Here is a 57,388-nt window from a genome sequence, read left to right on the forward strand (position 1 = left end):
ATCTGGCGTTGACTTTTGGCACGCTGTTGAGTTCTCAAGGAACGGACGCTTCCTTCAGACCCTTTTCACCAGGTCCTCCGGGCTTTCCCTTCGGTGTGGTCAAACCGTATCAGGCTTTTCGTGTCCCTCTGACCACCGTTCCGCGGACATGCGGAAGCATCGATCAGTGAGTATCCGGACTTGATACGCCGCTGCCGACCCCCGACTTGATGTCGTGTTGGCGTCAGGCAGGAGTACGACAGTACCCGCCACCCAGATGCGAGGCAAATCGCTGTCGGGGCCGCTCCGCCGGGCGGTCAACCGACAGCATTCGGGCGGAACCGGGACTTCATATGACTTACGCTGCTCAACAGTGCGCCGTCCCGGACAGGCAGTGACGGCGCGGTACCGACTCTCCGCCCCTCTGGGAGGCTCCATGACCACCGTGACGTCACCTCTTGCCGGACGCGCCATCGGACTGACGGCGGTGCCGGACCCGGTGTTCTCCGGTGCGATGGTCGGGCCGGGTACCGCCATCGACCCCGTGCGCGAGCCCTCGGAGGCCCTGGCCCCCGTCGACGGGGTCATCGTCTCGCTCCACCCGCACGCGTATGTCGTGGTCGACAGCGAGGGGCACGGAGTCCTGACCCACCTGGGGATCGACACCGTGCAGCTCAATGGCGAGGGCTTCGAGCTGCTGGTCAACAAGGGCGACACGGTCACGCGCGGCCAGGCCGTGGTCCGCTGGAACCCGTCCGCCGTGGAAGAGGCGGGGAAGTCCCCCATCTGTCCGGTGGTGGCGCTGGAGGCCACGGCCGACGCTCTCGGGGAGGTCCGGGAGGACGGAGATCTGAAGGCCGGGGACACGCTCTTCACCTGGCAGTGATGCCGGACCGGGCAACGGGCAGTAGGACATCCAGCGCGGCGGCACCTCCCGCCGCTCGATCGGAGACGGGTGAGATGGAGACAACGCTGCGAGGCGTCGGTGTGAGCCATGGCGTGGCCATCGGCGAGGTCCGGCACATGGGGACGGCCGTCCTCGAACCGCCGGCGAAGCAGATCCCGGCGCAGGACGCGGAACGGGAGCAGGCGCGCGCGCACAAGGCCGTGGAAGCGGTGGCCGCCGATCTGATCGCCCGCGGCAATCTGGCCGGTGGCGAGGCGCAGGCCGTGCTCGAAGCGCAGGCCATGATGGCCCAGGACCCGGAGCTGATGGCCGATGTGGAGCGGCGGATCGCCGTCGGCAGCTCCGCCGAGCGTGCGGTGTACGACGCCTTCGCCTCGTATCGGGCGCTGCTGGCGGGTGCCGGTGAGTATCTGGCCGGGCGGGTCGCGGATCTGGACGATGTGCGGAACCGGATCGTGGCGCGGCTGCTGGGTGTGCCGATGCCGGGGGTGCCGGACAGCGATGAGCCGTATGTGCTGATCGCCCGGGACCTGGCGCCCGCGGACACGGCGCTGCTCGACCCCGCGCTGGTCCTGGGGTTCGTGACCGAGGAGGGCGGGCCGACGAGTCACAGCGCGATCCTCGCGCGGGCGCTCGGGGTGCCCGCCGTGGTGGCGTTGGCGGGGGCTGGTGAGCTGGCCGAGGGCACGCTGATCGCGGTCGACGGCAGCACCGGTGAGATTTTCGTGGAGCCCAGCGCGGAGAAGCGGTCCGAGCTGGAGCGGGCCGCCGCCGCGCGGAAGGCCGCGCTGGCCGGTTCCCGTGGGCCGGGGGCGACTTCGGACGGGCACAAGGTGCCTCTGCTGGCCAATGTCGGCGGCCCCGCGGATGTGCCGGCCGCGGTGGAGGCCGGGGCCGAGGGGGTCGGTCTCTTCCGTACGGAGTTCCTCTTCCTGGACGACAGCGAGCGGGCGCCGTCGGAGGAGAAGCAGGTCGAGGCGTACCGCCAGGTGCTCGCGGCGTTCCCGGAGGGCCGGGTGGTCGTGCGGGTGCTGGACGCGGGCGCGGACAAGCCGCTCGACTTCCTCACTCCGGCCGATGAGCCCAACCCGGCGCTGGGAGTGCGCGGGCTGCGGAGCCTGCTGGATCATCCGGATGTGCTGCGGACGCAGCTGACGGCGCTGGCGCGGGCCGCCGCGGGTCTGCCGGTGTATCTGGAGGTCATGGCGCCGATGGTGGCGGACCGTACGGACGCCAGGGCGTTCGCGGACGCGTGTCGTGAGGCGGGGCTCCAGGCCAAGTTCGGCGCGATGGTGGAGATCCCGTCCGCCGCGCTGCGGGCGCGTTCGATTCTTCAGGAGGTCGAGTTCCTCTCGCTCGGCACCAATGATCTGGCGCAGTACGCGTTCGCCGCCGACCGGCAGGTGGGTGCGGTGTCGCGGTTGCAGGACCCCTGGCAGCCGGCGCTGCTGGATCTGGTGGCGATGTCGGCCGAGGCCGCGAAGGCCGAGGGCAAGAGCTGTGGTGTCTGCGGTGAGGCCGCCTCCGATCCGCTGCTGGCGTGTGTGCTGACCGGTCTGGGGGTGACCTCCCTGTCCATGGGTGCGGCGTCGATTCCCTATGTGCGGGCGACGCTGGCGAAGTACACGCTGGCGCAGTGCGAGCGGGCGGCTGCCGCCGCGCGGGCCGTCGACACCGCCGAGGAGGCACGGGTGGCCGCTCGGGCGGTGCTGTCGGGCGAGTAGCGCCTGTCCGGGTCACCGGGCTGGTCAGGGGGAGGGCCTCGCTGCGGCGGGGCCCTCCCCTTCCGTATCGGTGGCGGGTCCGGTCAGTGGTGGGGCTGCGGCGGGTCGGCGGCGATGTCGAAGCCCGCGCGGTACTCCACGCCGGGTTCGGGGGAGAGCGGTTCGCCGGTGGCGGCGTCGGTGCAGTAGGCGCTGAACACTTCGCCCTCGGTGAGGGGGAGGAGGCTGCCCTGGTTCAGGCGCCAGCCGTGGAGGCGGTCGGGTGTGCCGGGGGTGGTGGTGCGCAGTACCACTCCCCCGGGGTTGCCGAGGGCGATGGCGGTGGCCAGCACGGTGACGAATTCGGCGGCCTCGGTGGCGTCCATGTGGGCGGTGGGTGTGGTGTCCCCGTCGGCGTGCAGGACGGCGAGGAGTTGCTCCTCGGGTGCGGGGGCGCTGCACACCAGGTGGTGCCGGCCCGGGCCGGCGGCTTCGAGGAGGCGCATCAGGAGGTGGGAGGCCCGGTCGAAGGCGGCTCGGCCGATGTCCTGGCCGCAGTCGGCGCACTCCCCGATGTCGGCGAGGAGCGCGGAGGCGTACTCCCAGGTGGCGCGGCGGACGGCGTGGCCGATGAGCTGGGGCAGCAGGGTGTGGAGGGGTTCTCCTCCGTAGGGGAGGGTGCTGCCGCGCTCGGCGATTCCGGCGGTGTATCTGCTGCGGCTGACAGGGGTGTCGGGGTCGAGGCCGTGCGCGGCGCAGTAGGCGGCGAAGTCCTCGGGGTCGAAGAGGGCGATGGTGGTGTGCAGGTGGGTGGCGGCGAGGGAGGTGAGGAGGGCCTCGATCTCGCGGAGGTAGGCCGGGTGGTCGTCGAAGGTGAAGGTGCGGTAGCGGCGCATGGCGGCGAAGTCGGTGGCGTCCGCGACGACGCCGATGGTGGGCACGGCTTCGCGCCGGAGGGTGGTGCGCACCGGTGTGCGGTTTCCGGGGCCGTTGCCGGTGCGCCGGGGGCCGCCGCGACCGCGCTGTCCGGATCGGCGGGTGCGGCGGGCCGGGGGCGTGGCCGATGCCCGGCCGGCCGGGGTGCCGGATCGGCGGGTGGGTGGTGTGGGTCCGGGGCTTTCGGTGGGCTCGCCCGGCGCCGGGCCGGGCGTCGGATTGGGCATCGGACCGGGCGTCTCGTCGGGCGTCTCGTCGAAGGGTGGTCCGGCGTGTGTCATGTCTCCCCCATGCGGTCCCGTCGACATGCGGTCTGTCGACTACTGACTACTCACCGTAGCGATGGGGTCTGACAATCCGGCCGGGTCTCAGTGTCCGCGGGTGCGGGCCAGCTCCTCGTAGAAGGCGAGGAGGCCGGGGTCGTCGACGGAGCCGGGGTTGACCGTCCGGGTGAGGGGGGCGCCCTGGAGCAGGCGTTTCACCGGTACTTCGAGGCGTTTGCCGGTGAGGGTGTGGGGGACGGCGGGGATGTCGATGATGTCGTCGGGGACATGGCGCGGGGAGAGCTGTTCGCGGATCGTGCGCTTGATCCGGTCGCGCAGCCCGTCGTCGAGGGACGCGCCGGGGGCGAGGTGGACGAACAGGGGCATCCAGTAGCCGCCGTCCGGTTCCTCCAGGCCGATGACGAGGGATTCGCGGATTTCGGGGAGCCGTTCGACGGCTTCGTAGATGTCCGCCGAGCCCATGCGGACGCCCTGGCGGTTCAGGGTGGAGTCGGAGCGGCCGTGGATGACGACGGAGCCCCGGTCGGTGATGGTGATCCAGTCCCCGTGGCGCCAGACGCCGGGGAACATCTCGAAGTAGCTCTCGCGGTAGCGGCTGCCGTCGGGGTCGTTCCAGAACCGGATCGGCATGGAGGGCATGGGGGTGGTGACGACGAGTTCGCCGACCTCGCCGATGAGGGGCTTGCCGTGGGGGTCCCAGGACTGGAGGCCGGTGCCGAGGCAGGCGGCCTGGAGTTCGCCGACGCGGACCGGGAGGGTGGGTACCGCTCCGGCGAAGCAGCTGCACACGTCCGTACCGCCGCTCACGGAGGCGATCCACAGGTCGGCGCCGGTGTCGGCGAATTCGTCGTGGAGCCAGCGGAAGCCGTCGGGCGGCAGGGGCGATCCGGTGGTGGCGACGCATCCGATGCGGGAGAGGTCCAGGTCGCGCGCGGGGTGGACGCCGGCTTTGCGGCAGGCCATGACGTACGCGGCGGAGGTGCCGAAGAAGGTCGCCCCGGTGCGTTCGGCGACGGTCCACTGGGCGTCGGTGCCGGGGTGGCCGGGGCTGCCGTCGTAGAGGACGACCGTGGTGCCGGTGAGCAGGCCGGAGACGAGGAAGTTCCACATCATCCAGCCGGTGGAGGTGTACCAGAAGAACCGGTCCCTGGGGCCGAGGTCGCAGTGGAGGGAGAGCTGTTTGAGGTGCTCCAGCAGAATGCCGCCCTGGGACTGGACGATGGCCTTGGGGAGGCCGGTGGTGCCGGAGGAGTACAGGACCCAGAGGGGGTGGTCGAAGGGGACCTGCTCGAAGACGGGTTCGGCGGTGCCCGCGGTGAGGGCGGCCCAGTCGAGTGCGCCGTCGGGGGCCGGGGTGCCGAGCAAGGGGATGTGGACCGTCGCGCGGAGGGTGGGCAGTTCGGCGCGGAGTTCGGCGACGGTGTCGGCGCGGTGGTGCTCCTTGCCGCCGTAGCGGTAGCCGTCGACGGCGAAGAGGACGACCGGTTCGACCTGCTGGAAGCGGTCGAGGACGCTGCGGGCGCCGAAGTCGGGGGCACAGGAGGTCCAGACCGCGCCGACGGCGGCGGTGGCGAGGAGGGCGGTGACGGCCTGGGGGATGTTGGGGAGGTAGCCGCTGACGCGGTCGCCGGGGCGTACGCCGAGGGCGCGCAGCTCGGCGGCGAGCGCGCCGACCTGGCGCCGGAGTTCGGACCAGCTCACGGGAGCCGGCTCGTGCGTTTCGTCCGCGTGGAGGAGCGCGGGTTCGTCGGGGCGTTCCCCGGCGGCTCTGAGGGCGTGTTCGGCGTAGTTGAGGGTGGCGCCGGGGAACCACCGGGCGCCGGGCATGGCGGGGTCGGCGAGTACGGACTCGTACGGCGTGCCGAAGCGGACGCCGGACCAGTCGGCGACCGCGCGCCAGAAGTCCGGGAGCCGCTCGGTGGACCAGCGGTGCAGGGCCGGGTAGCCGCCGTCGGCGGGGGCTCCGTGGTGTCGGGCGGCCCAGGCCTGGAAGCGGGTGACGCGCGCGGCGGCGATCCGGTCGGGTCCGGGCTGCCACAGGGGCGCTGGGTTCGCTGCTGGGGTCATGGGGCGGCTCCCGGGTGGCTCTGGGTGCTTGCGGCTCTGCCTGGTCGGTGCGGTGCCGGCGCGAGGTCCCTCGGGGTCCGCGCTGCTGTCAGGGACGATGCCATGTGATCGTCCTTCGCACCAGGGTTCCTCTCCCCGGTGGAGATGCCCGTCGACACGGCCGAATGTCGCCCCAACCCGGGTGAACAGGAGCTGAACGGAGCGGCCCCGGCGGGGCCCGGGTGGCAGGCTGAACTGCATGGACGGTCGGGGACTGGCGGGCTCGGTGCGGACTCTCGCGGTGTGGCGGACGCTGCGCGCGGCACGGCTCGCGTGGCGGCGGCGGAGAATCGACGCCCGGGGGCTGCCCGCCGGAGGTCCGGAGCGGGCGCGGGTGCCGGGGGCGGTGACCGGTGCCGAGCCGCTGCCGGGGGGCGGGGTCGTCCGGTTCGCCCGGTCGGAGCTGCGCGTCTGTGTGGTGGCGGGTGGCGCGGTGTTCTGGGGTTGGGACGGTGCGGGGCCGGAGCCGTCGTACGCGCTGGCGGGGGCTCCGCCGGCGCCGGACGCGCGGGCCTCGCTGGAGCCGGACAAGGACGGCGGCTGGCGGGTGGTGTCGGAGCGGGTGACGGTGGAGGTCTCGCGTCACGGCGCGGTGGAGGTCCGGACGCCCGGTGGGGTGGTACTGCGGCGGGAGCTGCCGCCGCGCTGGTGGGAGCCGGTGCGCGGGGGTGGTCCCGCGCGGTGGGCGCAGCGGTCGGAGGTGGCGGCCGATGCGCGGTTCTTCGGTCTGGGCGGCCGGGCCTCGGGTCCTCGGCTGCGGAATGGGACGTACCGGCTGTGGAACACCGATCCCCAGGGGTCGTTCGGGCCGGGGGACGATCCGCTCTCGATCACCATGCCGGTGCAGTTGGTGGTCGCCGACGCGGGCACGCATCTGGTTTTTCTGGACAATTCCTGGGAAGGGCGGGTGATCCTGCGCGAAGGTGAGGAGGGGGCGGGTTCCGGTCATGACCGGCCGGGGACGTCCGAGGTGCGGATGGTGGGGGGTCCGCTGCGCTGCTGGGTGATCGTGGGCAAGCCGGCCCGGGTGCTGGCGCGCTGGTCGCGGCTGACGGGCGCGCCGGCGGTGCCGCCGTCGTGGGCGCTGGGGCCGCAGCACGCCCGCTGGGGTTTCGGCGGCGAGGAGGCGGTGCGGCGGATCGCCGGGGGGTATCTGGAGCGGGATCTTCCGCTCTCTGCGGTCCATCTGGACATCGATCACCTCGACGGGCACCGGGTGTTCACCGTCGACCGTGAGCGTTTTCCGGCGCTGCCGGCCCTGGCGGAGGAGCTGCGCGCGGCGGGGGTGCGGCTGGTCTCCATCGTGGACCCGGCGGTGCGGGCGGAGCCGGGGAGCGCGGTGTACGACAGCGGGGTGGCGGCCGGGGCCTTCGTCCGGGACGGGCGCGGCCGTGAGGTGCGGGGGATGGTCTGGCCCGGTGAGTGCGCCTATCCGGATTTCACCGATCCGGGTGCGCGGGACTGGTGGGGCGGGCTCTACCGGGAGCGGCTCGCGCAGGGCTTCTCGGGGGTGTGGCACGACATGAACGAGCCGGTGTCCTTCGCGCCCTTCGGCGACCGGACGCTGCCGCGCTCGGCCCGGCACGCCCTGGAGGGCCGCGGGGGTGATCATCGCGAGGCCCACAATGTGTACGCGCTGACGATGGCGCGGGCCGGTTACGAGGGGCTGCGGCGGCTGCGCCCGGCGGAGCGGCCCTTTCTCTTCTCCCGCTCGGGGTGGGCGGGGATGCAGCGGTACGGAGGGACCTGGTCCGGTGATGTCTCCAGCGGCTGGCCGGGGTTGCGGGCCTCGCTCTCGCTGGTGCTGGGGCTCGGTCTGTGCGGGGTGCCGTACTCGGGGCCGGATGTCGGCGGTTTCGATGGTTCCCCTTCGCCCGAGCTGTATCTGCGCTGGTTCCAGCTGGCGGCGTATCTGCCGCTGTTCCGCACGCACGCGGCGATCGGCGCGGGGCGCCGGGAGCCCTGGGAGTTCGGTCCCGCGGTGCTGGAGCACGCGCGGGCGGCGCTGCTGGAGCGGGAGCGGTTGCGCCCGTACTTCGTCACGCTCGCCCATCTGGCGGGGCTGACGGGGGCGCCGTATGTGCGTCCGCTGTGGTGGGGGGCGCCGGAGGACCGGCTGTTGCGGGAGTGCGAGGACGCGTTCCTGCTGGGAGACGCGCTGCTGGTGGCGCCGGTGCTGGCGCGGGGCGCGGTGCGGCGGCCGGTGCCGCTGCCGAAGGGGCGCTGGTACGACACGGTGACGGGCCGGGCGTACGACGGGCCGGGGCAGGTGGTGCTGGACGCCCCGCTGTCGCGGGTGCCGGTGCTGGCGCGGGCGGGTTCGGTGGTTCCGGTGCGCGGGGCGGACGGCGGCCTGGAGCTGGAGGCGTGGGCTCCGGTCGGGGGGCGCAGGGGCGGCGGGCTGGTGGTCGCGGACACCGGGGACGGGTGGGAGCGGGCGGAGGTGGAGCGGTTCGCGAGCCGGCTGGTGGACGGGCGGGTGAAGGTGCGGCAGGTCAGGAGCGATGGGTCGGGTCCGCCCCGGTGGCGGGTGCGGGTGCGGGGGCTGGGCGCGGAGCCGGCGGGGTAGCCGGGAGGTGCTCCGGGTGCGGTCGGGCGTGCCCGGGAGAGGAGGCTCCGGGTCCGGTCGGGCGTGCCGGGAGAGGGGCCTCGGGCGCGGTCAGCCGTAGCGGTGCAGAAACCATCTCCGTACCGCTGTGGTGTGCAGGGAGAAGGCAAGTTCGCCGGGGGTGCGCAGCAGATGCCAGCCGGAGGTCTCGGCGGTGGGGGCGGAGGGCGGCAGTGCGGTGGCGGGGCGTTCGGGGAGCAGGCCGAAGAGGAGGAGATGGCCTGTGGGGGCGCTGAGGGCGTCCGCGAGCCGGACATCGGATGCCGGGGCCTCGATGCCGGTCTCCTCGTGGAGTTCGCGGACGACGGCCTGCTGCCAGCTCTCCCCGGAGTCGATGAAGCCGCCGGGCAGGGCGGTGCCGCCGAGCCGGGGTTCGATGGTGCGGGTGATGACGACGAGGCCGGAGCCGTCCGCGTCGCGGGTGGGCTGGAGCGCCACGGCGACCGGGAGCGGGTTGCGGTAGGCGGTGGCGCCGCAGCCGGGGCAGGTGCGGGGCCAGTCGGTGGGGGCGGAGCCGTAGGGCGTTCCGCAGTTGCCGCAGAAGGAGTTCTCGGGCACGCGCGGACTGTATCGGACTCCCCGTCGCGGGTGCGCTTCTTCCGGACGGCGGAAGCCCTCCCCCGCTGTTCCGGTCTCGCCGGGGGCGGGACCCGCTGTTCCGGTCTCGCCGGGGGCGGGGCGGCCGTGGCACACTTCTGACGCATCGTCAGTTCATCGGGCGGGGGCACTCCGCCGGATCGCCGCGCAGGGAGGATCTGTGACCCGCACACCCGTCGTGGCCGGATGGTTCACCCAGGACGGCGGCGAGGAGGACTTCCGGCTGCTGGGCGCCCGCTGCGCGGTCTGCTCGGCGGTCTCCTTCCCGCCGGGGGACGACTTCTGCCGCGATCCCGCCTGCCCGGGGGATGAGCCGGTCGAGGTGCCGCTCTCGAAGCGGGGCAGGGTGTGGTCGTACACCGATGGGCGCCACCGCCCGCCCGCGCCCTATGTCTCGGACCCGGACGCGCCCTGGGAGCCGTACACCCTGGTCGCCGTGGAGCTGGCGGCCGAGCGCATGGTGGTGCTGGGGCAGGCGGTGCCGGGGGTGACACCGGCGGATCTCGCGGTCGGGATGGAGGTCGAGGTCGTGCCCGGGGTGCTGAGCGGGGGCGGGGGTACGGCCCGGGCCACCTGGCACTGGCGACCGGTGGAGGTGATCCGGTGACCGGTGGGGCCGGCGGGGCCGGTGACATCGCGGTTCTCGGGGCCGGAATGCACCCCTGGGGCAAGTGGGGTCACAGCTTTGTCCGGTACGGCACTGTCGCGGCGCGGGCGGCCCTCGCCGACGCCGGGCTGGACTGGCGGCGGGTGGACTCGGTGGTCGGCGCGGGCACCGTGCGCGGCGGGTACCCCGGCCATGTGGCGGGGGCGACGTTCGCCCGGGCCCTCGGCTGGCAGGGCGCGCGGATCACCAGTGTGTACGCCGCCTGCGCCTCGGGCGCGCAGGCGATCGGCGTCGCCCGCGCGCAGATTCTCTCCGGTATCGCCGATGTGGTGCTGGTGGTGGGCGCGGACGCGGCGCCGAAAGGATTCTTCGCACCGGCGGGCGGTGAACGGCCCGATGATCCGGACTGGCTGCGCTTCCGGGTGCTGGGGGCGACCAACCCCGCCTATTTCGGGCTCTGGGCACGCCGCCGGATGGCGCTGCACGGCGACACCCCGGACGACTTCGCCCTGGTCAAGGTGAAGAACGCGGCGGCGGGGGTGCTCAATCCGTACGCCCGCTACCGGTCCCCCGTCTCCCCGGCCGAGGTGAGCGCCTCCCCGGTGGTCGCCGATCCGCTGCGGCTGCTCGACATCTGCGCCACCTCGGACGGAGGGGCCGCGCTGGTCCTCTCCAGTACGGAGTTCGCGCGCCGCCACGGGGTCGCGGACCCCGTCCGTATCCGCGCGGTCTCCACGGTCGGTCCGGTCCATCCGAGGACCGTCATCGACCTTCCCGATATCGCCACCGACTCGGCGGCCCTCGTGGAGCCGCCGCCGTGCTCCTTCCGGGCGTCGACGGTCCGGGCCGCGTACGAGGAGGCGGGGATCGGGCCGGAGGATCTCTCCCTCGCGGAGGTGTACGACCTCTCCACCGCGCTGGAGCTGGAGTGGTACGAGGACATCGGCCTGTGCGCGCCCGGCGAGGGGGCGAAGCTCGTGCGGGACGGGACGACGGCGCTGGGCGGTCGAGTCCCGGTCAATGTCAGCGGCGGGCTGGCGTCCTTCGGCGAGGCCGTACCCGCCCAGGCCATCGCCCAGGTCTGCGAGCTGACCTGGCAGCTGCGGGGCGTCGCCGGAGAACGCCAGGTACCGGGCGCCCGTGCCGGAATCACCGCGAATCAGGGGCTGTTCGGGCACGGCTCGGCGGTGGTGGCCGTACGGTGAGCGCCGCGCCGTCAAGAGGGGCCCCGGCCGGACCCGGGACGACTGTCCCTTGACGGTGCGCCACGGCCGGTGAACACTGCGTTGTCGTCGGCGCCGGCGCTGCGGCAACTGTCCGCCGCCGTCCGCTGTTTCCGGGCACCTCCGCACAGGGTTTCGGCCACCACGGCCACCACGGCCATCACGGGACACCACGCACGTCGCTCGTCGGTACGCCGGCCGGAGCGCGGGTTTCGCCTGCTCCGGCTCCTCGTATCCCTGGCACACCACGGCACATCGTGGAGCACACATCCCCGCACGCAGCACCGGGGCAGGCCCCGGGTGAGGGTTTAGGAGCGTCATGAGCAATGGAGACATCTTCGTCGGCGAGGCGGTCGGCACCGCGATTCTGATCATGTTCGGGGTGGGCGTCTGTGCCGCCGTGACCCTTCACCGCTCCAAAGCGCGAGCCGCCGGCTGGACCGCGATCACCTTCGGGTGGGGCTTCGGCGTGCTGGCGGGCGCGTACACCGCCGCCCCGTTGTCGGGCGGGCATCTCAACCCGGCCGTCACCCTGGGCATAGCCGTCGACACCGGGGAGTGGGGGAAGGTGCCCCTCTATGTCCTGGCGCAGTTCACCGGCGCGGTGATCGGCGCCGTACTGGCCTATCTGGTCTACTTCGCCCAGTTCCAGGCCAACCGGGACACGGCCACGGCGCAGCCCACCCTCGGGATCTTCGCCACCGCGCCGGAGATCCGCAGTCCGTTCGCGAACACGATGACCGAGGTGATCGTGACCGTCGGGCTGGTGCTGCCGATCCTCTCCCTCGCCAGGAATGACGGGATCGGTGTCGGGCAGGTGCCGGGGGAGGAAGCCGGGATCTATGGCTCGGGGATCTCCATCCTGCTGGTGTCGCTGCTGGTCGTCGGTATCGGCCTCTGCCTCGGGGGGCCCACCGGCTTCGCCGTCAACCCGGCGCGGGACCTGGGGCCGCGTATCGTCCACGCGCTGCTGCCGATCCCCAACAAGGGCTCGTCGGGGTGGGGATACGCCTGGGTTCCGGTGGTCGGGCCGGCCGTCGGCGGGGTGCTGGCCGGGCTGCTCTTCAACGTGATCCACTGACGCCCATCGCGGCGTCCACTCAACCGACAAGGGACCGGACATGACGGACAGGTTCGTCGCGGCGATCGATCAGGGCACCACCTCCAGCCGCTGCATCATCTTCGACCGGGACGGCGGGATCGTCGCCGTCGACCAGCGCGAGCACCGTCAGATCCTGCCCCGGCCCGGCTGGGTGGAGCACGACGCGACGGAGATCTGGAACACCGTGCGGGAGGTGGTCGCGGGGGCGCTGGCGAAGGCGGGCCTGGAGGCCGGCAAGATCAGCGCGCTCGGCATCACCAACCAGCGCGAGACCACCGTGCTGTGGGACCGGGCCACGGGGCGGCCGGTGCACCACGCGATCGTCTGGCAGGACACCCGTACCGCAGCGCTCTGTGCCGAACTGGGCGGCGACGCGGGCCAGGACCGCTTCCGGGAGGCCACCGGCCTGCCGCTGGCGAGCTACTTCTCCGGGCCCAAGGCCGCCTGGCTGCTGGAGCACGTGCCGGGGCTGCGCGAGCGGGCCGAGCGCGGCGAGATCGCGTTCGGCACCATGGACTCCTGGCTGATCTGGAATCTCACCGGGGGCCCGGAGGGCGGTGTCCATGTCACGGATGTGACCAACGCGTCCCGGACCATGCTGATGAATCTGCGCACCCTGGAGTGGGACCCGGAGATCCTCGACGCGATGCGGGTGCCCCGGGCCGTACTGCCGGAGATCCGCTCCTCGGCCGAGGTGTACGGGACGGCCGTGGGACCGCTCGCGGGGGTGCCGGTGGCCTCCGCGCTCGGCGACCAGCAGGCGGCGGTCTTCGGGCAGGCCTGCTACGAGGAGGGGACGGCGAAGAACACCTATGGCACGGGGAGTTTTCTGCTGCTGAACACCGGGGAGCGGCCCGTTCCGTCACGGAGCGGACTGATCACCACCCTGGGGTACAAGATCGGTGACGCCCGCCCGGTGTACTGCCTGGAGGGGTCGATCGCGGTCACCGGGTCCCTGGTGCAGTGGTTCCGCGACCAGTTGGGGATCATCCGTACCGCCGATGAGATCGAGACACTCGCGGAGAGCGTGGAGGACAACGGCGGCGCCTATGTGGTGCCCGCTTTCTCCGGGCTCTACGCGCCGTACTGGCGTGCCGACGCCCGGGGAGTCATCACCGGTCTGACCCGGTATGTCACCAAGGCGCATCTGGCACGGGCGGTGCTGGAGGCGACGAGCTGGCAGACCCGGGAGGTGGTGGACGCGATGTACGAGGACTCGGGGGTGCGGATCACCACGCTCAAGGTGGACGGCGGAATGACCGCGAACGGTCTGCTGATGCAGCACCAGGCGGATGTGCTGGGGGTGCCGGTGGTGCGGCCGAGGGTCTCCGAGACGACCTGTCTGGGCGCCGCGTACGCGGCGGGTCTGGCGACGGGTGTCTGGTCGGGGCTCGACGAGCTGACCTCGCACTGGCGGCGGGACGCGGAGTGGCAGCCCCGGATGGCGGCGGAGGTCCGGGAGCGGGAGTACGCGAACTGGCGCAAGGCGGTGGAGCGGAGCTTCGGGTGGGAGGAGGCCTGAGGCGGGCCGTCCGGGCCGGGCCAGGCGCCGGGCCCGGCGCCTGGCCCGGGGGTCCGTACCCCGGTGATCGGGGGTACGGACCCCGGGCCGGGGCGTCCAGGGGTACGGCCGGTTCCGGGCGGGTGGCGCCTCAGGTGGACGCGGCCTCGCGGCGCTCTCCGCCGACCCGTTCCAGGGCGTGTTCCACCACCGCGACCAGCACCTCCTTGACCGACTCGCGCTCCCGGGCGTCGCACATCATCAACGGGACACCGGGGTCGAGGTCGAGTGCCGCCCTGACCGAATCGGCCGGGAAGCGGCCGGCGCCGTCGAAGCAGTTGACCGCGACGGTGAAGGGGATGCCCCGGCGTTCGAAGTAGTCGACGGCCGCGAAGGAGTCCTCCAGGCGGCGGGTGTCGGCGAGGACGACCGCACCGAGCGCGCCCTGGGCCAGCTCGTCCCAGAGGAACCAGAAGCGGTCCTGTCCGGGGGTGCCGAAGACATAGAGAACCAGGTCCTCGCGGAGGGTGATCCGTCCGAAGTCCATGGCGACGGTGGTCGTCGTCTTGCTCTCGACCCCCTCGGTGTCGTCCACCGGGCGGCCCACCTCGCTGAGCGTCTCCTCGGTGCGCAGCGGTCTGATCTCGCTGACCGCGCCCACCAGGGTCGTCTTTCCCACCCCGAAGCCACCCGCGACCAGGATCTTCAGGGTCACCGGCTCGACGGGCCGCCGGCTGCTAGAGCGCCCGAAGACCATTGATCACCTCGCGGAGAATATTCACGTCCGGCAGTTCTGCCGGCGGAACGGGACGGGTTACGTGGACGAGTGCGTCCTCGACCAGATCGCCGACCAGGACCCGCACCACCCCGACGGGGAGGTCGAGGCCGGCCGCCAGTTCGGCGATGGACTGCGGGCTGTCCTCACAGCGTTCGACGATCTCGACATGCTCGGGGGAGAGCGACTGGTCGTGGACCGGATGATCGGCGGCGGGCTCCGGCACGACCAGCGCGATGAGGTCCATCCGGTGCTGGGCCGTCACCCGGGTGCGCCCGCGGGTCATGGCGTACGGACGGACCACCGGGCCCGCCTCCGCGTCGAAGTAGTGGTGCGGATGCTGGGCGTGATGGGTCGATTCGCTCATACCGGAACCATCACCCTCCGGGGTGACCGGTCCGCGGCGCGGTGGCGAGGTGGACTCCGACCCGTTTGACCATGAGCGTCATCTCGTACGCCACCTGGCCGACGTCCGAGTCGGCGTCCGCGAGGACGGCCAGACAGCTGCCGTCGCCGGCGGCGGTGACGAAGAGGAAGGCCTCATCGAGCTCCACGACGGTCTGCCGGACCCTGCCCGCGTCGAAGTGGCGGCCCACGCCCTTGGCGAGGCTGTGGAATCCGGAGGCGACGGCGGCGAGGTGCTCGCTGTCCTCCCGGGTCAGCTCGCGCGAGGTGCCGGTCGCCAGGCCGTCGCTGGAGAGGACCAGGGCCTTGTGGATGCTGCCGACCCGGTCGACCAGTTCGTCCAGCAGCCAGTTGAGCTCGCCTGCGGCCGTGCTCCCCGGGCGTCCCTGGGTGGTGTGTGCTGCGGCATGCGGTGCGGTCATCGACCGTCCCCCTCCGATGTCGTTCGTGGTGCGTTCTGGCCTGGGGCGGCGCCGGTGGTCCGGTCGGCGCTGTCGTCCCCGTCTGCGTTCTTGAGCCGGCCCCGCTGCCAGCCCCGCTGCATGGAGGCCATACGGCTGCGTACCTCCTCGGCGTCCCGTTCGGCTTCCTGGCCCGGGTCCTGGGACGGTGTGCGGTCGGCCGGGGCGCTCACCCTGAGCTGCGGGGCCAGATTGGCCTGGCGGACCCGGCGGGGCAGGCCGTCGATCGTCGCGGGGCCCCGGTCGGCGGCGGTGCCGTGCGCCGGGGCGGGTGCGCCGGACGCGTGGCCGGGCCGCTGCGGGGGCTCCGGGGCGGAGCGGGTGCGTCCGGGCTCGTCGACCCGGCGGCCGTGGTCGGTGACGAGGGTCGGGGGCTTGCGGCGGGGCAGCGGCACGGGTCCTGCCATCCGTTCCGGCGCCGGGTCCGGCGCCTGCTGGTGCTGGTCGTCCGGGCCGGAGCGCCGGGCCGTGCGGGACCGGGCGCGGAAGATGGCGCCGTCGTCGAGACCCGCGAGGCCGCCGGGGCCGGTGAGGGTGTCGGGGTCCGTGAGGGATTCGGTTCCGCCGAGACCCAGGGGGTCGACAGGTCCGAGGGAGCTGACGGGTCCCAGGGGGCCGACCGGGCCCTCCAGTTCGACCGGGCCGTCGAGGAGCGGGGAGCCCTCCCGGCGGGCGGGGCCCTGGCCGTGGGCCTGGCCCGGTCCCTGGCCGGTGGGCGCGGGGAGCCGCGACAGTCCGGCGGTCTCCTGGACCGGACCTCCCGGGAAGCCCGCGTCCGCGGGACCGGGGAGTCCGGACAGTCCGCGCTCGGAGCCGGGATGGCCCCGCTCGGGGGAGGGAATTCCGGAGAGCCTGCCGTCCGGGCCGCGCCGGGACGCGGGCGGGTCGCTCTTGCGGTCGAGCCGGAAACCGGAGCCCTGCATCTCGGGTGCCTCGGTGAGCAGGGCCGCGGGGATGAAGACGACCGCGGTCGTCCCGCCGTACGGGGAGGGCTGGAGCGAGACTCTGACCCCCTGCCGCTGGGCGAGCCGGCTGACGACGAACAGACCGAGGCGGTCGGTGTCGGACAGCTCGAACTCGGGGGTCTCGGCGAGGCGGAGATTGGCGTCGAGCAGCAGCTCGGGGGCCATCCCGAGACCCCGGTCGTGGATCTCCAGGGTGAAGCCGTTGGCCACGCGCTCGCCGAGCACCTGAACGCCGGTGTGCGGGGGCGAGAACACCGTGGCGTTCTCCAGGAGCTCGGCGATGAGGTGGGTGAGGTCGGCGACGGCGGGGCCGCCGACGCCGATGCGGGGCAGTCTGCGGACCTCGATCCGCTCGTAGTCCTCGACCTCCGCGACCGCGGCGCGCACCACGTCCATGAGCTGGATCGGCTTGCGCCACTGGCGGGAGGGGGCGGCGCCGGAGAGGATGACCAGTCCCTCCGCGTGCCGCCGCATCCGGGTGGTCAGATGGTCGAGCCGGAAGAGGTCGGCCAGCTCCTCGGTGTCCTCGGTGCGCCGCTCCATGGCGTCCAGCAGGGTGAGCTGGCGGTGGAGGAGGACCTGGTTGCGGCGGGCGAGGTTGACGAAGACCTCGGAGACCCCGCGCCGCATGTCGGCCTGGCGGACGGCGGCCTCGACGGCGGCCCGCTGGAGGGTGTTGAGGGCCAGACCGGCCTGCCCGATCTCGTCCTTGTCGTACTCCAGCCGGGGGGCCTCGGTCTCCACGTCGACCTGCTCGCCCGCGGCGAGGCGGCGCATCACGCTGGGCAGCCGGACGCCGGAGACCTCATGGGCCTCCTTGCGCAGCCTGGAGAGGTCGCGGACCAGGTCGCGGCCGATGCGCACGGAGACGATGACGGAGACGAGCAGGGCGAGGAAGCCGAGGACTCCCGCGACGCCCGCCTGGACGAAGACGCCGTAGGCGGCGGGGTCGACCCGGTCCTGGTAGCGCTCGCCCGATGCCTTGGCCTCGCGGCGCAGTTCGTCGAGGACGGGGGTCGCGGCGGCCTGCCACTCGGCCAGCTCGGCGGGGCCCGCCGCGTTGACCCGGCCGGACTCGATGAGGCGGTCCTCGGCGGCGCGCAGGGGGGCGGTCTTGGGGCCGCGCCAGAGCTGGGTGTAGATGTCGCGCTCGCCCGCGGGCAGCGCCTCCAGGTTGATCTCGTAGTACAGCTCGCGGTGGGCGACGAGGTCGGAGAAGCGGCGGATCTCAGCGGTGGTGACCTGGCCCGTGGTGAGGGCGGAGGCCATGAGCGCGTCCTCGCGGGAGAGCATCTCGGAGGCGCGGGCGAGTCCGACGACGGCGCGGCCGTGGCGCTCGATGCTCACGTCGTGGACGGCGTGCAGGGTGCTCAGGAAGGTGAAGCAGGGGTGGAGAATCCGGTTGTAGTAGTCCAGCGCCTGGGCCCGGGAGACGGTGCCCGTCTCGACCGAGCGGCGCAGGGCGACGAGTCCGTCGAAGCCCTCGATGAGGGAGGCGAGTCTGCGCTCGGCGTCGGAGCGCAGATCGTCGCGGACCTCCTTCTTGGCCGCGTTCCTCTTGAGGACGGCGATGGTGCGGTCCGTCGCCCCGCGCTTCTCCCGCAGAGCGGGGAGAGCCTTGGAGGACCGGCGGTCGGCGAGGTAGATCAGCGTCTGCCGGCGCTCCTGCTGGATGACGTCGAGGGAGTCGACCATGGGGTGGCCGACTTCCTCGGTGATCGTCCCGACGTCCAGCAGATCATCGGCCTGCCGGCCGGTGAGAGCGGTGGCGAAGGCCCAGAGGGCGGTCAGGGAGAGCAGCGGCACCAGCAACAACGCCACGATCTTCCGGCGGATGGACTTCCCGCGAAAGCGCATGGCCTCCCCCTGCTCAACTCCGCCCGTTACAGGCGGTGTTCTCTCGGTCAACAAACGGCGCGAGCCTACTACTGTCACACAGACAACTCGAAGACACGTCCGGGCGATTTTCGGCCTGCCGGAGCTGCGTTGATCACAGGTTGTCCCGGTATTCAAGGAGTTGGCATTCGCGGTGTGTCACGGGGTGCCTGGTGGCCCGTCTTTTTCCGGACGGCGGGAGATGGCTGGAACTCTTCCCTCCAGGTCCGGGATGCGGGAATCATCCGGGCTCGTCATACGTCTTTGTTCACAGGGGCTGTGAGGGGCGGCGGAGCCGGTCCACCGGCCGGACCGGCGGGCCCGGTTCTCAACTGCTTCCGCCGCGGCGGCTGTTCGTTCCGCCGCGCGGGCGCGATCCCGGGTCCGCCGGGAGCGGGCCGGTCGCCTCCCGCGCGCCGTGGCACGGCGCCGGGTGGTGCCGTGGGCCGGAGTAAAGCAGTGGATTCCGGGCAGCCACCCTGAAGGCGGAAGGACCTGGGGGACGGGGAGTGAGAGGGACCATGGAAACGGATGAGCGTCGCGCGGACAGACCGGCGGGGCGTCCGTCGTTCGCGCCGGTGCGACGGCAGCTCTGGGTGGAGGAACCGACCGCGCGCCGCCGCATGGCCGATCCGGTCCGTACGGCGGCCGTCCGCGCGGTGCTCATCGTCTCCCTGACCTTGATTCAGGCGATGATCGCTTTTCTCTGCACCCTCGCCGGCTCCTGGCTGGCGTTTCCGATGGTGCTCAGCAGTGTCGCGAGCACGGTGGTCGCCACCTGGGGCGTCCTGGACGTCTGGGTGACCCGCCAGGTGTGGAACCAGCGCCACGGTGTGGTGTCGGAGCCGAGCAGCAGCGCCCGTGCCCTGCGGCGCGAGCGGCGCAGGGAGCGGCGTGCGGCCAAGGCGGCGGCGCGCAGGACCGCGCGTATACGGCGGCGGGGCCCGGGCCGGGGCGAGCCCGTCGCGCAGCGGGGCGCGGGGCGGCTGTCGGAGCTGTCCGAGGTGTGACACCGGCCGGCCCGGCGCACCCGTCCGGGCCGGGCCCGGACGAGCGGCGGACCTGATGGGCGCCGGACCAGGGGACGGGCGGCGGACCGGGGGACGGGCGCCGGACCGGGGCTAGCCGGGCTCGGGGGCGGTGAGGGTCTGGGAGCGCTTGAACATCCGGGTGGCGGTGATCTCGCCGTGGACGGTCTCGCCCGAGGGGTCCTGCTGCGGCAGACCGGGCCGCAGATGCTCCTCCACGCTGATGTACTTGAGCCCGGCCCTGAGGTCGGCGTCGTTGCGGAGCCGGATGACCAGGGGGAACTCGGCGAGGGCGGTGGTGTCGAAGAGGCCCGTCGTGTAGAGCAGCTGGACACCCAGGGCGTCGGAGACCGCCCGCTGGAGCTCCAGCAGATAGGTGGCGTTGGCCCGGCCGATGGGGTTGTCGAGGAAGAGCGTGCCGGCGTGGCGGTGGCGGTCACGGCCGCGGTCGTTGCTGCGGAGGGCCGCCATGGTGCAGTAGAGGGCGATGGCGGCGGTGAGCAGCTGACCCCCGGAGAAGACATCGCCCATCTGTCCGACGGGGACGCGCTCGGCGCGCAGGACCGCGTCGGGCTTGAGGATCTCCACGGCGATGCCCCGGGGTTCCAGGGCCGCCTGGACCCCGCGCAGCAGCAGGGACATACCGTCCCTGCGCCCCTCGCCGTACGCCGCCGACGCGTTCTTGCGGACGGCGGCGCGGGTGGCCTCGTCGACGACCTCGCCGAGGCGCTCGGCCAGGGTCGCCTGGTCGGGTTCCTCGAAGCGAATCCGCAGGAACTCCTGGCCGGACCACTCCCCCAGGCCCTCGGGCAGCCGGGAGAGCCGCTGGGCCGAGCGGAGGGTGGCGAGCGCGGACTCCACCAGGCCGCGCAGCCGGTCGACGATGGTGTCGCGGTTGCGCTCCAGCTGCTGGAGTTCGTCGGTCAGCACCCGGAGCCGGGGAGCGAACGCCTCGGCCCACTTCGCGGCGTGTTCGGGCAGGGCGGCGGCGGGCAGTTCCCGGATCTGCTGGCGGGCGGGGGTGCGCACCTGTTCGTAGCGGGTGGAGTTGGCGTGGCGCACCAGGATGTCGCTCGCCTCGCGGACGGCGGCCTCCGCGCCGGAGAGGTCGGTGGCGCAGCCGCGCAGGGAGCGCCGGGCCTCGGCGGCCAGGTGGCGGGCCTCGGCGAGGTCGCCGGGGTAGGGCTCCGGGGGCTGTTCGGCTTCCTCGTCGTCGTCGCGCTGCTCGCGCAGCAGGTCGCGGAGGAGGGCGGCGGTCTCGTCGAAGCCGCCGGCCGCGTCCTCGGCGGTCCGGTGGGCATGGAGCAGGCCCGTGTGGGTGTCGCGGGCGGTGTCCAGGGCGTCCGTGCGCGCGGCAAGTTCGGTGGTGGCGCCGCGCAGCAGGGTCTGGGCGTGCCCGGCGTCGGAGGGGACGAGGTCGTCGGGGAGCGCGGTGTGGGTGTCGTCTCCGTCGGAGGGGGCGAGGCGCTCGGCCTCTCCGCGCAGCCGGCCGAGCTTCTCGCTGGCCTCGGACGCGCGGGTCTCCAGCATCTGGACGAGGGACTCGGCGCGGGCCGCCGCCGCCTGGCGGGAGGGGCCGTCGGCGCCGTCCGTGCCTTCGAGGAGGAGGGAGGCCCGGGTGCGGACCTTGTTGGTGAGCCGGTCCAGTTCGGCGAGTGCGGCGCTCTCGTCGCTCTCGGCGCGGGCCTGCTCGGCGCGGAGGTCGGCGCCGACGCCGACCTTCTCGTACAGCTGGGAGGCCGAGCGGTAGGCCTCGCGGAGGGCCGGCAGGGAGGTGCGGGGGGCGTCCGGGTCGGCGTCGGGCAGGGTCTCCGGGGCGCCGGCGATCTCGGCCCGCTCCGCGCGCAGGGCGCGGGCGGTGCGGCGGGCGTCGTCGCCCGCGCGCTGGGCGGCCCTGCGGTCCTCGTCGGCGGCCTTCGCGCGCTCCAGGCAGACGGTGGCGCGGGCCTCGGATTCGGCTGCCTCGTCGGCCAGTTCGCGGAGTTTCAGCTGCCAGCCGGCGCGCTCCCGGAGCCGGAACGCGAGGCCGGCGAGGGCGTCGGCGGCGCGGCGCGCGCGCTGGGCGGTCTCCTGCCGGTCGTCGCGGACGAGGGCGGCCTCGGCGGCGGCCGCGTCGGCCTCCGCGCGCAGGGCGCGGGCCTCGGTCAGCTGTGCCTGGGCCTCCTCGGCGGTGCGGCGGGCGGTCTCGGCGCCCTGGGCCAGTTCGGCGAGCATGCCGGGCGGGCAGTCGGCGCGCCAGGAGCCGATGCGCGCGGCGAGGGAGCGGTCTCCGGCGAGCCGGGCCGCGAGGTCGCGGATCTCCTCGTCGCGCGCGGTCGCGCGGGCGCGCAGCGACTGCCGCTCCTCGTCGGCGGCGTGCTCGTCGTGCATGGCGGGGTTCGGCGGTACGAGGAAGACCTGGGTGTCGTCGCCGGGGGCGGGCACCGGCGCGAGCAGGGCGGCCGCGGTGCCGACGGCGACGGTGGACCGGGGCAGCAGGGCGGCTCCGGCGAGGGCCTCGCGGGCGCGCAGATGCGAGGCGGGGTCGGTGATGACGACTCCGTCCACCAGCTCGGGGCGGGCGGCGAGGACGGCGGCGTGGTCGGCGGGGTCGACCGCCTGGGCGAGGTAGCGCCAGCCGGGGAGGGCGGGGATGCCCTGCTCGCCGAGGTATTCGACGGTGGCGAGGACATCGGGGCCGGGGGGCAGCAGGCCGCCGTCGCCGAGGGCGCCGAGGATGCGGGAGTCGTCGGCGGCGGCTGTGCGCAGGTCGAAGAGCTGGCGTTCGGCGGACGCGATGTACTGGTCGAGGAGTTCGCGCAGGTCGTCGGCGTAGCGGTCGAGTTCCTCGGCGGTGAGGGGGGTGTCGTCGGAGCGGGTGGGGCCGGTGGCCGGTGCGGTGGTGCCGGCGGGGTCGTCCGCCCCGGTCGCGGTGCCGCGCCGGGGGGAGGGCACGGGTGCGGCGGACGGGGCGGGCGGCAGGCTGAGCAGCTCCGCGAGGCGTCCGTTCTCCGCGATCGAGGCGGCGGCGCGGTGTTCGGCGGTGTGGGCGCGCTCCGCGGTGCGGGCGGCGTCGGCGGCCCGGGCGGCGGCCAGCTCCGCGCGGGTCTCGGCCGCTGCGGCCTCCTTGGCGCGCTCGGCGGTGACCCGGCCCGATGCGCGGGCGGTGTCCCAGGCCGCGACCGCTGTCCTCTCGGCGTCGCTGGCGGCGAGGGCGGCGCGCGCGGGGTCGGCGTCCGGTGCGGTGTCGTCGAGCCAGCCGGCCCGTACCGCTTCGGCGGTCTCCTGTTCGACCTCGGTGAGCCGCTGGCGGAGGTGGCCGATCTCGCTGCGGGCGCGCTGGGCCTCGGTCGCGGCGGCGGTGGCGTCCCGGTGGGAGGTCTCGCCGGTCTGCTGGAGGGTGGCGGAGCGCTCCTCGTGTTCGTTGGCGAGCCGTTCGCCGTCCTCGGCGGCGGCGTGGAGCGCGCGGACGAGATCGGCGGCGGCCCGGGCGCGGGCGGCGAGGGCGGGGGCGGCGTCCCGCTCGGCCTCGCGGATCGCGGCGGCGACCCGGGCCGAGCGGTCGGCGGCGGCGCGGTGCCGGAGCACGGCCTCGGCCGCCTGCCAGGCGGAGTGCAGGGTCCGGGCGTCGGTCAGCTCGCGGCGCTGGGCCGCCGCGCCCTTCTCGGCGGCCGTCAGGGCCAGTGAGGCGTGCCGGTAGGCCAGTTCGGCGGCGATGAGGGCGCTGTGGCCGCGGGCCTGTTCGGCTCCGGTGACCGTGTGGGCGGCGGCGGTGACCTGCTGGGCGAGATCGGCGGTGCGGGCGCGCTCGCCGGTGGCGCGGGCGGAGAGCCGGCGGGCGAGGGCGCGGGTGCGGCGCTCGGCGCCGGTGTGGATCTCCCGGGCACGGGCCCGGGCCTCGGCGGCTTCCACGATGCGGCCGAGCAGATCGACGGAGCCGGCCGTGAAGTCCCGTTCGGCGGTCAGTTCGGCGCGGCGGCCGAGCTTGTTGCCGAAGCTGCTGACGAGGTCGGCGAGGCCGTCGGTGTCCCGGGTGTCGGTGACGGCGCGCAGCAGCAGATCGGTGAAGTCGGAGTCCTTCTTGACCGCGAAGAGGCCGGCGGCCTCGCCCTCGTCGGCGTTCATCTCGCGCTGGTACCGGAAGAGCTCGGGGTCGAGGCCCAGCTCGCCGAGGTGTTCGTTCCAGCGGTCGTGGATCTCCTCCCAGGCGACGTCGAGGTGGGGGTACACCTTGCCGGCCTCGGTGATCGCGTCGCGGAAGCCCTTCATGGTGCGGCGGCGGCCCCGCGCGCCGGAGGCGCCCTCGGCCGGGGACCGTACGGCGGTGGCCTCGGCGACGGGGAGGGAGTCCAGGCTCAGTCCGGGGCCGGGGCGGAAGGAGTACCACGCCTCGGCGAACTTCCTCGGGTCGTTGGAGACCTGGCGGCCCCGCCATTCGCTGACCTTGCCGACGACGACCAGCTCGCCGGTGAGGGTGTGCTGCCACTCCAGGGCGACGTGCCCGCAGTCGTCGGCGAGGAGGAACTTGCGCAGGACGCCGGAGCTGGCGCCGCCCAGGGTGTTGCGGTGGCCGGGGAGCATCACGGAGAAGATCAGCTTCAGCAGGACGGACTTGCCGCCGCCGTTCTCCAGGAAGAGGACGCCCGCGGGGGCGGGCCGGCGGGGCGGGCCGACCGGCTCCTCCTCGAAGAACTCCGCCTGCGTGGGCGCGGGGTGGGGCACCGGCGCGCCGACTCCGCGCAGATCCAGCACGGTGTCGGCGTAGCGCGCACCGGCGGGCCCGATGGAGTAGAGGCGAACGCGGGACAACTCGTACATGGCGGCGGACTCTCGTGGTGGGTGGATCGCGCGGGACGCGGGGTGCGGTGCCGGACGGCGGGGTCAGGTGTGGAACGGGAGCCCGGCGTCGGCCACCAGCTCCAGGTCGTCCGCCTCGGACGGGGGGAGGAGGGTGGCGCTGCCGTCGCTGACGGGGACGACTCCGAGGTCGAGCAGTTCGGCCATGGCCGCGCTGCCCGCCATGTCGCGGACCTGGAGCTGGTAGCGGGCGGTGGTGCGGTAGGTGCCTCCCGCGTCGTCGCCGGTGCGCTGGAGGAAGCCGGATTCGGTGAGGAAGGCGACGGCCTTGCCGATGATGCCGGTGGTGGAGCCGGCGAGCCTGCGGGCGTCCTTGGTCGCGCCGGTGGCGCTGCGGCGGGCGTAGATCCGCCAGGCGGACTCCAGGCCGGGGGTGTCGGTGGCGGGGTCGGTGTTCTCGCCCTCCGTCGCGGCGCGCTCCTCCAGGCGGTGGCAGGCCTGCCGGACGAAGGCGTCGACGCCGTTCACGGTGACGCGGCCGATGTAGCCGTCGTCGGCGAGGTCCTCGGGGCGGGGGAAGGCCAGGGCGGCGACGGCGAGGTGGGCCAGGCCGTGGAGGAAGCGGTCGGCGGAGTCGGCGGCGGCGCGGCGGGCGTAGTCGCCCATGCGGACGGCGAAGACGGAGTCGTCTCCGGCGGCGAGGGCCATGCCGGCGCGGGGGGAGACTTCGAGGACGATGAGGCCGAGGCCGGTGGCGACGGCGTCGGCGACACGGGCGAAGCCGGGGTCCTCGCGGTAGCGGCGCAGCAGGTCGGCGTACTCCGCGTCGCGGGCGGGGAGCAGTTTGGGCTGGAGTCCGAAGGAGACCAGGCGGGCGGCGTCGGCCGCGTCCGGAGGGGTGAGGCGGCCGGGGGCGCCGGGGGCGCCGGGGGCGGTGTCCGCGGGCGCCTCGGTGGTGGCCGGTTCACGCCAGGGGTCGCGCTCGGCGTGCTGGTCGGTCACTGGGGTGGCTCCTCGTCGTGGGGTGTCGGTCGGGGGCGGCGGGACGGGCGGCGGAGAGGGGGGTGGCGGAGGCGGCTCATCCGGCCTCCGCGCGGTCCGCCGTCATGCCCGCCGCGTCCAGCAGGGCCGTGCCGACGATCAGATCGGCGCCGCCGAACTCCCAGTCGTCCAGTGCGGTGCCGTCGTCGACGGCGAAGAGCAGCCGTTCCTCGCCCTGGCGGTAGGCGGTGCCGACCGGAGGGCTGGCGGCGTGGACGGCCAGCAGGGCCACCAGGTAGGGAAGTTCGCTGTCGCCGCCTCGGCGGGCCTCGGCGAGCAGCCCGGACAGCCTGCGGGGGGCGTCGTGCTCCAGGTCCAGCAGTTCCATGGCGCGGGCGAGCTGCTCCTCGCTGAAGCGGCTGTCGTCGGGGGTGGCGATCAGGTCCGGTTCGGGCATTTCGGCGCCCAGGTGCTCCCGTTCCACGGGCGGGGTGAGCAGCAGGTCCACCAGGTCGCCCACCCGTACGGACGAGGGGGTGCGCGGGCCGGTGCCCCGGGCGAAGAAGGCGTCGGTGACCCGGATCGCCGCGTCCAGGGGCAGTGGCAGCACGGGGGCCACCAGCTGTCCGTACAGATCGAGGCCGGTGCGGGTGGTGGGGCGGGCGAAGGCCTGGCGGTCCTGCTCGGCCCGGAAGAGCGGTCCGGCCTCCAGCAGCCGGGACTGGAGCTGGGTGTGGCGGCGGATGCAGTCCTTGACGATGTCGACCAGCTCGGCGGCGCGGCGCTTGTGCTCGGGGTCCTCCGCCTCGTCGCGCGCGCGGCGGATGTTCGTGAGGATCGCGTTCTCGTGGCGGTAGCGGTCGGCGACGTGGTCGAGGGCCTCGGCGATCATGTCGGGGACGGCGTTGAGCCAGTCGACGGCGCGGACGTTGCGGCGGGTGGCCTCCAGGGTCCGGCGCAGGGTCTCGGCGTACTGGACGGTGCGGTAGCGGGCCTGCTCGGCGGCGAGCTGGGCGTCCGCGAGCCGGCCGCGGCTGATGAGGACCTCCAGCTTGACCTCGGCGGCGATCTGGGCGCTGGTGACGTCGGTGTCGAGGGCGCCGACGAGGACGTTGACCGCCTCGTCGGTGGTGCGCAGGCAGACGCTGCCGCCGTAGCCGGGGACTTCCTCGATGAGCTTGAAGTCGTAGTCGCGGCGGGTGTAGACGCCGTCGGTGCCGAAGGTGCCGTAGACCGCGCGGAAGCCCCGGTCGACGCTGCCGACGTTGATCAGGTTCTCCAGCACCCAGCGGGCGACGCGCTCGTGCTCGGCGGCCGGGCGGCGCGGGGCCTGGGCGGCGATTCTGGGGAGCAGCCGGGTGACGACCTGGTCGTGGTCGGCGCCCGTGTCGAAGTCCATGTTCAGGGTGACGAGGTCGATGGCGGAGAGGGCGACCTCCGCCATCGCGTACACCGTGTACTCACCCGCGAGATTCGCCTTGCGGGCGTCCAGGTCGTGCAGCGGCGCGGTGCAGGCGAGCGCGCGGAGCCGCCGCGCCAGCCCTTCGTCGGCGGCCGGGCCCTGGGCGGGCCTCGGCCCCGCGCTGAGCTGGGGCGGAACGAATTCCGTCGAGGCAGGCGAAGTCACGCTGCACAGATTAGGTCCTCGCACTGACAACGGTCGAAACGGCGCGGAACGGCCCCGGTGGAGCCGCGCCGGGCACCGGGTGCCCAACCCCCGGAGAGGCGGGGGCGGCGGGGGCGGCACAGGCCCGTGGGCGGCGCGCGGGGCCCGAGGAGGCCGGGGCGGGGTACGGCGCGGCCGGGCGTACGGGAGCCGGCGGCGGGGTCCGGGCCGTATCTTGTGGATCTTTCCGGGCTCGCGTGCCCCGGTACCGCGCCTCGCCGCGCCTCGCCGCGCTGCCGCCGGTCGCCGGCGCTCCGCGTGGGCTTCTTCCTCCGCCTCGCGATCCACGGGCCCGGACCCCGCTCCCTGATCCGGCCCGGGTCCGGAAGGAACTCCCTAGGGGGTGTCGTCGTCCGTCACCAGATGGGCGTAGGTCTCCACCATCCGGGCGCGTGAGTCCTCCAGGTACTTCGCGAGGAGCTGTTCCGCCCCGGTGCGGTCGCCCGCCTTCAGCGCCTCCAGGATGGCCCGGTTCCGGACCAGGAAGGGCTGGTGGAGGCGGCGCGGGTCGTCGACGACATGGAAGGCCAGCCGCAGCTCCGCCAGCACGCCGCGCATCAGCTCGTCGGTGCGGGCGCTGCCGGCGAGGGCGACCAGTTCGCGGTGGAAGTGGATGTTGGCCGTGGAGACCCCTCGCCAGTCCTCCTCGCGCGCTGCTCTCTCGCCGCCGCTGACGGCCTCGTCGAGCGGGCCGAGCGCGTAGGGCGGATCGCCGAGGTCGTGGACCACGGCGCACTCGACGAGCTGCCGGGTGCGGTAGATGTCGGCGACGTCCTGGACCGCGAGCATCCGGACGAACACGCCCCGGTTGAGCCGGTGGACGAGCAGCCGTTCATGTGTGAGCAGCCGGAAGGACTCGCGCAGGGTGTTGCGCGAGACGCCGAGCGCCTTGCCGATGGCGTCCTCCGAGAGCCGCTCCCCCGGCTGGAAGTACCCTTCCGCGATCCGGGTGCGCAGGATGTCCGCGACCCGTTCCGCCGTGCTGGTGCGGCCCAGCAGGACGCGGTCGTCCGCCAGTCCGCCGAGTCCGTCGGCACGGTCGATCTCCGGCTCCGTCGTCCCCACGACACCCCTTTCCTCCTCGCCGCCGCCAAACCGGCGCACGGTGCTCATCGTAGAAGGAAGAACGAGCCAACGCGCCCCTTGTCGGATCGTTCAACGATCCTCTACCTTCGGCAGCACGGCACATTCCGGCAGCACCATCTCCCCTTCTGCGAGGTGCAGATGAGCACGGTCCACACAGAGCCGGACAAGGGCGGCTTGCACGAGGACGCGGGCGCCTTCGCCTGGCTCCGGGCCCTCGGCCCGCGAGGCCGGCGCGCCTTCGGCGGCGCGTTCGGCGGATACGCCCTCGATTCGTACGACTACTTCACCCTGCCGCTGAGCATGGTGGCGATCTCCGCGTACTTCAGCCTGAACAACGGGCAGACCGGGCTCCTCACCACGGTCACCCTGGTGGTGTCGGCGGTGGGCGGTGTTCTGGCCGGGATTCTCGCCGACCGGATCGGCCGGGTGAAGGCCCTGATGGTCACGGTGATCACCTATGCCGTGTTCACCGTGGCGTGCGGCTTCGCCCCCAACTACGAGACGCTGCTGGTCTTCCGCGCGCTCCAGGGCCTCGGCTTCGGGGGCGAGTGGGCCGTCGGCGCGATCCTGGTCGCCGAGTACGCCGGCGCCAAGCACCGGGGGCGCACCCTCGGTGCCGTGCAGAGCGCCTGGGCGGTCGGCTGGGGGCTGGCCGTGATCGTCTACACCCTGGTCTTCCAGTTCCTGGACGACGACATCGCCTGGCGGGTGCTGTTCTGGACGGGCGCGCTGCCCGCCCTGCTCGTCGTCTACCTGCGGCGCAATGTCAGCGACGCGCCGGAGGCCGCCGCCAAGCGCGCCGCCAGCGCCGTGCGCGGCTCCTTCTCCGCGATCTTCAAGAAGGACCTGCTGCGCACCACGGTCTTCGCGACCCTGCTCTCCACCGGTGTCCAGGGCGGCTATTACACCCTCGCGACCTGGGTGCCGACCTATCTGAAGACCGAGCGGGGGCTGACCGTGGTCGGCACCGGCGGGTATCTGGCGTTCCTGATATCCGGGGCCTTCATCGGCTATCTCACGGGCGGCTACCTCACCGACCGCATAGGCCGGAAGAAGAACATCGCCCTCTTCGCCGTCCTCTCGGCCTTCGGCATACTCGCCTACACCAGCCTGCCCTCGGGCGCCAACGGGCTGCTGCTGGTGCTCGGCTTCCCGCTGGGGTTCTGCATGTCGGCGATTTTCAGTGGTTTCGGCTCCTTCCTGAGCGAGCTGTATCCCGCCGCCGTGCGCGGCACCGGCCAGGGGTTCACCTACAACTGCGGCCGTGCGGTGGGGGCGTTCCTGCCGACTCTGGTGGGCTTCCTCTCGAACAGCTGGGGCGTCGGCGGCGCTCTGGTCCTCGGCGCACTGGGTTACGGTCTGGCCGGGGTGGCGCTGCTGGGTCTGCCCGAGACCCGGGGCAGGGAGTTGCTGTGATCCCGGTTCGGAACCCCGGCGGCGGCGCCGGGGTGCGGAGGAGGAGTACATGACCTGGGCGTCCATCGATCTCAACGCCGACCTCGGCGAGGGCTTCGGCCGCTGGCGGCTCACCGACGACGAGCAGTTGCTGTCCGTGGTCACCAGCGCCAATGTCGCCTGCGGCTTCCACGCCGGGGACGCGGTCACCATGCGACGGGTCTGCCGGCTGGCGGCCGAGCGGTCGGTGCGCATCGGCGCCCAGGTCTCCTACCGCGACCTGGCCGGCTTCGGCCGGCGCTCCATGGATGTGCCGGCGGACGAACTGTCCGCCGAAATCGCCTATCAGATCGGGGCCCTGGAGATCTTCGCCCGGGCCGCGGGGTCGCGGGTCTCCTATGTGAAACCGCACGGCGCGCTCTACAACCGGGTGGTCCACGACGAGGAGCAGGCCGGCGCCGTGGTCGACGGAGTGCTGCTGTCGGGCGAGCGGCTGCCGCTGCTGGGGCTGCCGGGCTCGAAGCTGCACACCATGGCGGAGAAGGCGGGGCTGCCCACCATCACGGAGGCGTTCGCGGACCGGGCGTACACCGCCGACGGCAGGCTGCTGCCGCGCGGCGAGGAAGGCGCGGTGCTCACCGATCCGGCGACCGTGGTCGAACGGTCGGTCAGCATGGCCCGGTTCGGGGTGATGACCGCGCACTGCGGCAGGAGTGTGCCGGTGCGGGCCCGCTCGCTCTGTCTGCACGGCGACACCCCGGGGGCGGTGACCCTGGCCGGGCGGGTCCGCCGTCAGCTGGAGGCCGCCGGGGTCCGGGTGGAGCCGTTCGTATGAACCCGGCCGACGGCCGCCCGGGCGAGCGGGCGGCGATGAGGGCGCTGCCGGTCGGCGACCGGGCGCTGCTGATCGAGCTGGCGGACGGGGAGACCGCCGGAGCGCTCCACGCCGAGCTGCTGCGCCGCCGTGCGGCGGGCACCCTTCCCGCCGTACGGGAGATGGTCCCCGCGGCCAGGACCGTGCTGCTCGACGGGCTCGACCACCCGTCGGGGTTCGCCCGGGAGGTGCTGGAGTGGAGGATTCCGCCGCTGCGGGAGCGGGCTGCGGAGGTGATCGAGGTGCCGGTCCGCTATGACGGCCCCGACCTGGCCGAGGTCGCGGCGCTGTGGGGGGTGAGCGAGGAGGAGGTGGTGGCGATCCACTCGGCGGTGGAGTTCAGAGTGGCCTTCTGCGGCTTCGCGCCCGGTTTCGGCTATCTCACGGGGCTGCCGCAGCGGTACGCGGTGCCGCGCCGGGCCACTCCCCGGACCTCGGTGCCCTCGGGGTCGCTGGGGCTGGCCGGCGCGTACACCGGTGTCTATCCCCGGTCGTCCCCCGGTGGCTGGCAGTTGATCGGCACCACGGAGCTGGAGCTGTGGGAGCCGGCGCGCGAGCCGGCGGCACTGCTGTCACCGGGTGTCCGGGTGCGGTTCGTCGTGGAGCCGGAGCACACAGCGGGGCGCCCCGAACAGCCCGGGCCGCGCGAACGGTCCACGGGGCCGGAGGGGCCCGAGCGGCGGCGGGGCCGTGAGCCGGTCGTGGGCCGATGACGGACCGCGCCATCGCGGTGGTCCGGGCCGGTGCGCTGACCACCGTGCAGGACGCGGGGCGTCCCGGCCACGCGCACCTCGGGGTTCCGCGCTCGGGAGCGCTCGACCCCGGTGCCGCGGACCTCGTCAACCGGCTGGTCGGCAACCCGGAGGGCACGGCGGTGCTGGAGACCACCCTCAGCGGCTGCGCGGTACGGCCCCGGCGCACGGTGGTCGCGGCGGTCGGCGGGGCACCGTGCCCGGTCACCGTCGACGGGCGGCCCGTGGCCTGGGGGGCGCCCGTGCGCGTGCCCGCCGGGGCCGTGCTCGACGTGGGGTGGGCCACCGCCGGGGTGCGCGGCTACATCGGGTTCGCGGGGGGTGTCGGGGTCGATCCGGTGCTCGGGAGCCGGTCCACCGATCTGCTCTCGGGCCTCGGTCCGCCGCCGCTGGAGGACGGCGCCGTGTTGCCCCTGGGCGCGCCGGCCGGACCGCCCGCGCGGGTGGACGGGCCCGTTCCGTGGCCCGCGCCACCCGCTGAGCTGGTGCTCCGGACGCGGTGGGGACCGCGGGCCGACTGGTTCACCCCCGGGGCGCTGCGGATGTTCACCACCGCCGGTTACCGGGTGTCGGCCGCGAGCAACCGCATCGGGCTGCGGACGGCGGGCCCGGTGCTGGAGCGGTCGCGCGGTGCGGAGCTGCCCAGCGAGGGCATGGTGCTGGGGGCGGTGCAGGTGCCGCCGGACGGCTGTCCGGTGATCTTTCTCGCCGACCATCCGACGACGGGCGGCTATCCGGTGATCGCGGTCGTCGACGGGCGGGATCTCGCGGCGGCGGCCCAGGCGGTGGCGGGGACCCCGGTGCGCTTCGTCCCTCTGGGGTGACGGCCCGGACTCCGTGGCCCGGGGCGGGAGACGGGCGGGGCCCGGGGCGCGGGAGACGGGCGGGGCCCGGGGCGCGGGAGACGGGCGGGGCCCGGGGCGGGTCAGAGGGGTGGCGGGCCGTAGCCGCCGCCGCCCGGTGTCTCCATGACGAGCACATCCCCGGGCCCGACCTCGGCGGAGTCGACTCCGTCCAGTGGGGTCACCTCACCGTCCGCCCGCTCCAGGGTGTTCCTGCCGAGGGCCCCCGGGCTGCCGCCGGCCATGCCGTAGGGCGCGACGCGCCGGTTCCCGGTCAGCAGGGTCACCGTCATCGGCTCCAGGAAGCGCAGCCGCCGTACGGTTCCGGCGCCGCCGGGCCAGCGGCCCGTACCGCCGCTCCCGTGCCGGACCGAGAAGGCGTCGACGCGCACCGGACAGCGCCATTCCAGGACTTCGGGGTCGGTGAGGCGGGAGTTGGTCATATGGGTCTGGACGGCGTCCGTGCCCGGGAAGCCGTCGCCGGCGCCGGAGCCGCTCGCCACCGTCTCGTAGTACTGCACCCGGTCGTTGCCGAAGGTCAGATTGTTCATGGTGCCGGCCCCCTCGGCCTGGACGCCGAGCGCCGCGTACAGCGCTCCGGTGACGGCCTGGGAGGTCTCCACATTGCCGGCGACGGTGGCGGCGGGGAACGCGGGCGCGAGCATGGAGCCCTCGGGGACCCGCACCTCCAGGGGTTCCAGGCAGCCGCTGTTGAGCGGGATGTCCTCGCCGACCAGGGTCCGGAAGACATAGAGCACCGCCGCCATCACCACCGAGGTGGGTGCGTTGGCGTTGCCGGGCTGCTGCGGGGAGGTGCCGGTGAAGTCGATGAGGGCGCCGCGCCGGGCGCGGTCGATCCGCAGGGCCACGCGGATGACCGCGCCGCCGTCGGTCTCGTACCGGTACTCGCCGTCGCGCAGCCCGGCGACCAGCCGGCGGACCGACTCCTCCGCGTTGTCCCGCACATGGCGCATATAGGCGTGGACGACATCGAGACCGAACTGGTCGGCCATGCGGCGCAGTTCCGTGATGCCCTTCTCATTGGCGGCGATCTGGGCCCGCAGATCGGCGATGTTGAGATCGGGCGCGCGGGAGGGGTGGGCCGCGCCGGTGAGGAGTTCGCGGGTCTCGCGCTCGCGCAGCCGGCCGTCCCGGACCAGCAGCCAGTTGTCGAAGAGGACGCCCTCGTCCTCGATGGTCCGGCTGAAGGCGGGCATGGAGCCGGGGGTGATCCCGCCGATCTCGGCGTGGTGACCGCGCGACGCCACCAGGAAGAGCAGTTCGGCCCCCCGGGCGGCGGCGGGGGCCGGGGCAGGGGCCGGGCCGGAGTCGGGGGCCGGGCCGAAGACCGGGGTCACCACGGTCACATCGGGCAGATGGGTGCCGCCGTGGTACGGATCGTTGATCGCGTACACATCCCCGGGGCGCAGCCGGTCGCCGTTGCGGCGCAGCACCTCCTTGATCGACTCCCCCATCGAGCCGAGGTGGACCGGGATGTGGGGGGCGTTGGCGATGAGATTGCCCTCGGGGTCGAAGAGGGCGCAGGAGAAGTCGAGCCGCTCCTTGATGTTGACGGAGTGGGCGGTGTTCTCCAGGCGTACGCCCATCTGCTCGGCGATGGACATGAAGAGGTTGTTGAACACCTCCAGGAGGACGGGGTCGACCTCGGTGCCGGCCGCGACCCGGTCGGGGCGGGGCAGGACGCGGGTGAGCAGCAGATGGCCCTGCGGGTGGACCCGGGCGCGCCAGCCGGGGTCGACGACGGTCGTGGCGTCGGCCTCCGCGATGATCGCGGGTCCGTCGACCCCGTCGCCCGGCCCGAGGCCGGCCCGCTGGTGAAGAGGGATTTCCCGCTCCGCGCCGTCGACGAACATGGTGACGGGGGTGGGCGGCGTGGACTCGCCACCGGGCGGGTCGTCTTCCGGGGATTCCGCGGGCTTAGCGGAGTCCGCGGGCTTAGCGGGCTCCACGGGCTTAGCGGGCTCCACGGGCTTAGCGGGCTCCACGGGGCCTCCGGCTTCCTCGGGGCCGTCCGGCGACGGGCCGCCCACCGCCTCCACCGACACGGCCTCCACCACGAGGGGCTTCTCCATGGTGAACGCGTAACGGGCCCGGTGGGCCGATGCGAAGGCGTCCTTCATCGCGGGGACGGTGTCCAGCGGTACGGGCAGGCTCGCGTCCGTGCCCGCGTAGCGGAGCAGCACCCGGGCCCGGGTGGTGATCGCGTCCTCGGGGATGCCGTCGGCCCGCAGCTCCGCGCGGGTGCGGGCGGCGAGCCGCTCGCACAGGTCGCGGACCCGGGCGAGGGAGCCCTCGTCGAGTTCGGCCTCCACGGACTGTTCGCGCATGGCGGTGGCGTCGGCGAGCCCGATGCCGTACGCGGAGAGCACCCCGGCGAGCGGCGGTACGAGGACGGTGTCGACGCCGAGGGCGTCGGCGACCGCGCAGGCGTGCTGTCCGCCCGCGCCCCCGAAGGAGTTGAGGGCGTAGCGGGTGATGTCGTGCCCGCGCTGGACGGAGATCTTCTTGACCGCGTTCGCCATATTGAGCACGGCGATCTCCAGGAAACCCGAGGCGACCTCCTCGGGGGTGGGCGTGGTGCCGGTCTCCGTACCGATCCGGCGGGCGAGCGCGGTGAAGCGCTCGCGCACGGTACGGGCGTCCAGCGGCTGGTCGCCGCCCGGTCCGAAGACGGCGGGGAAGTGGGCGGGCTGGACACGGCCCAGCATCACATTGGCGTCGGTGACGGTGAGGGGGCCGCCGCGCCGGTAGCAGGCGGGGCCGGGGTCGGCGCCCGCGGAATCGGGGCCGACGCGGTAGCGGCGGCCGTCGAAGTGGAGTACGGAGCCGCCGCCCGCGGCGACGGTGTGGATGTTCATCATGGGCGCGCGCATCCGTACACCCGCGACCCGGGTGTCCAGTTCGCGTTCGAACTCGCCCGCGTAGTGCGAGACATCGGTGGAGGTGCCTCCCATGTCGAAGCCGATGACCCGGTCGAATCCGGCCTGGGCCGCGGTGCGCGCCATGCCGACGACCCCGCCGGCCGGGCCGGAGAGCACGGCGTCCTTGCCCCGGAAGTGTGCGGCCTCGCGCAGACCGCCGTTGGACTGCATGAACATCAGGCGGATGCCGTCGAGTTCGCCGGCGATGCCGTCCACGTACCGGCGCAGGACCGGGGAGAGATAGGCGTCCACGACGGTGGTGTCGCCGCGCGGGATCAGTTTGATCAGAGGGCTGACCTCGTGGGAGCAGCTGATCTGGGTGAATCCGAGGTCGTGGGCGGCCTCGGCGACCCGCGTCTCGTGCGCGGGGTGCCGGTAGCCGTGCATCAGGACGACGGCCGCGCTGCTGAAGCCGTCGGCGCGGGCCCGGCGGAGCTGTTCGGTGACCCGGGGCAGATCGAGCGGACGGACGACGGTGCCGTGGGCGTCGACGCGCTCGGGTACCTCGATGACGCGTTCGTACACCGCTTCGGGGAGCACGATGTGGCGGTCGAAGATCCGGGGCCGGTTCTGGTAGGCGATCCGCAGGGCGTCGCGGAAGCCCTCGGTGATGAGGAGGACGGTCGGCTCGCCGCGCCGCTCCAGGAGGGCGTTGGTGGCGACGGTGGTGCCCATCCGGACGCTCGCGACCCGGTCGGCGGGGACGGGGGCGTCCGGTCCGGTGCCCAGGAGCAGCCGGATTCCGGCGACGGCGGCGTCCCGGTAGCGGTCGGGGTCGTGCGAGAGCAGCTTGCGGGTGACGAGCCGCCCGTCGGGCCGCCGCCCGACGATGTCGGTGAACGTGCCGCCTCGGTCGATCCAGAACTCCCAGCGCCCGGTCATGCCCTCATTCTGGCAAGCGAAGCGGCTACGGACCCGGTGAGCGGGGGGCCTCGCGGGGGCGGGGACCTCGCGGGGGCGGGCGAGCGGGCGGACCGGACCGCGCCGGGGGTGGGGATGCCGCCGTGCGGGCGGGCCGGTGCGCCCTCGCGTACGGGTGGGGAGGGGTGGGTGCCGCCTCGCGCCCGGCCCGGGAGTCGCCCCCCGCCTCGGGCGCGCGGCGGCGGGGGCTGTGGTCCAGCGCGGCCTCCGGCTCTCGCACGCCCGGGCGTTCCGCACGGAAGGGGAGGGGGTGGTTCCGTGCGGAAGGCGACGCAGGGGGTGGTGTCGGAGGACCGCGCGCGTCGGGCCGGCCCCGGCCCCGGTCCCGGCTCGGTGCTCCCAGCACGCCGTACGCGACACGCCGTGCCTGGCGGCCCGCACCCTGCGCGCCGCACGCCACGGACCCGGGGCAGCGCGCCGTACCCGACCAGCCGTACCCGACCAGCCGTACCCGACCAGCCGTACCCGACCAGCCGTACCCGACCAGCCGTACCCGACCAGCCGTACGCCGCCGCTGGGGCCGGAGCCCAGCGGCGGCGTACGGCGAGGGCGTACGGCCCCGACGGGGCGGGCCCGACGGGTGTGGTGCCCGGGTCAGACCGTCTGGGGGTCCGGGCCCATTCTGCTGCGGACCGCGGTCTGGACCTCGGCCTCCTCCGCCGGGTCGGCGGCCAGGCGGCGCAGGCGGTCGGCGACCCGGACATCCCCGGTCTCGGCGTGCCGGGCGGCGACCTCGCGGGTGGTCTCCTCGCAGTCCCAGAGGCACTCGACGGCGAAGCCCGTCGCGAAGGAGCCGTCCGTCGCGGCGAGCGCCCGGGCCGCGCGCCCCCGGAGCTGGGACGAGGACGTCTCGCGGTAGACATGGCGCAGAACCGGGGCCGCGCAGCTGATGCCGAGACGCCCGGCGCCGTCCACGAGTGTGCGCAGCAGCGGGGCGTCGGGCCCGTCGGCCCGTACCGTCTCGCGGAGCGCGCCGAGGACGAGCCGGTCGTCGCCCGCGTCTCCCCGGCAGGCGAGCACGCCCGCCGCGGAGGCCCCGAGCGCGTCGGGCCGGTGGACCCAGCCGCGGGCGCGGTCGACGGCTTCGTCCCCGCACATTCGCTCGAACGCGGCGATCGCGGCGTCGGAGACGGCGCGGGGGCCCACGGCGACCGCCGCCTCGATCAGATCCAGGACGACGGGGTCCCGGCATTCGGCGAGGTAGTGCAGGGCGGCGCAGCGCGCGCCGTCGTTCCCCTCGCGGGCCGCTGTGACGATCGCGGGCCTGTCGTCGGCGCCGGCGACGGCGGACAGACAGCGCGCGGCGGGCACATGGAGCGGATTGCCGCGCTCCAGGCCCTGATCGGCCCAGTCCAGCACGGCCTGGACGCTCCAGCCGGGGCGCGGCCCGGTGGGACGCATCTGCCGCTGCCAGCGGTCGAACGAGCCCGTCTCCCCGGCGGCGCGCACCCGGGCGCCCACCGACGGCCGGGGGTCCTCGGCCCAGAGCCGCCAGGGCCGGGGCTCGAAGGCGTCCCGTACGGCGGCGGCCAGCTCGGCCTCGCCGTCCGGGGTGGCCGGGAATCTGGCGAGGATCGGCACGGCGAGCGAGCGAAGCGACGTGTCGTCGTCGCGCACGGCCAGCTCGTCGAGGGCCCAGGCCCAGTTGGCGCCGGTCGCGGCATAGCCGCGCAGCAGCCGCAGGGCGTCGTCCCGGCCGTAGGAGGCGAGGTGGCCGAGGACCGCGAGGGCGAGGCCGGTTCTGGCCTCGTCCGTGTCGAGATGGTCGTCGGCGTCGCTCAGGTGCCGTTCGATCTCCTCCAGCCCGCCGTGGAGGTCCAGGTAGAGGCGGGCGTAGTACAGGGAGCGGTTCTCGACCTGCCAGTCGTGGCGGGGATCATTGAGCACACAGTGGTTGAGGGCGGCGAGCGCTTCGGCGCGGGGCGCGGCGAGCGCGTGCAGCGTGCCGTCGCCGCGGCCCCTCTGCAACAGGCCGAGCAGCGTGCCGCTCGGCGCTATGACTGGATCGAACATGGGGAAGGCCTCACATCAAGCTCTCGACGCAACCGGGGAATGGAGATGCCTAGGCCGCGCAGCAGCATGTGGGGCCGCCCGTCGTCATGCGCGTCTTCCGCTTGGTGTAGCCCATCTTCCTGCCTCTCGTCGGTGAGCCCCAGGGGAATTCCCGGTGATGTCCAGGACAGGGCCCGTCGTCATGATGACCCACCCATATCGCCACCGCGACCACATTTACGACGCCCCTGCCAGGGGCTCCGGGGGTGGTCAGGGGTCGGTCCGGGGGGCCCGGAGCGTGCAGTCCGTGTGCTGCCCGGCCGCCTCAGCGGCTGCCGAACAGCTCCAGAAGCTCTGTCTTCCCAAACATTCGCGCGGTATCCACGGCGGAGGGGGTTCCGGCGGAGGGGTCGGCCCCGCCGTCCAGAAGTGCGCGGACGACGGCGTCCTCGCCCTTGAAGACGGCTCCGGCGAGCGGGGTCTGTCCCCGGTCGTTGTGCCGGTCCGGGTCCGCGCCACGGGCGATGAGGGCCTCGACGGCGGCGGGGTGGCCGTGATAGGCGGCGAGCATCACCAGGGTGTCGCCGCGGTCATTGGTGAGGTTGGCGGGAACTCCCGCGTCGATGTACGCGGCGAGCGCCTCGGTCTCTCCCTGGCGGGCCAGGTCGAAGACCTTGGTCGCGAGTTCGATGACCTCGGGGTCCGGGGCCTCGCTCATCGAGGGGACCGCCTTTCTCTGGGCTGTCGGGGTGCCGGGGGTACGGGATGGGTCGTACCCCTGGCGGCGCGGGTCCGCACGGCGGGGAGTGCCGTACGGGTGAACCGGGACAGATTACTGCCCTGCCCTGTGCCGCGGGGCACGTTCCGGCGGTGCCGGGGGCACTGTGCCGTGTGGGGGCGGAGTGTGCCCGCCGAGCAAGGGGTCTCCGTCCACCAGTGCAGTGAATTACTGAGTTTTTCACTCATTTGCACCTTTTATCGCATAGATACTTCCTGTGAGGTTGGAAGAACTCATGGTGACCGTCCCCTCACCCAGGAGAACCTCATGATCCTTTCCATGTCGGGCGTCGTGCTGCTCGCGATCATCGTCTTCCTCTTCTTCAGGAAGGGCGGCCTCAAGGCCTCCCACGCCGTGACCTGCGCACTCTTCGGTTTTTTCATGGCCGGCACCGCCATCGCGCCGAGCATCAAGGCCGGCAGCCAGAGCCTCGCCAGCCTCCTGGGCGGGATCAAGTTCTGAGCGGGACGGCCACGGCCGCTCCCCCACCGCGTCCCGCGCCGTCCACCACCGGCGCCGCCGGTCGGGTCCACCACCGTCGGCGCCGCCCGCCCGGCGCCTCATCCCCGCCCCTTTGGCCCGCACTTTTGCCCCGCACCCCCAGGAGACCGATGTGGCCCCGCGCCCACTCCCCCGCATTCTGAGCAGCGGATCGGCGCAGATCGCCCGGACCAGGGAGATCGCACGTTCGGCGGCCGACAGCGCCACCGATGTGCTCCACCCCCTGATCACGGTCTCGCGCGGGCTGCGGCGGCTGGCGGTGTCCGCCCACCGGAAGTGGGGCGAGACGCCCAAGGACCGGCGCGGCCCCACGCTCCTCCTGGTGGCGAGCGGTGTGATGGCGGTCGCGCTCGTCCCGTTCGGTCCGGTGCTGGGGCTGATCTCGCTGATGGCCGTCGCGGCCTGGAAGGGGCGGGAGCGCGCCCCCGTGCGGACCGGCCCCGACGAGGCGGAGGCGGGGCGGCTCCAGTGTCTGTACGAGGCCCTGGTGCCGTACTTCTCCGTGCCCGACGACCCCTCCCCGCTCTACCGCCACGGCGGCGACTGGACCTCGGCCTTCCACGACCCGGCCTTCGACGGGAACGGCCGGCTGACCGGGCTCCGGATGGCCTACCCCGCGTACTTCACCGACGGGGAGGCGGAGTCCCGGGCCCGGATCGAGCAGTTGCTGCACGCCAAGTCGGGGCGGGGCCGCGAGTACCGCTTCCGCTGGGACGAGGAGGGGAACCAGCTCCTGATGAGTGTGCTGCCGGCGCTCTCCACCGGCATCGCCGCCCAGCGCTTCGTCACCGCCCCCGGGGAGACGGTGCTGGGCTTCACCGACGCCGAGGCGGTGCAGCGCACCGTGCCGGTGACGGACGGCGAGGAGACCCGGGACGCTCCCCCGGTGATCTGGCGCACCGGGCCGCGCTCCACCGAGCCGCATCTGCTCGCGGTCGGGCTGCCCGGCGGAGGGACCACGACCCTGCTGCGCTCGATCGCGCTCCAGGCCCTTCAGCACGGTGATGTGCTGATCGTGGAGGGCGGCGGGACCGGGGAGTACGGGGCGCTGACCGGGCGGCCGGGGGTACTGGCGGTCGAGTGCGGGCTCGCCGGGGCGCTGAGCAGCCTGGAGTGGGCGGCGCACGAGACCGAGCGCCGGCTGATCGGGGCGAACCGGGCCCGGCAGGCGGGTCATCCGCTGCCCGAGGACGTCAAGCGGCCGCTGTGGATTCTGGTCGACCGGCCGGGCGTCCTCGGGCACCTGGCCGCCGCCGACGGGCACACCGACCCGCAGACCCTGCTCCAGGTGCCGCTGCGGCACGGCAGGGCGGCTTCGGTGACCGTGGTGGTGGCCGAGCAGTTCGACAGCCTGGACACGCTCGACGAGGCGGTACGGGCGCGGACCCGCGCCCGGGTGGTGCTCGGGCCCGCCGGATTCGACCAGGTCGCGGCGGTGCTCGGGACGGCTCCGCACACCACGCCGACGCCCGATGTGCCGCCGGGGAGGGGGTATGCCCGGCTGGGGACGGGGCCGGTGTTCAGGCTCCAGGTGCCGGCCACGCCGGACCCGTACGACGACGCGACGAGCGAGGGGGAGCGGCGGGCGGTGCTGGAGCTGCTGCCGGGGTGCTCGGCTGACGGCGGGGAGGGCGGGGAGGGTGGGGTGAGCGGGACGGGCGGGGCGCGGGTGGGGGATCAGGTGCCGGCGCAGGACCCGGTGGCTGGTTGAGGGGGCTGGGTGTCGCGGGGTGCGGGCCCCCGTGGCGCGGGGCCCGTCCTCAAACGCCGGACCGGCTGAAACTCACCACCACCAGGCCGGGAATCCGGAACCCGGCCGCGCACCACACAGCGCGGGCCCCTGCCCCCGAGGGCCGGGCGGGCCGGGGGCGCGCAGGGTCGCCGGGCCGATGACAGGAGGCTCGCCGGAGGGTGTTCACGCCACGAAGGTGCGGGGAGCCTCCGTGCCCGTTGTCGCGCCCGTTTCCACCAGGCGGGCGGCTGCCGCCAGGCGGGCCGCCGCCTCGTCGGCGACCGGGCCGCCGACCGTGAAGGGCAGCCGGACGAAGCCCTCGAAGGCCCCGTCGACACCGAAGCGCGGGCCGGACGGCACCCGTACCCCCACCCGCTCCCCGACCTCGGCGAGGCGTGAGCCGGAGAGCCCGCCGGTGCGCACCCAGAGGGTCAGCCCGCCGTCCGGGACGGCGAACTCCCACTCGGGCAGCTCCCGGCGCACCGCCGCCACCAGGGCGTCGCGGTTCTCCCGGGCCTGTGTGCGGCGCACGGCCACCGCCTGCTCCCATCCGCCGGTCCGCAGCAGCCAGTTCACCCCCAGCTGCTCCAGGACGGGAGTGCCGAGGTCCGCGTAGGCGCGCGCGGCGACCAGTGAGCGGATCACCTCGGGGGACGCCCGGACCCAGCCGATCCGCATCCCTGCCCAGAACGCCTTGCTCGCGGAGCCGACGGTCAGCACCGTGGAGCCGGCCGGGTCGAAGGCGCAGACCGGCCGGGGCATCGGGTGCCCCTCGTCGAAGTGCAGCTCCGACATGGTCTCGTCGACCACCAGGACCGTACCGGCGGAGCGGGCCGCGTCGACCAGCCGCCGGCGCTGGTCCTCGTCGGCGAGCGCGCCGGTGGGGTTGTGGAAGTCGGCGACCACATACGCCAGGCGCGGCGCCGCGTCCCTCAGCACCTGCCGCCAGCGCGGCAGATCCCAGCCGCCGAGCCCCTCCTCCATCGCCACCGGCACCAGCCGGGCCCCGGCCTCGCGCATCAGCTGGAGGATGTTGGCGTACGAGGGCGACTCGACGGCGATCCGCTCGCCGCGCCCGGCGAAGAGATGGCAGATGGCGTCCATGGCGCCCATGGCCCCGGTGGTGACCATGATCTGCTCGGGCATGGTGGGGATGCCGCGCTCGGTGTAGCGGTCGGCGAGCATCTGCCGCAGGGCGGGGATTCCGGCCGGGTAGTCGCCGTGGGTGTGCGCGTACGGCGGCAGCTCCTCCAGCGCGCCCTGGATGCCGCGGGTGAGCCAGGGCTCGGGCGCGGGCAGCGCGGCGCAGCCGAGGTCGATCATGGAGCCGAGGGATTCCGGCGGCAGCGGTTCGAGGCCCCGCGCGGGCAGCGGGTTCCCGGCGGGCACGGCGGTCCAGCTCCCCGCGCCCCTGCGGGATTCGAGAAAGCCCTCGGAGCGCAGCGCCTCGTAGGCCGCCGCGACGGTGGTGCGGCTGACGGAGAGCGCGATGGCGAGTTCCCGCTCGGCGGGGAGCCGGGCGGCCACGGGGACCCGGCCTTCGAGGACGAGCAGCCGGACACCGTCGGCGAGTGCCCGGTAGGCGGGCGGCTTGCGGGTGCCGGGCCCGGCGGGGCGGGGCTGTTGCGCGCCGAGCTGGCGAGCCAGCTGCGCCGCTCCCACCGCAGAAGTCCACTGCGTCATGGAAATCAGTCCACCTTCCCGGAATTGGCCATGGTTGCCATCTGCTCCATAGCCACAGAGTGACATGAGTCAGTCCAGAACCACCAGAGGGGCCACCACCGTGTCGTTCTCAGGGTCCACCGGGTCCGCCGGGTCCACCCGTCTTCCCCGCAGGCTTTTCCAGCTCTACGCCGGTCTGGCGCTGTACGGGGCCAGCTCGGCGCTGCTGGTGCGCGCCGGTCTCGGTCTGGAGCCGTGGAACGTTCTGCACCAGGGGCTCGCCGGGCGGACGGGACTGACGATCGGGACGGTGACGATCCTCGTCGGCGCGGCGGTGCTGCTGCTCTGGATACCGCTGCGCCAGCGGCCGGGGCTCGGCACGGTCTCCAATGTCGTGGTGATCGGTCTGGCGATGGACGGGACCCTGGCGCTCCTGCCCGATCTGCACGGCTGGACCGCGCAGATCCCGGCGGTGGTCGCGGGCATCGTGCTCAACGGGGCGGCGACCGGCCTCTACATCGCGGCCCGCTTCGGCCCGGGCCCGCGGGACGGTCTGATGACGGGCCTGCACCGGGTCACCGGCCGCTCCCTGCGGCTGATGCGGACGGGGATCGAGGTGGCCGTGGTGGCGACGGGCTTCGCCCTCGGCGGCTCGGTGGGCGTCGCCACCGTCGCGTACGCCCTGGCGATCGGCCCGCTGGCCCAGTTCTTCCTGCGCCTGTTCACCGGCCCGGTGCGGCAGGGCGGCACCGTGGTCGCCGGAGGGACACCCGAACGGGCGATACTGCGGCGGTGACTGTTGTACGCCACCCCTATCTGGACCATCCCCTTCCGCTGGCGTTCGCCCATCGCGGCGGCGCGGCGGACGGCACGGAGAACACGGCCGCCGCGTTCCGGCGGGCGGCCTCCCTCGGCTACCGCTGCTTCGAGACGGATGTGCGCACCACCGCCGACGGACGGATGGTCGCGTTCCACGACGCGACGCTGGACCGGGTGACGGACGCGCGCGGGCGGCTGGACCGGCTCCCGTGGAGCCGGGTGCGGCGGGCGAGGGTCGCGGGGCGGGAGCCGCTCCCCCTCTTCGAGGAGCTGCTGGAGGAGTTCCCCGGCGCGCGCTGGAACATCGACATCAAGGCGGATTCGGCGGTGGCTCCCCTGGTGGAGCTGGTGCGCCGGACCGGCGCCTGGGACCGGGTCTGCGCCGGCTCCTTCTCCGAGGGCCGGGTGGCCCGCGCGGCCCGGCTGGCCGGCCCTCGCCTGGCCACGTCGTACGGGGTCCGGGGAGCGCTGGCGCTGCGGCTGCGGTCGCTGGGCCTGCCCGCGGCGCTGCGCGCGGGCGCGGTGTGCGCCCAGGTTCCGGAGCGGCAGGGCGGGGTACGGGTGGTGGACCGGCGGTTCGTCCGCGCGGCCCACGCCCGGGGGCTCCAGGTCCACGTCTGGACGGTGAACGATCCGGCCCGGATGAGGGCGCTCCTGGACCTGGGGGTGGATGGCATCATGACGGATCGTCTGGAGACGCTGCGCACGGTGCTGACCGAGCGGGGGGCCTGGCGCTGACCGGCAGCAGTACGAGGGGGGACGGATGACGGCCGACACCGCGGGCACGGAATCGGAGCCGGCGGCGGGCGGGCTCGGCGACCGCGCGCGCGAGCAGCGCGGCTGGTACTTCTACGACTTCGCCTGCTCCGTGTACTCGACGAGCGTGCTCACGGTCTTCCTGGGGCCGTATCTGACCTCGGTGGCGGAGGCCGCGGCGGACGCGGACGGCTTCGTCCATCCGCTGGGTGTCCCGGTGCGGGCGGGTTCGCTCTTCGCGTACGCGGTCTCGGCCTCGGTGGTGCTGGCGGTGCTGCTGATGCCGCTGGCGGGCGCCTGGGCCGACCGCACGGGCCGGAAGAAGCCGCTCCTCGCGGTCTCCGCCTACACCGGGGCCGCCGCCACGGCGGGCATGTTCTTCCTGGACGGGGAGCGGTACGCGCTGGGCGCGCTGCTCCTGATCGTGGCGAACGCCTCGCTGTCGGTGTCGATGGTGCTCTACAACGCCTATCTCCCCCAGCTCGCGGAGCCCGCCGAGCGCGACGCCGTGTCCTCGCGGGGCTGGGCGTTCGGCTACACATCGGGCGCCCTGGTGCTCGTGCTCGACCTGGTGCTGTACAGCGGCCACGACTCCTTCGGACTGTCGGAGGCGGAGGCGGTACGGATCTGTCTGGCGTCGGCCGGGCTGTGGTGGGGCGCCTTCACCCTGATTCCGCTGCGCCGCCTGCGGGACCGGCGGATACCGCCGGGAGGGGAGGGGATGGTCGGTTCCGGGTGGGGACAGCTCGTGGCGACCCTCAAGGACATGCGCCGCCATCCGCTGACCCTGTCGTTCCTGCTGGCGTATCTGGTCTACAACGACGGCATCCAGACGGTCATCTCCCAGGCGTCCATCTACGGGTCGCGGGAGCTGCGCCTCGACCAGACGACGCTGATCATCGCGGTGCTGCTGGTGCAGGTGCTCGCGGTGGCGGGGGCGCTGGGGATGGGGTGGCTGGCCCGTATCCATGGCGCGAAACGGACCATCCTGGCCTCGCTGGCGGTGTGGACGCTGATCCTGACCGCCGGTTTCTTCCTCCCGGCCCGCTCGCCGGGGTGGTTCTACGCGCTGGCCGCGGCGATCGGACTGGTTCTGGGCGGCAGCCAGGCGCTGTCGAGGTCGCTCTTCTCACATCTGGTTCCGCGCGGGAAAGAGGCGGCGTACTTCTCGGCGTACGAGATGAGCGATCGCGGCCTGAGCTGGCTCGGACCGCTGTTCTTTGGCCTGGCGTACCAGCTGACCGGCAGTTATCGCGATGCGATCGTCTCTTTGGTGATCTTCTTCGGAGTGGGTTTCGCGCTGCTGGCGCGGGTACCTCTCAGTCGTGCGGTGGCGGCGGCGGGCAATCCGGTGCCGGACCGGATTTAGACGGCGAAGTGAAAGGCCGGTAGTGTACGCGGTTGGCCTGCCAGGCGGACCGTTACTGCGCACAGGGGGGAAGTGGAATCCGTGGGTGACACTTTCTGCCAGATGTGACAAACCGGGCACTGGCGGGTACCCCAACTTTGGGAAAGCAGCGGCACGACGGGCGACGCATGACCCGGAACGGGAATCTTTACGGCCGACCGGACGTTGACCGGATGACGACGACAGCGACACCTGTCCTGTGGGCGACAAGCCCGGGAGGCACGATTCATGAGTGAGCGAGCTCTCCGCGGCACGCGACTCGTGGTTACCAGCTACGAGACGGACCGCGGCATCGATCTGGCCCCGCGCCAGGCGGTGGAGTACGCATGCCAGAACGGACATCGGTTTGAGATGCCGTTCTCGGTCGAGGCAGAAATTCCGCCGGAGTGGGAGTGCAAGGCGTGCGGCGCCCAGGCACTCCTGGTGGACGGGGACGGCCCCGAAGAGAAGAAGGGCAAGCCCGCGCGCACGCACTGGGACATGCTCATGGAGCGGCGTACCCGCGAGGAGCTGGAGGAGGTGCTGGCCGAGAGGCTGGCGGTCCTGCGCTCCGGTGCCATGAACATTGCCGTGCATCCGCGCGACAGCAGGAAGTCCGCTTAACGGATCTCTAGAGCACCAGGCGAGACAAGAGCCGCGGGCCGTGCCACACCTTGTGTGGCACGGCCCGCGGCTTTTCTGTGAGGTCCATGGCTCTCCGTGCGAGCCGCGGCTCTTCCGTGAGGCCGGTCAGAGCCCTGGGGGCGTGGGGTCAGCGGGTCAGCGGGGGCTTCGGGCCCTCGTCCCCGTGGGGCGCCGAGGAGCCCTGGGGGCCGCCGTCCGGGCGGATGACCTCACCCTGGACCACCTTTCCGTCGGGGCGGCGCATACGGGCCTGCTGGAAGGCGTCCCCGAGCGTGCCCGGGCCCATCCCGGCCATCCGGCTCACCCGGCGCTCCAGCGAGCGTTCCGTGTACCGGCTGAGGGCGGAGCGCACGGGCGGGAGCAGCAGCAGCAGGCCGGCCGCGTCGGAGATCAGCCCGGGCAGCATGATGAGCAGCCCGCTCAGCATCAGAAAGCCGTTGCCACCGCTGCCGCCGGGCGCGCCGGTCTTCCCGGTGGCCGTCGCGGACGGGCCGCCCTGCTGCTGCTGAAGCGTCTCCGTCAGCGTGCGGAAGGCCCTGCGCCCGGCCCGCTTGATGACCGCTCCGCCGACCACGGCGCCGCCGATGAGCAGCGCGAGAACGGTCAGTCCCCCGGCCGCCCCGGCGACCAGGGTCAGCAGCCAGATCTCCAGGACCAGCCAGGCGGCGACGGAGAGCGGGACAAGGGTGCGGGCGCGTGAGCGCTGGGGGCCGGGGGTCGGAGGGGGCGTGGCGCCGGTCGTCATGCTCCCAGTGTGCCTGGCGGCCCGCCGGAGCGGTGTAAGGGGGTGATCAGGAAGATCGTCGCCGGTCGGCGGGGACACCGCGGGTCCGCCGGTCCTCCTCCGCGAGCCGCGCCAGAGCGGCGGCGGAGGGCGATCCCGGCTCGGCCGAGTAGACGACCACGATCTCGCGCGGATCGTCGGTGAGCCGCATGGTCTCGAAGGCCAGCTCCAGGACGCCCGCCGTGGGGTGCCGGATGCCGGTGGTGCCGTGGGTGATGCCGGGAACGGCGTGCCGGGACCACAGCTCGCGGAAGGTGGTGCTCGCCGCGCTCAGCTCGGCGATGTGCGCGGCCAGCTCCGTGTCCTGGGGGTGCTCGGCGACCTCGGAGCGGAGGAACGCGGTGGTCTCGTGGGCCTTGGTCGCCCAGTCGACGTACAGCTCCCGGGCGCGCGGGTCGGTGAAGACGATCCAGCCGACGAGCCGGCGCTCGGGCGGTATCCCGGCGAAGTCGACGAAGACCTCGGCCGCCAGCCGGTTCCACTCCCGGACGACACCGCGCGCGCCGACCAGATAGGCGGGGGCGGCCAGTGCCTGGAGGGCCTGGCGGACCCCGGACCGTACCGGTGTCCCGCCCTGGCCGGCGGGGGCCACGGGGTCGGGGCGGGCGAGGCGGTAGAGATGGCGGTGCTCGGCCGGGCTCAGCCGCAGGGCCCGGGCCACCGCGTCCAGAACCGTGTCGGAGACCTGGGAGGCCCGGCCGCGCTCCAGCCGGATGTAGTGGTCCACGCTGACGTCCGCGAGGGCGGCGACCTCCTCCCTGCGCAGGCCGTCGACCCGCCGGGACCCCGAGGTGGGCAACCCCACGTCGCCCGGGCAGAGCCGGGCTCGCCGGGAGAGCAGGAAATCCCGGAGTTCAGGATTGTGGAGGGGCATGGTCCGGATTATCCGCCCGGGGAAACGCCGGGTGCAGCCTCCGTCGGAGGGCGGAGGGAACCTTGTCCGATAAGCGCCGCCCGCCGCCGCGCCCGCGTCGCCCGGCGCGGGCCTCGGCACGGGCCGCCCCGGGGCCGCACCGCTTCCGGCGCGACCCCAGGGGTCCCTGTTCCCCCGTACGTCCCCCGTACCCGGTCCCGTACGTCCGTTCGGGTCCGGGCCGCCCCGTCCGCGGCTGACCGGAACGGATGGCCGGTACCGGTCCACCCAGTCCGCTCGGTGGGTCTGCGACCAGCTTCGGGGAACAGCTGTCCGACTGCCAGGGCATGGGCTGCCCTGGACAGGGGGTGTCCAGCGTGTTAGGGGCCGACCGGCGGACCGGTCAGGGGGTGGGACGGCCGCGGAGCCGGTTGGTGCGGTCCGTGAGACCCCAGCCGGCCACCCGCCACAGCGCCTCGACGGCGATCTCGCGGTTCATCTTGGAGTCGCCGTGTTCGCGCTCGACGAACGTGATGGGGACCTCCACCACGTGATAGCCCGACGCGACCGCCCGCCGGGCCAGATCGACCTGGAAGCAGTAGCCCTGGGAGGTGACCCGGCCGAGGCCCAGGCCGCGGAGGGTCTCGGCGCGGAAGGCGCGGAAGCCCCCGGTGACATCGCGGATGGACAGACCCAGGAGGAGCCGCGAGTAGGTGCTGCCGCCGCGCGAGAGGAACTCGCGGTACTTGGGCCAGTTGACCACCCGGCCGCCGGGGACCCAGCGGGAGCCGAGGACCAGGTCGGCGCCCTTGAGGGCGGTCAGCAGCCGGGGCAGCTCCTCGGGCTGGTGGGAGCCGTCCGCGTCCATCTCCACCAGGACGCCGTAGCCGTGCTCCAGGCCCCAGTCGAAGCCCGCGAGGTAGGCGGCGCCGAGCCCTTCCTTGCCCTTGCGGTGCAGCACCCGCACCTGCTCGTCGTCGGCGGCGAGGTCGTCGGCGATCTTGCCGGTGCCGTCGGGGCTGTTGTCGTCGGCGACGAGGATGTCCGCGTCGGGCACGGCGGCCCGCACCCGGGAGACGATCGACCTGATGTTCTCCGCCTCGTTGTAGGTCGGGATGATCACCAAGGATCTGCCGAGCGGCCCGTACCTCTTCGCCTGGGCTTCGCTGTCCCTAGCGCCGTCGTTCACTGCTGGCCCCTTTTATGTCCGTGCACAGAGCCCCACCTTAGCGATCGCCGGGCGGGTCCCCGCGACGGCACGGAAAAGGGGTGTCGGCGGCGGTCGTGACCGTGCCGGGGCCGAAGGGGTACGGACAGGGGTCCGGCGTCCTTCGGGCCGACCTGGGACCCGCCGGCTGCGGGTCGACCGAGAGCCGTTGTCTACTGAACGCCGGACCCCGTCCGGGTCTCACCCGCCGTCCGGCTGAAACCTTCCCTCGCCCCCGAGGCGCGGGCGCTGGACCTGGCTCCCAGTGGCGGTGCTCCGGTGCGGTGCGCTGCCCCATGGCCCAGCGGCGTTCGACGAGTGCGTGGAGGTCGGCCGGTCGGACGTCCTGTGGTGGACTCGGCCGAACCTACCCGCCCCTGGGCGCTCCGTGTCAACAGTCGTGCGATCTGCGCGGTTTGCCCAATTCGGCCGGTTCCATGCCGAAGATCCGCAGGTCGCGGACGAGCATCCCGGACAGCCGTCCACGGTACGAAATGTCCGTACGTCACCCGTTCAGCGGCTCAGCTCTGGTTTGTCCAGATGGTGTGGCCCCCGACCACCGTCCGCAGACATTCGGGGAGCGGGTTTCCGGGGGTGAGGTCGGGCAGTCCGGGGGTGCCGGAGCGCGGGTCCGTGGACCAGCGGGCGACCCGGTCGTCGGGGGCCTGGACGACGAGTTCCCCAGTGCGCCAGAGCGCGTAGTCGGCGGGCGCCCCGGGCACCAGCGTGCCGGCGTCGTCCCGGCCGGCGGCGCGCCAGCCGCCCCGGGTGTGGGCGGTGAAGGCCGCGCGGACGGAGATCCGGTGCCCGGGCGTCCGGTGGAAGGCGGCGGCGCGGACCGTGCCCCAGGGGTCGAGCGGGGTCACCGGGCTGTCGGAGCCGAGGGCGAGCGGCACCCCCGCGCGGAGCAGGGCGGCGTACGGGTTGAGGGTGCGGGCCCGCTCCACGCCCAGGCGCTGGGCGTACATGCCCTCGTCGCCGCCCCAGGCCGCGTCGAAGGCGGGCTGCACGGAGGCGGTGAGGCCGAACTCGGCGAAGGCGGCGATGGTGTCGGGGGTGAGCATCTCGGCGTGCTCGACACGGTGGCGGGCGGCGCGCACCCGGGCGAGGCCGAGCGTGCCGGCGGCGGCCCGCACACCGTCCACGACGGCGGTGAGGGCGGCGTCCCCGATGGCGTGGAATCCGGCCTGGAGCCCGGCCTCGGTGCAGGCGGTGACATGGGCGGCGACGGCGGCGGCGTCCAGATGGGCGCTCCCCCGGTGGTCCGCGTCGGCGTAGGGGGCGTGCAGATGCGCGGTGTGGGAGCCGAGGGAGCCGTCGGCGAAGAGGTCACCGGCCGCGCCGGCGGCGCCGAGTTCCCGGACGCGCCGGGCGTCCTTCGCGTCCGCGACCCGCTCGGCCCAGTAGCCGACGACCCGGGGACCCGGGGCGGAGCCGGCGAGGGCGAGCAGCGCGGTGAAGTCCTCCTCGTCGGAGATGTCGGGCCCGGCGCACTCGTGGACGGTGCCGATGCCCAGGGACGCGGCGCGCTCCAGGGCCGCCCGCTGGGCCGCCTCGCGCTGGGCCGGGGTGACGGCGGCATGGGCGGCGGCCCGCACGGCGTGGTGGGCCGCCTCGGTGAGCGGGCCGTCCGGGAGGTAGCCGGTCAAGCCGGTGACCTGGGGCACCAGATCGAGCAGGGCGGTGGTGACGACGGCCGAGTGGACATCGATACGGGTGAGGTAGAGGGGGCGGCCACCGCTCGCCTCGTCCAGTTCGGCGCGGGAGGGGTGGCGGCGCTCGGGCCAGCGGGAGGCGTCCCAGCCGTGGCCCATGAGGACCCGGCCCGCCGGGTGGGCGGCGCTGTGCGCGCGCACCAGGCGCAGGGCCTCGGCGAGGGAGCGGGCGCCGGAGAGGTCGAGTCCGGTCAGGGTGAGACCGGTGGCGGTGGTGTGCACATGTGCGTCGGTGAACGCGGGGGTCACCAGAGCGCCGTCCAGGTCGACGGTCTCGTCGACTCCGCCGGCGAAGGCGTCGGCCGCTCCCTCGGAGCCGACCCAGGCGATATGGCCTCGTTCGACGACCATCGCGGTGGCGAAGGGGTCGGCGGGGCTGTGGACTTCTCCGCCGCGCAGCAGCGTGGTGCGGTGCTCGCGGGGGAGGTCGGTGCTCTCGGTCATGCCCCCAGCCTAGGGAGTGGCTCAGATGCGCGGCGGGCGGGCCTCGTACGGGGTGGAGAGGACGACGGTGGTGCGGGTGGAGACACCGGCGAGGGAGCGGATGCGGGAGAGCAGGTTCTCCAGTTCCAGGGGGGTGGCGACGCGCACCTTGAGGATGTAGTTCTCGTCTCCGGCGACGCTGTGGCAGGCCTCGATCTCGGGGACTCCGGCGAGGCGTTCGGCGATGTCGTCGGGGGCGCTGGGGTCGAAGGGCTTGGCCGAGATGAACGCGGTGAGCGGCAGCCCGACCGCCTCGGGGTCCACGACCGCGGCGTAGCCCCGGACGACTCCGCGCTGTTCCAGCCGGCGGACCCGCTGGTGCACCGCCGAGGTGGACAGGCCGGTGGCCTTGCCCAGGTCGGTGTAGCTCATGCGCCCGTCTCTGACGAGCAACTCAACGATCTGACGATCCAGGTCCTCCATGCGGATCAACCTAATTGGCCGAGCCGTCTCCGGCACACTCCCGCGGGTTCCGGCGGGGCATCTGTGGCGCTCATGTGACGAACGCCACAGTGCTGGAGGGCCCGTGGCCGTGACCGGATGGTTACCCGCTATGCGCGTGGGGAAGTGCTTGCTGTGGTCGAGGCCACATGTGCCTGGTTGGCCCACCCGAGGGGGAGAACCCATGCAGAATGTCAAAAACATCGGCCGTGCCGAACCGGAGCCTCTTGATCCGGCGGAGTCGCTGGAGCTGGACGAACTCGACGCGTACGACACCTTCGAGATGTACCGGGTCATCTGCCCGGACTGCGTGCAGCCAATCGCGCTTCTCGCGGACGAGGACACCCTGCCGGAGCACGCGCTGTGCCCCACGCCGTGGAATCCGTTCGGGCTGACCGTCTGCACCGGCACGGGGCGGCCGGCGGCGCAGGCGAGTGCGGCGGACGAGACGCTGGAGGTGCAGGAGCAGGAGATGGGGCTGTTGCTGACGCTGCCTCAGGGGCTGGACTGGCGGATGCAGCCGTTCTCGCACGTGGGGGGGCCGGGGTCGCGCCCGGTGCGGGCGCGAGGCCGCGCGGCCTGACGCGACGTCCGGGGGGCGCGGGCCAGGGGCCCGCGCCGTACGAACCCTCGGCCCATCGAGCGTTCCAGGACGCACCCCGCACCATGCGAACTCCCAGCCCGTCCGGCGCTTGAGGACACACCCCGCACCGGGGGAGGCCCGCACCGTGCGAACTCCCAGCCCGTCCGGCGCTTGAGGACGCACCCCGCGCCCCGGGCTGGCAGTACCGTACGAACACCCAGCCCGTCGGGCATCGAAACCAGCCCTCGCACCACAGGTTGCCCGCACCATGCGCACACCCAGCCCGTCCGGCGCTTGAGGACACACCCCGCGCCGGGGGAGGCCCGCACCGTGCGGGCCCGGGTCGGGGGCCAGCCCCCGAACCCCCGCGCCTCAAACGCCGGCGAGGCTGAGATGTCCGGCTCCAACCGCCGACAGCGCTGAAAAGCACAGCTCACCGCCGACCGGCTGAAGTGCGGGGCCCCGACCGCCGGACAGGGCTGAAGTGCGCGGCTCACCGCCGACAGCGCAGAAAAGCACCGCCCCGGCCGCCGACGGGCTGAAGTGCGCGGCTCTGACCGCCGGACAGGGCTGAAATGCGCGACCCCGGCCGCCGACCGGCTGAAGCGCGCGGCCCCAACCGCCGGACAGCGCTGAAATGCGCGGCTCGCGGGCAGGCGCCTCGGCACAGGGCCCGCAGGGGGTGGAGGGTCAGCGGGACTCGGGGCCCAGGAGGTGGCGGGCGATGACCATGCGCTGGATCTGGTTGGTGCCCTCCACGATCTGCAGCACCTTGGCCTCGCGCATGAGGCGCTCGACAGGGAAGTCCGCCGTGTACCCGTACCCCCCGAGCACCTGAACCGCATCGGTCGTGACACTCATCGCCGCGTCCGTGCAGAACAGCTTCGCCATCGCCGCCTGCCGGCTGAAGGGACGCCCCTCGTCCCGCAGTCGGGCCGCCGCGAGATACAGCGCGCGGCCCGCCTCCACTCGGGTGGCCATGTCCGCCAGGAGAAACCGCAGCCCCTGGAAGTCCCCGATCGGCCTGCCGAACTGGCGCCGCTCGGCGGCGTACCCCAGCGCCTCGTCCAGCGCCGCCTGAGCCACCCCCACGGCGCAGGCGGCGATACCGAGCCGCCCGGAGTCCAGGGCGGAGAGCGCGATGGCGAAGCCCTGCCCCGCCTCCCCGATCCGGCCGCTGTCGGGGACCCGCACCCCGTCGAAGTGGAGCTGCGCGGTGGGCGAGCCCTTCATGCCCATCTTCTTCTCCGGCGCGGCGGCGCTCAGCCCCGCCGCGTCGCCGGGGACCAGGAACGCGGTGATGCCCCGGGCCCCCTCCACCCCCGTGCGGGCGAGCACGGTGCAGAAGTCGGCGACCCCGCCGTGGGTGATCCAGGCCTTGGTCCCGGTGATCACCCAGCCGTCGCCGTCGCGCACCGCCCGGGTGCTCAGCGAGGCCGCGTCGGAGCCGGATGCGGGCTCGGAGAGGCAGTACGCGCCGAGCAGCCCGCCGCCGAGCATGGCGGGCAGCCGGTCGGCCCGCTGCTCCTCGGTGCCGTAGCCGGCCAGGGCATGGCAGGCGAGGGAGTGGACACTGACGCCGAGCCCCACGGTGAGACGGGCGGCCGCCAGCTCCTCCAGGACCTGGAGATAGACCTCGTACGGCTGGTCCCCGCCGCCGTAGCGGCTGTCGTAGGGGAGACCGAGCAGGCCCGATGAGGACAGCAGGGTGAAGAGTTCCCGGGGGAAGTGCCCGGACTCCTCCTCCTCGGCCGCCCGGGGGGCGACCTCCCGCTGGACGATGTCACGCACCAGGGCGATGAGATCCCTGGACTCCTCCGTGGGCAGCTGACGGTCCACCAACTGCGGAACGCTGTCGGTCATGTCGGCGCTCTCCTCCCTGTCGGGCACTGTGGCTCCGCGCGCCCGGGGTGTGAGCGCGCCGCGCCGCTCTCTGCCGTGCCGATGCCGCGCTTCCGGGTCGCGGAGAGGGCTCGGCGGTGGCTCTGGCTGTGGCGCGTCGAGTATGCCCGATCACAGCGGTTCCGTCACGGGTGCGCAGGTGGGAGGCGGTCAGCGCGCGACCGGCGCCTCCGGGAGAGCCGGGCCGCGCGCCGGCTCGGGGGCGGGCTGGGGGAAGCCGGGCTCGAACTCCTCGATGGTGGCCAGGGCGGCACGCAGCAGCCGGATCAGCAGTGCGCAGACCAGCTCCCGGTCCGGCTCCCGGCGGCCGACCCAGTCCAGGGCGATCTGCTCGACACCGCTGAGCCAGCCGAGGAGCGCGAGCCGGGCGACGGCGGGGATCTCCCGGGTGCCGTAGGCGCCCTCGGCGATGGTGGCGACCAGCTCCTCGCGCACCGCGTTCCGGATGGCCTGGACCTCGGCGTCGAAGCCGACTCCCCCGGTGACGATGGTGCGGAAGGCCGCCTCGTTGTTCCGGGCGTACCGCAGATATCCGTCGACGGTGCGGCGGACCCGCTCGAAGCGCGGCAGTTCGGGCTCTCCGGCGGCGCGTGCCACGAGATCGGCGACCGAGTCCTCGACGATGGCGAGGTAGTAGCCGCGCTTGCTGGTGAAGTAGTAGTAGATCAGCCCTTTGGCGACCCCGGCGTGCCGGGCGATGTCGTCCATGGAGAGCGCGTCGTACGAGGTGTCCGCGAAGAGCTTCCGCCCGGTCGCGATGAGTTCGGCGCGGCGTGCCCGGTACTTCTCGGTCCCGGCACGCCGTTCACTCTTGGTCAATTCAGGCCCTTGCCTCGCGCCTGGACACAGGATGTCCGCAGTATGGCAGAGGGCGTCCGGCGCCCCGGGGGGCGTCAGATCAGCCCGAGGCGGGTGACGAGCATGGCGATGACCACGACCAGGGTCCAGCCCGCGAGGTGCTCGGCCAGGCCGGAGCGGTCGTCGGGGCCTCCGGTGCGGGCACGGGCGGCGGCGGGGGTCGCGGGGGCGGATGCGGCGGAAGCGGATGCGGAGGTCATGGTGGTCTCGCTCGGTCGGGCGGTGGGGCCGGGGCGCCCCGGGTGACCCGGCCACAGTGCCAGCGCTCCCGGCCCCCGGGGTAGGACCTGCGTCACTGCCCCCGGGCCGGCGGCGGCCTCAGTGGATGCCGAGGGAGGCCAGAACCCGGCGCTGGGCGGGCGTGGGGCGCTCGGGCCAGTAGAGGTAGCAGACGCCTCCTGTGCCGGACGCCACTGCCCCGTTTGCTCCGTACCGCTTGGTACGGAGCCAGATGTTCTCCCACGCGCGGCGGCGGTAGACCCGGCGTACCGCTCCGTTGCTGTCGGACGCGGGGTCGTTGGCGATCACATCGCCGGCGGCCGTGAAGCCGACGACGGCCATCAGATGGCCCGCCGTGCCGTATCCGGCGCCGGTCAGCTCCTCCGGGAGGAAGGACTGCGAGGTGATCACCGGGACCCCGGCCGCGATCAGCCGCTCCAGCTCGGTGAGCGAGGAGAGCCGGGTGACGACCGCGTTCATCCGGTGGTGGGAGGCGGCGTAGGCGGCGTTGAAGGGCCAGTTGCCGCAGCCCTCGTACTGGTAATCGAAGGTCTGCCGCGCCGCGTGGCAGACCTGGGGGTCGCCGAAGGCCGGATCGACCCAGGCCAGATCGGCCGCGGTGGGCCGCCGGCCCCAGTATTCGAGGACCATCTGCGAGGAGGTGGGGCTGCACCAGGCCTCGCCGCCGCCGTCGTACTCCGGATAGCGGCCGGTGTGGACGTTCTGGGAGTAGCGGGGTACATCCAGCACCCGCGCGGGCCCCGGCGCGGAGGCGGGCACGGTGAACCGGTCCGGGACGGCGGAGGCCATCGCTCCGGCCCGCCGCACGGTGGGGGTGAGCCGGGTGCCGGGTCTGCGGTGGAGGGTGAGCCGCAGCCGGTACGCGACCAGCCGTACCGCGCTCGCCGGGTCGTCCACCGCGAGGGTGTCGGTCCGGACGGAGGAGCGGCCGTCGCTCTGGCCGTCCAGCGAGGCACGGCGGATGTCGGTGTCGCCCGCCGCCCAGCGGCCCATCACGAACCACGGTGTCGCGGTGCCGTCCGCGTAGGTGCCGCGCAGTTCCACCTGGAGCCAGGTGCCCGCCGGGGTGTCCGCGTTCCAGGAGGCGATGATCTCGGTCGCGGGGACCCGGGTGCGGTGCTCGGGCGAGGTCCAGGTGGCGTACTCCCAGCTCCCGGTCCGGCCGGTGTGCGGATCGGTGTGGTCGAGGCGGCCGGCGGGGCGCGCGACGACGACCGAGGGGCGGGCGCCCCCGGCCGTCCGCACCCCGTCGGGGGTGCCGGAGCGCCAGTCGGCGGATGTCGTCCAGAAACGGTTCTCCACGGCCGGCGCGCCGGGGTCCCGGCGGGTGGCGGGGGTGGCCGCGAGGACAGCGGGGGCGGCCGGGGCGGTGAGCGCGCCCGCTCCGGCCGCCGCGGCGACGGCGCCCAGCAGGGTTCTGCGCGGAACGCTTCCGTGGGACAGGTCCAAGGGAACCCCCGGTTCGGTGGCGGCGGGACGGCGGGGCGTGCGGAGCCGACGAGGCCACTATCGCCGCTCGGCCCGGCTCCGGCCAGCCGCCGGGATTCCGCTCCCGGGTCCCCGTCCCACCGGGGACGACCGGCCCGTCCCGCCGGGGACGACCGGCCCCTCCCACCGGGACGACCGGCCCCGCCGGGGCGCCGTAGGGTGGCCGGGTGGACGATCTCGACGGCCTGGCCCGGACCCTCGGCGCGCTGCCGCCCTCCTGCGGCCCGGTGCGGCTGATCGCGGTCGACGGGCACGCCGGCTCGGGCAAGAGCACCTTCGCCGCCCGGCTGGCCGGCGCCCTGGAGCACACCGGCGGCGCCCCCGTCCCCGTACTCCACCTGGACGACCTCGCCAGCCATGAGGAGCTGTTCGGCTGGACCGGCCGGATGCTCTCCCAGGTGATCGGGCCGCTCACCCGGGGCGTGAGTGCCGAGTACACGCCGTACGACTGGACCGCGCGCCGGTTCACCCCACCGCGCGCCCTCCCCGCCGCCCCGGCCGTCCTGGTCGAGGGGGTGGGCGCGGGGCGCCGCGCGCTGCGCCCCCACCTCGCCGCGCTGCTCTGGATGGAGCGGGGCGCCGAGGACTCCTGGCGGCGGGGGCGGCGGCGGGACGGCGACGGGCTGACCGCCTTCTGGGACGGCTGGACGGCTGCGGAGTCCCGCCACTTCGCGGCCGACCCCTCGCGGCCCTTCGCGGACGCCCTGATCAGGGAGTGCCCCGGGGGTTACGAGACGCTCCCCGGCCCTCGAACAAACGCACCCGAGAACCAGATCATCACACTGGGTCACCGCACTCCCCCGCCCTACTGACCAGTCGGAAATCCGCCCCAAGAGGGCCCGAACTCTGCTTGACCGACGGGGCGCAGAGGTCTTACGTTCTCAATGTGCGGCTTTACCGCTGCCCACAGACGCGAAGCCCCCGGTTGTTCCCCCGTGACCGGGGGCTTCGTTCTGCCCGCCGCCCCACCGCCGCCCGCCCGCCTCCCTAACCCTCGGTCACCGCGATCCGTATCACCCCACGGCGCCCTTAAGCTCGGCGTCCCTGCGCAGGTACGATGCTTTTCGGTGGGGTCAAATCCCGTCCACGGAACGGTGGTTCGGTGCCTTGCCTGCCGTCTCCCGCCCCCGTCGGCGGGGCCCGGGGGCGAGTCTCCGGACATGGCGCAGGTGCACTTTGTGGGGGACCTGATGAATATCGGCACGCAGGGCGCACCGGCCCCGGCCGACCTCGCCTGGGTGCGCGGCGTGGACGCCTACACCATG

General features: G+C 73.7%; 45 protein-coding genes (1 of these 45 cut by a window edge). 21 read left to right on the forward strand and 24 right to left on the reverse strand.

What is annotated here, in order from left to right; translation table 11 throughout:
- The first annotated feature begins 415 nt into the window (after window positions 1–415).
- Window positions 416–865: a PTS sugar transporter subunit IIA gene (locus ACWCRA_RS30105; RefSeq protein ID WP_351557650.1), complete on the forward strand. Its 450-nt coding sequence runs from the start codon at window positions 416–418 to the stop codon at window positions 863–865.
- 74 nt (window positions 866–939) lie between these two features.
- Window positions 940–2,610 carry a phosphoenolpyruvate--protein phosphotransferase gene (ptsP, locus tag ACWCRA_RS30110; RefSeq protein ID WP_351557647.1) on the forward strand — a complete coding sequence of 557 codons (1,671 nt, stop codon included), beginning with the start codon at window positions 940–942 and terminating at the stop codon, window positions 2,608–2,610.
- 83 nt (window positions 2,611–2,693) lie between these two features.
- On the opposite strand, the gene ACWCRA_RS30115 is transcribed toward ptsP, so the two are convergent.
- Window positions 2,694–3,557, reverse strand: coding sequence for a hypothetical protein (locus ACWCRA_RS30115; protein WP_351557644.1), 864 nt, complete (start codon window positions 3,555–3,557; stop codon window positions 2,694–2,696).
- A 336-nt stretch (window positions 3,558–3,893) separates the two neighbouring features.
- Entirely contained in the window at window positions 3,894–5,876 is a 1,983-nt protein-coding gene (locus ACWCRA_RS30120) for an acetoacetate--CoA ligase (protein WP_451069090.1), read from the reverse strand.
- A gap of 238 nt (window positions 5,877–6,114) precedes the next feature.
- Between ACWCRA_RS30120 and ACWCRA_RS30125 the strand changes: the two genes are divergently transcribed.
- Window positions 6,115–8,484 carry a glycoside hydrolase family 31 protein gene (locus ACWCRA_RS30125; protein WP_451069091.1) on the forward strand — a complete coding sequence of 790 codons (2,370 nt, stop codon included), beginning with the start codon at window positions 6,115–6,117 and terminating at the stop codon, window positions 8,482–8,484.
- Between the two features lie 90 nt (window positions 8,485–8,574).
- Here ACWCRA_RS30125 and ACWCRA_RS30130 read toward each other — a convergent pair whose 3' ends face one another.
- Window positions 8,575–9,081: an NUDIX domain-containing protein gene (locus tag ACWCRA_RS30130; protein WP_451069092.1), complete on the reverse strand. Its 507-nt coding sequence runs from the start codon at window positions 9,079–9,081 to the stop codon at window positions 8,575–8,577.
- A 199-nt stretch (window positions 9,082–9,280) separates the two neighbouring features.
- On the opposite strand from ACWCRA_RS30130, the gene ACWCRA_RS30135 reads away from it, so the two are divergent.
- The 4 genes from ACWCRA_RS30135 to glpK all read left to right on the forward strand — a co-directional run bounded on the left by ACWCRA_RS30135 (window position 9,281) and on the right by glpK (window position 13,574).
- A complete protein-coding gene (locus ACWCRA_RS30135; RefSeq protein WP_351557632.1) occupies window positions 9,281–9,727 on the forward strand; it encodes a Zn-ribbon domain-containing OB-fold protein in 447 nt (148 codons plus the stop codon).
- A complete protein-coding gene (locus ACWCRA_RS30140) occupies window positions 9,724–10,932 on the forward strand; it encodes a lipid-transfer protein (RefSeq protein WP_451069093.1) in 1,209 nt (402 codons plus the stop codon). The genes ACWCRA_RS30135 and ACWCRA_RS30140 overlap by 4 nt, the downstream gene beginning before the upstream one ends.
- A gap of 337 nt (window positions 10,933–11,269) precedes the next feature.
- Window positions 11,270–12,031 carry an MIP/aquaporin family protein gene (locus tag ACWCRA_RS30145; RefSeq protein WP_351557626.1) on the forward strand — a complete coding sequence of 254 codons (762 nt, stop codon included), beginning with the start codon at window positions 11,270–11,272 and terminating at the stop codon, window positions 12,029–12,031.
- 40 nt (window positions 12,032–12,071) lie between these two features.
- On the forward strand, window positions 12,072–13,574 hold the full coding sequence (glpK, locus tag ACWCRA_RS30150; protein WP_451069094.1) for a glycerol kinase GlpK: 1,503 nt from the start codon (window positions 12,072–12,074) through the stop codon (window positions 13,572–13,574).
- Window positions 13,575–13,704: 130 nt separating this feature from the next.
- On the opposite strand, the gene ACWCRA_RS30155 is transcribed toward glpK, so the two are convergent.
- The 4 genes from ACWCRA_RS30155 to ACWCRA_RS30170 are packed head-to-tail and all read right to left on the reverse strand — an operon-like array spanning window position 13,705 to window position 18,016.
- Window positions 13,705–14,310, reverse strand: a complete 606-nt coding sequence (locus ACWCRA_RS30155) for a GTP-binding protein (RefSeq protein WP_351557620.1) — start codon at window positions 14,308–14,310, stop codon at window positions 13,705–13,707.
- Window positions 14,291–14,695: a DUF742 domain-containing protein gene (locus tag ACWCRA_RS30160; RefSeq protein ID WP_351557617.1), complete on the reverse strand. Its 405-nt coding sequence runs from the start codon at window positions 14,693–14,695 to the stop codon at window positions 14,291–14,293. The genes ACWCRA_RS30155 and ACWCRA_RS30160 overlap by 20 nt, the downstream gene beginning before the upstream one ends.
- 10 nt (window positions 14,696–14,705) lie before the next feature.
- Window positions 14,706–15,155 carry a roadblock/LC7 domain-containing protein gene (locus ACWCRA_RS30165; RefSeq protein WP_351557614.1) on the reverse strand — a complete coding sequence of 150 codons (450 nt, stop codon included), beginning with the start codon at window positions 15,153–15,155 and terminating at the stop codon, window positions 14,706–14,708.
- Window positions 15,152–18,016: a nitrate- and nitrite sensing domain-containing protein gene (locus tag ACWCRA_RS30170; RefSeq protein ID WP_451069095.1), complete on the reverse strand. Its 2,865-nt coding sequence runs from the start codon at window positions 18,014–18,016 to the stop codon at window positions 15,152–15,154. The genes ACWCRA_RS30165 and ACWCRA_RS30170 overlap by 4 nt, the downstream gene beginning before the upstream one ends.
- A 539-nt stretch (window positions 18,017–18,555) precedes the next feature.
- Between ACWCRA_RS30170 and ACWCRA_RS30175 the strand changes: the two genes are divergently transcribed.
- Window positions 18,556–19,044, forward strand: coding sequence for a hypothetical protein (locus ACWCRA_RS30175; RefSeq protein WP_351557608.1), 489 nt, complete (start codon window positions 18,556–18,558; stop codon window positions 19,042–19,044).
- Window positions 19,045–19,155: 111 nt separating this feature from the next.
- On the opposite strand, the gene ACWCRA_RS30180 is transcribed toward ACWCRA_RS30175, so the two are convergent.
- The 4 genes from ACWCRA_RS30180 to ACWCRA_RS30195 form a co-directional block, all read right to left on the reverse strand.
- Window positions 19,156–23,859 (reverse strand): hypothetical protein, encoded by a 4,704-nt coding sequence (locus tag ACWCRA_RS30180; protein ID WP_451069096.1) that lies wholly within the window; start codon window positions 23,857–23,859, stop codon window positions 19,156–19,158.
- Between the two features lie 63 nt (window positions 23,860–23,922).
- On the reverse strand, window positions 23,923–24,840 hold the full coding sequence (locus ACWCRA_RS30185; RefSeq protein ID WP_451069097.1) for a hypothetical protein: 918 nt from the start codon (window positions 24,838–24,840) through the stop codon (window positions 23,923–23,925).
- Window positions 24,841–24,916: 76 nt separating this feature from the next.
- The gene (locus ACWCRA_RS30190) at window positions 24,917–26,446 is read right to left on the reverse strand and encodes a hypothetical protein (RefSeq protein WP_351557601.1); all 1,530 of its coding nucleotides are present in this window, start codon (window positions 26,444–26,446) and stop codon (window positions 24,917–24,919) included.
- A 375-nt stretch (window positions 26,447–26,821) separates the two neighbouring features.
- Window positions 26,822–27,550: a GntR family transcriptional regulator gene (locus tag ACWCRA_RS30195; RefSeq protein WP_351557656.1), complete on the reverse strand. Its 729-nt coding sequence runs from the start codon at window positions 27,548–27,550 to the stop codon at window positions 26,822–26,824.
- A 159-nt stretch (window positions 27,551–27,709) separates the two neighbouring features.
- Between ACWCRA_RS30195 and ACWCRA_RS30200 the strand changes: the two genes are divergently transcribed.
- Genes ACWCRA_RS30200 through ACWCRA_RS30215 form a run of 4 tightly spaced genes read left to right on the forward strand, consistent with a single transcriptional unit; the run spans window position 27,710 to window position 31,416 of the window.
- On the forward strand, window positions 27,710–28,987 hold the full coding sequence (locus ACWCRA_RS30200) for an MFS transporter (protein ID WP_451069098.1): 1,278 nt from the start codon (window positions 27,710–27,712) through the stop codon (window positions 28,985–28,987).
- A 49-nt stretch (window positions 28,988–29,036) separates the two neighbouring features.
- Entirely contained in the window at window positions 29,037–29,801 is a 765-nt protein-coding gene (locus tag ACWCRA_RS30205; protein ID WP_451069099.1) for a LamB/YcsF family protein, read from the forward strand.
- Between the two features lie 35 nt (window positions 29,802–29,836).
- Entirely contained in the window at window positions 29,837–30,553 is a 717-nt protein-coding gene (gene pxpB / locus ACWCRA_RS30210; protein WP_451069118.1) for a 5-oxoprolinase subunit PxpB, read from the forward strand.
- Entirely contained in the window at window positions 30,550–31,416 is an 867-nt protein-coding gene (locus tag ACWCRA_RS30215; RefSeq protein WP_351557592.1) for a 5-oxoprolinase subunit C family protein, read from the forward strand. The genes pxpB and ACWCRA_RS30215 overlap by 4 nt, the downstream gene beginning before the upstream one ends.
- Window positions 31,417–31,517: 101 nt before the next feature.
- Here the strand turns inward: ACWCRA_RS30215 and ACWCRA_RS30220 are convergent, their stop codons facing one another.
- The 3 genes from ACWCRA_RS30220 to ACWCRA_RS30230 all read right to left on the reverse strand — a co-directional run bounded on the left by ACWCRA_RS30220 (window position 31,518) and on the right by ACWCRA_RS30230 (window position 38,007).
- Complete coding sequence (locus ACWCRA_RS30220) at window positions 31,518–35,258, reverse strand: hydantoinase B/oxoprolinase family protein (protein ID WP_451069100.1); 3,741 nt, start codon at window positions 35,256–35,258, stop codon at window positions 31,518–31,520.
- A gap of 633 nt (window positions 35,259–35,891) precedes the next feature.
- Window positions 35,892–37,310 (reverse strand): HEAT repeat domain-containing protein, encoded by a 1,419-nt coding sequence (locus ACWCRA_RS30225; protein WP_351559567.1) that lies wholly within the window; start codon window positions 37,308–37,310, stop codon window positions 35,892–35,894.
- Between the two features lie 304 nt (window positions 37,311–37,614).
- The gene (locus tag ACWCRA_RS30230) at window positions 37,615–38,007 is read right to left on the reverse strand and encodes an ankyrin repeat domain-containing protein (RefSeq protein ID WP_351559569.1); all 393 of its coding nucleotides are present in this window, start codon (window positions 38,005–38,007) and stop codon (window positions 37,615–37,617) included.
- Between the two features lie 327 nt (window positions 38,008–38,334).
- On the opposite strand from ACWCRA_RS30230, the gene ACWCRA_RS30235 reads away from it, so the two are divergent.
- Window positions 38,335–38,529 carry a hypothetical protein gene (locus ACWCRA_RS30235; RefSeq protein ID WP_351559571.1) on the forward strand — a complete coding sequence of 65 codons (195 nt, stop codon included), beginning with the start codon at window positions 38,335–38,337 and terminating at the stop codon, window positions 38,527–38,529.
- 151 nt (window positions 38,530–38,680) lie between these two features.
- A complete protein-coding gene (locus ACWCRA_RS30240) occupies window positions 38,681–40,279 on the forward strand; it encodes a hypothetical protein (RefSeq protein WP_451069101.1) in 1,599 nt (532 codons plus the stop codon).
- Between the two features lie 204 nt (window positions 40,280–40,483).
- Here the strand turns inward: ACWCRA_RS30240 and ACWCRA_RS30245 are convergent, their stop codons facing one another.
- Window positions 40,484–41,983: an SCO1417 family MocR-like transcription factor gene (locus tag ACWCRA_RS30245; RefSeq protein WP_351559575.1), complete on the reverse strand. Its 1,500-nt coding sequence runs from the start codon at window positions 41,981–41,983 to the stop codon at window positions 40,484–40,486.
- 64 nt (window positions 41,984–42,047) lie between these two features.
- Here ACWCRA_RS30245 and yczE point away from each other — a divergent pair, with 64 nt between their 5' ends.
- The 4 genes from yczE to ACWCRA_RS30265 all read left to right on the forward strand — a co-directional run bounded on the left by yczE (window position 42,048) and on the right by ACWCRA_RS30265 (window position 45,548).
- Window positions 42,048–42,758, forward strand: coding sequence for a membrane protein YczE (gene yczE / locus ACWCRA_RS30250; protein ID WP_351559577.1), 711 nt, complete (start codon window positions 42,048–42,050; stop codon window positions 42,756–42,758).
- Window positions 42,755–43,519, forward strand: coding sequence for a glycerophosphodiester phosphodiesterase family protein (locus ACWCRA_RS30255; protein WP_351559579.1), 765 nt, complete (start codon window positions 42,755–42,757; stop codon window positions 43,517–43,519). The genes yczE and ACWCRA_RS30255 overlap by 4 nt, the downstream gene beginning before the upstream one ends.
- 25 nt (window positions 43,520–43,544) lie before the next feature.
- Window positions 43,545–44,906, forward strand: a complete 1,362-nt coding sequence (locus tag ACWCRA_RS30260; RefSeq protein WP_451069102.1) for an MFS transporter — start codon at window positions 43,545–43,547, stop codon at window positions 44,904–44,906.
- 267 nt (window positions 44,907–45,173) lie between these two features.
- Entirely contained in the window at window positions 45,174–45,548 is a 375-nt protein-coding gene (locus tag ACWCRA_RS30265; protein WP_003959706.1) for an RNA polymerase-binding protein RbpA, read from the forward strand.
- Between the two features lie 148 nt (window positions 45,549–45,696).
- Here ACWCRA_RS30265 and fxsA read toward each other — a convergent pair whose 3' ends face one another.
- The 5 genes from fxsA to ACWCRA_RS30290 all read right to left on the reverse strand — a co-directional run bounded on the left by fxsA (window position 45,697) and on the right by ACWCRA_RS30290 (window position 51,034).
- A complete protein-coding gene (gene fxsA / locus ACWCRA_RS30270; RefSeq protein WP_451069103.1) occupies window positions 45,697–46,314 on the reverse strand; it encodes an FxsA family membrane protein in 618 nt (205 codons plus the stop codon).
- 46 nt (window positions 46,315–46,360) lie between these two features.
- Window positions 46,361–47,227, reverse strand: coding sequence for a helix-turn-helix domain-containing protein (locus ACWCRA_RS30275; protein WP_351559758.1), 867 nt, complete (start codon window positions 47,225–47,227; stop codon window positions 46,361–46,363).
- A gap of 382 nt (window positions 47,228–47,609) precedes the next feature.
- Entirely contained in the window at window positions 47,610–48,395 is a 786-nt protein-coding gene (locus ACWCRA_RS30280; protein WP_351559756.1) for a polyprenol monophosphomannose synthase, read from the reverse strand.
- 539 nt (window positions 48,396–48,934) lie between these two features.
- Entirely contained in the window at window positions 48,935–50,572 is a 1,638-nt protein-coding gene (locus ACWCRA_RS30285; RefSeq protein ID WP_451069104.1) for an amidohydrolase, read from the reverse strand.
- 21 nt (window positions 50,573–50,593) lie between these two features.
- Window positions 50,594–51,034 (reverse strand): Lrp/AsnC family transcriptional regulator, encoded by a 441-nt coding sequence (locus ACWCRA_RS30290; RefSeq protein WP_351559752.1) that lies wholly within the window; start codon window positions 51,032–51,034, stop codon window positions 50,594–50,596.
- Between the two features lie 202 nt (window positions 51,035–51,236).
- Here ACWCRA_RS30290 and ACWCRA_RS30295 point away from each other — a divergent pair, with 202 nt between their 5' ends.
- On the forward strand, window positions 51,237–51,635 hold the full coding sequence (locus ACWCRA_RS30295; protein ID WP_351559750.1) for a hypothetical protein: 399 nt from the start codon (window positions 51,237–51,239) through the stop codon (window positions 51,633–51,635).
- A gap of 690 nt (window positions 51,636–52,325) precedes the next feature.
- On the opposite strand, the gene ACWCRA_RS30300 is transcribed toward ACWCRA_RS30295, so the two are convergent.
- The 4 genes from ACWCRA_RS30300 to ACWCRA_RS30315 form a co-directional block, all read right to left on the reverse strand.
- Window positions 52,326–53,498 carry an acyl-CoA dehydrogenase family protein gene (locus ACWCRA_RS30300; RefSeq protein WP_351556186.1) on the reverse strand — a complete coding sequence of 391 codons (1,173 nt, stop codon included), beginning with the start codon at window positions 53,496–53,498 and terminating at the stop codon, window positions 52,326–52,328.
- A 189-nt stretch (window positions 53,499–53,687) separates the two neighbouring features.
- Window positions 53,688–54,356, reverse strand: coding sequence for a TetR/AcrR family transcriptional regulator (locus ACWCRA_RS30305; protein WP_351556183.1), 669 nt, complete (start codon window positions 54,354–54,356; stop codon window positions 53,688–53,690).
- Between the two features lie 74 nt (window positions 54,357–54,430).
- Entirely contained in the window at window positions 54,431–54,595 is a 165-nt protein-coding gene (locus ACWCRA_RS30310) for an SCO1431 family membrane protein (RefSeq protein WP_451069105.1), read from the reverse strand.
- Between the two features lie 118 nt (window positions 54,596–54,713).
- Window positions 54,714–56,078 (reverse strand): C39 family peptidase, encoded by a 1,365-nt coding sequence (locus ACWCRA_RS30315; protein WP_451069119.1) that lies wholly within the window; start codon window positions 56,076–56,078, stop codon window positions 54,714–54,716.
- A 212-nt stretch (window positions 56,079–56,290) separates the two neighbouring features.
- Here ACWCRA_RS30315 and ACWCRA_RS30320 point away from each other — a divergent pair, with 212 nt between their 5' ends.
- Window positions 56,291–56,935 carry a uridine kinase family protein gene (locus ACWCRA_RS30320; protein ID WP_351556177.1) on the forward strand — a complete coding sequence of 215 codons (645 nt, stop codon included), beginning with the start codon at window positions 56,291–56,293 and terminating at the stop codon, window positions 56,933–56,935.
- 378 nt (window positions 56,936–57,313) lie between these two features.
- On the forward strand, window positions 57,314–57,388 hold the 5' portion of the coding sequence (locus tag ACWCRA_RS30325) for an AAA family ATPase (RefSeq protein WP_351556191.1). 1,830 nt of this gene lie beyond the right edge of the window; the window shows 75 of its 1,905 coding nt (coding positions 1–75); its start codon is at window positions 57,314–57,316; its stop codon lies off the right edge, out of view.

This window comes from Streptomyces sp. NPDC001889 (genome assembly GCF_053594535.1).

Coding starts and splice junctions, on each gene's coding strand:
- ACWCRA_RS30105 (WP_351557650.1), top strand. CDS start 416: ATGACCACCGTGACGTCACCTCTTGCCGGACGCGCCATCGGACTGACG.
- ptsP (WP_351557647.1), top strand. CDS start 940: ATGGAGACAACGCTGCGAGGCGTCGGTGTGAGCCATGGCGTGGCCATC.
- ACWCRA_RS30120 (WP_451069090.1), bottom strand. CDS start 5,876: ATGACCCCAGCAGCGAACCCAGCGCCCCTGTGGCAGCCCGGACCCGAC.
- ACWCRA_RS30125 (WP_451069091.1), top strand. CDS start 6,115: ATGGACGGTCGGGGACTGGCGGGCTCGGTGCGGACTCTCGCGGTGTGG.
- ACWCRA_RS30145 (WP_351557626.1), top strand. CDS start 11,270: ATGAGCAATGGAGACATCTTCGTCGGCGAGGCGGTCGGCACCGCGATT.
- glpK (WP_451069094.1), top strand. CDS start 12,072: ATGACGGACAGGTTCGTCGCGGCGATCGATCAGGGCACCACCTCCAGC.
- ACWCRA_RS30155 (WP_351557620.1), bottom strand. CDS start 14,310: ATGGTCTTCGGGCGCTCTAGCAGCCGGCGGCCCGTCGAGCCGGTGACC.
- ACWCRA_RS30160 (WP_351557617.1), bottom strand. CDS start 14,695: ATGAGCGAATCGACCCATCACGCCCAGCATCCGCACCACTACTTCGAC.
- ACWCRA_RS30165 (WP_351557614.1), bottom strand. CDS start 15,155: ATGACCGCACCGCATGCCGCAGCACACACCACCCAGGGACGCCCGGGG.
- ACWCRA_RS30170 (WP_451069095.1), bottom strand. CDS start 18,016: ATGCGCTTTCGCGGGAAGTCCATCCGCCGGAAGATCGTGGCGTTGTTG.
- ACWCRA_RS30175 (WP_351557608.1), top strand. CDS start 18,556: ATGGAAACGGATGAGCGTCGCGCGGACAGACCGGCGGGGCGTCCGTCG.
- ACWCRA_RS30180 (WP_451069096.1), bottom strand. CDS start 23,859: ATGTACGAGTTGTCCCGCGTTCGCCTCTACTCCATCGGGCCCGCCGGT.
- ACWCRA_RS30200 (WP_451069098.1), top strand. CDS start 27,710: ATGAGCACGGTCCACACAGAGCCGGACAAGGGCGGCTTGCACGAGGAC.
- ACWCRA_RS30205 (WP_451069099.1), top strand. CDS start 29,037: ATGACCTGGGCGTCCATCGATCTCAACGCCGACCTCGGCGAGGGCTTC.
- pxpB (WP_451069118.1), top strand. CDS start 29,837: ATGAGGGCGCTGCCGGTCGGCGACCGGGCGCTGCTGATCGAGCTGGCG.
- ACWCRA_RS30215 (WP_351557592.1), top strand. CDS start 30,550: ATGACGGACCGCGCCATCGCGGTGGTCCGGGCCGGTGCGCTGACCACC.
- ACWCRA_RS30220 (WP_451069100.1), bottom strand. CDS start 35,258: ATGACCGGGCGCTGGGAGTTCTGGATCGACCGAGGCGGCACGTTCACC.
- ACWCRA_RS30225 (WP_351559567.1), bottom strand. CDS start 37,310: ATGTTCGATCCAGTCATAGCGCCGAGCGGCACGCTGCTCGGCCTGTTG.
- ACWCRA_RS30230 (WP_351559569.1), bottom strand. CDS start 38,007: ATGAGCGAGGCCCCGGACCCCGAGGTCATCGAACTCGCGACCAAGGTC.
- ACWCRA_RS30235 (WP_351559571.1), top strand. CDS start 38,335: ATGATCCTTTCCATGTCGGGCGTCGTGCTGCTCGCGATCATCGTCTTC.
- ACWCRA_RS30245 (WP_351559575.1), bottom strand. CDS start 41,983: ATGACGCAGTGGACTTCTGCGGTGGGAGCGGCGCAGCTGGCTCGCCAG.
- yczE (WP_351559577.1), top strand. CDS start 42,048: ATGAGTCAGTCCAGAACCACCAGAGGGGCCACCACCGTGTCGTTCTCA.
- ACWCRA_RS30260 (WP_451069102.1), top strand. CDS start 43,545: ATGACGGCCGACACCGCGGGCACGGAATCGGAGCCGGCGGCGGGCGGG.
- ACWCRA_RS30265 (WP_003959706.1), top strand. CDS start 45,174: ATGAGTGAGCGAGCTCTCCGCGGCACGCGACTCGTGGTTACCAGCTAC.
- fxsA (WP_451069103.1), bottom strand. CDS start 46,314: ATGACGACCGGCGCCACGCCCCCTCCGACCCCCGGCCCCCAGCGCTCA.
- ACWCRA_RS30275 (WP_351559758.1), bottom strand. CDS start 47,227: ATGCCCCTCCACAATCCTGAACTCCGGGATTTCCTGCTCTCCCGGCGA.
- ACWCRA_RS30285 (WP_451069104.1), bottom strand. CDS start 50,572: ATGACCGAGAGCACCGACCTCCCCCGCGAGCACCGCACCACGCTGCTG.
- ACWCRA_RS30290 (WP_351559752.1), bottom strand. CDS start 51,034: ATGGAGGACCTGGATCGTCAGATCGTTGAGTTGCTCGTCAGAGACGGG.
- ACWCRA_RS30295 (WP_351559750.1), top strand. CDS start 51,237: ATGCAGAATGTCAAAAACATCGGCCGTGCCGAACCGGAGCCTCTTGAT.
- ACWCRA_RS30300 (WP_351556186.1), bottom strand. CDS start 53,498: ATGACCGACAGCGTTCCGCAGTTGGTGGACCGTCAGCTGCCCACGGAG.
- ACWCRA_RS30310 (WP_451069105.1), bottom strand. CDS start 54,595: ATGACCTCCGCATCCGCTTCCGCCGCATCCGCCCCCGCGACCCCCGCC.